46 protein-coding genes, 1 tRNA gene and 1 pseudogene (1 of these 48 running past the window's edge) are annotated in these 57,671 nt (G+C 73.7%); 21 read left to right on the top strand and 27 right to left on the bottom strand.

The annotated features are described in order from the left end of the window. The 4 genes from dnaJ to PV343_RS28535 form a co-directional block, all read right to left on the bottom strand. A protein-coding gene (dnaJ, locus tag PV343_RS28550) for a molecular chaperone DnaJ (RefSeq protein ID WP_319149870.1) crosses the window boundary here: on the bottom strand, positions 1–866 show its 5' portion. It extends 310 nt beyond the left edge of the window; the window shows 866 of its 1,176 coding nt (coding positions 1–866); it begins with the start codon at positions 864–866; its stop codon lies beyond the left edge, outside the window. A gap of 36 nt (positions 867–902) precedes the next feature. Further along, on the bottom strand, positions 903–1,565 hold the full coding sequence (gene grpE, locus PV343_RS28545; protein WP_319149869.1) for a nucleotide exchange factor GrpE: 663 nt from the start codon (positions 1,563–1,565) through the stop codon (positions 903–905). Beyond that, positions 1,562–3,400, bottom strand: coding sequence for a molecular chaperone DnaK (gene dnaK, locus PV343_RS28540; RefSeq protein ID WP_319149868.1), 1,839 nt, complete (start codon positions 3,398–3,400; stop codon positions 1,562–1,564). The genes grpE and dnaK overlap by 4 nt, the downstream gene beginning before the upstream one ends. A gap of 94 nt (positions 3,401–3,494) precedes the next feature. Then, positions 3,495–4,514, bottom strand: a complete 1,020-nt coding sequence (locus PV343_RS28535) for an MraY family glycosyltransferase (RefSeq protein ID WP_319149867.1) — start codon at positions 4,512–4,514, stop codon at positions 3,495–3,497. 194 nt (positions 4,515–4,708) lie between these two features. On the opposite strand from PV343_RS28535, the gene PV343_RS28530 reads away from it, so the two are divergent. Continuing rightward, complete coding sequence (locus tag PV343_RS28530) at positions 4,709–7,003, top strand: (Fe-S)-binding protein (RefSeq protein WP_319149866.1); 2,295 nt, start codon at positions 4,709–4,711, stop codon at positions 7,001–7,003. Between the two features lie 75 nt (positions 7,004–7,078). Here the strand turns inward: PV343_RS28530 and PV343_RS28525 are convergent, their stop codons facing one another. Next, on the bottom strand, positions 7,079–7,405 hold the full coding sequence (locus PV343_RS28525; protein WP_020941250.1) for an antibiotic biosynthesis monooxygenase family protein: 327 nt from the start codon (positions 7,403–7,405) through the stop codon (positions 7,079–7,081). 111 nt (positions 7,406–7,516) lie between these two features. Between PV343_RS28525 and PV343_RS28520 the strand changes: the two genes are divergently transcribed. The 3 genes from PV343_RS28520 to PV343_RS28510 all read left to right on the top strand — a co-directional run bounded on the left by PV343_RS28520 (position 7,517) and on the right by PV343_RS28510 (position 11,885). Further along, entirely contained in the window at positions 7,517–8,797 is a 1,281-nt protein-coding gene (locus PV343_RS28520) for a VCBS repeat-containing protein (RefSeq protein WP_319149865.1), read from the top strand. Between the two features lie 203 nt (positions 8,798–9,000). After that, positions 9,001–10,473: a VCBS repeat-containing protein gene (locus PV343_RS28515; protein ID WP_319149864.1), complete on the top strand. Its 1,473-nt coding sequence runs from the start codon at positions 9,001–9,003 to the stop codon at positions 10,471–10,473. A gap of 365 nt (positions 10,474–10,838) precedes the next feature. Further along, complete coding sequence (locus PV343_RS28510; protein WP_319149863.1) at positions 10,839–11,885, top strand: YIP1 family protein; 1,047 nt, start codon at positions 10,839–10,841, stop codon at positions 11,883–11,885. Positions 11,886–11,967: 82 nt separating this feature from the next. Here PV343_RS28510 and PV343_RS28505 read toward each other — a convergent pair whose 3' ends face one another. The 3 genes from PV343_RS28505 to PV343_RS28495 form a co-directional block, all read right to left on the bottom strand. Continuing rightward, complete coding sequence (locus PV343_RS28505; protein WP_319149861.1) at positions 11,968–12,465, bottom strand: phosphoribosyltransferase; 498 nt, start codon at positions 12,463–12,465, stop codon at positions 11,968–11,970. A 10-nt stretch (positions 12,466–12,475) separates the two neighbouring features. Beyond that, a complete protein-coding gene (gene dcd, locus PV343_RS28500; RefSeq protein WP_020941247.1) occupies positions 12,476–13,051 on the bottom strand; it encodes a dCTP deaminase in 576 nt (191 codons plus the stop codon). Between the two features lie 91 nt (positions 13,052–13,142). Further along, a complete protein-coding gene (locus PV343_RS28495; RefSeq protein WP_020941246.1) occupies positions 13,143–13,301 on the bottom strand; it encodes a hypothetical protein in 159 nt (52 codons plus the stop codon). 304 nt (positions 13,302–13,605) lie between these two features. On the opposite strand from PV343_RS28495, the gene PV343_RS28490 reads away from it, so the two are divergent. Next, positions 13,606–13,679 (top strand) — tRNA-Gly (locus PV343_RS28490). A 364-nt stretch (positions 13,680–14,043) separates the two neighbouring features. Here PV343_RS28490 and PV343_RS28485 read toward each other — a convergent pair. Continuing rightward, positions 14,044–14,742 (bottom strand): DUF4232 domain-containing protein, encoded by a 699-nt coding sequence (locus PV343_RS28485; protein ID WP_319149912.1) that lies wholly within the window; start codon positions 14,740–14,742, stop codon positions 14,044–14,046. Between the two features lie 333 nt (positions 14,743–15,075). On the opposite strand from PV343_RS28485, the gene PV343_RS28480 reads away from it, so the two are divergent. The 4 genes from PV343_RS28480 to PV343_RS28465 all read left to right on the top strand — a co-directional run bounded on the left by PV343_RS28480 (position 15,076) and on the right by PV343_RS28465 (position 19,381). Next, entirely contained in the window at positions 15,076–16,533 is a 1,458-nt protein-coding gene (locus tag PV343_RS28480) for an FG-GAP-like repeat-containing protein (RefSeq protein ID WP_319149860.1), read from the top strand. A 163-nt stretch (positions 16,534–16,696) separates the two neighbouring features. Then, on the top strand, positions 16,697–18,079 hold the full coding sequence (locus tag PV343_RS28475; RefSeq protein ID WP_319149911.1) for a hypothetical protein: 1,383 nt from the start codon (positions 16,697–16,699) through the stop codon (positions 18,077–18,079). Positions 18,080–18,235: 156 nt separating this feature from the next. Beyond that, positions 18,236–18,469, top strand: coding sequence for a hypothetical protein (locus tag PV343_RS28470; RefSeq protein ID WP_319149859.1), 234 nt, complete (start codon positions 18,236–18,238; stop codon positions 18,467–18,469). Between the two features lie 36 nt (positions 18,470–18,505). Then, positions 18,506–19,381: a DUF2637 domain-containing protein gene (locus tag PV343_RS28465; RefSeq protein ID WP_319149858.1), complete on the top strand. Its 876-nt coding sequence runs from the start codon at positions 18,506–18,508 to the stop codon at positions 19,379–19,381. A gap of 4 nt (positions 19,382–19,385) precedes the next feature. On the opposite strand, the gene PV343_RS28460 is transcribed toward PV343_RS28465, so the two are convergent. From PV343_RS28460 to PV343_RS28445, 4 genes are all read right to left on the bottom strand, one after another. Continuing rightward, positions 19,386–20,783: an FAD-binding oxidoreductase gene (locus tag PV343_RS28460; protein ID WP_319149857.1), complete on the bottom strand. Its 1,398-nt coding sequence runs from the start codon at positions 20,781–20,783 to the stop codon at positions 19,386–19,388. A 263-nt stretch (positions 20,784–21,046) separates the two neighbouring features. Further along, on the bottom strand, positions 21,047–21,886 hold the full coding sequence (locus PV343_RS28455; RefSeq protein WP_319149856.1) for a hypothetical protein: 840 nt from the start codon (positions 21,884–21,886) through the stop codon (positions 21,047–21,049). Between the two features lie 187 nt (positions 21,887–22,073). Further along, positions 22,074–26,915, bottom strand: coding sequence for a DNA repair ATPase (locus PV343_RS28450; RefSeq protein ID WP_319149855.1), 4,842 nt, complete (start codon positions 26,913–26,915; stop codon positions 22,074–22,076). Between the two features lie 112 nt (positions 26,916–27,027). Beyond that, positions 27,028–29,094, bottom strand: a complete 2,067-nt coding sequence (locus tag PV343_RS28445) for a flotillin family protein (protein ID WP_319149854.1) — start codon at positions 29,092–29,094, stop codon at positions 27,028–27,030. A 303-nt stretch (positions 29,095–29,397) separates the two neighbouring features. Here PV343_RS28445 and PV343_RS28440 point away from each other — a divergent pair, with 303 nt between their 5' ends. After that, positions 29,398–30,456 (top strand): PucR family transcriptional regulator, encoded by a 1,059-nt coding sequence (locus tag PV343_RS28440; protein ID WP_319149853.1) that lies wholly within the window; start codon positions 29,398–29,400, stop codon positions 30,454–30,456. Between the two features lie 76 nt (positions 30,457–30,532). Then, positions 30,533–31,522 carry an NAD-dependent epimerase/dehydratase family protein gene (locus tag PV343_RS28435; RefSeq protein WP_319149852.1) on the top strand — a complete coding sequence of 330 codons (990 nt, stop codon included), beginning with the start codon at positions 30,533–30,535 and terminating at the stop codon, positions 31,520–31,522. A 72-nt stretch (positions 31,523–31,594) separates the two neighbouring features. Here PV343_RS28435 and PV343_RS28430 read toward each other — a convergent pair whose 3' ends face one another. Together PV343_RS28430 and PV343_RS28425 are read right to left on the bottom strand one after the other, a co-directional pair. Continuing rightward, a complete protein-coding gene (locus PV343_RS28430; RefSeq protein ID WP_319149851.1) occupies positions 31,595–32,707 on the bottom strand; it encodes a HAMP domain-containing sensor histidine kinase in 1,113 nt (370 codons plus the stop codon). A gap of 1 nt (position 32,708) precedes the next feature. After that, positions 32,709–33,476 carry a response regulator transcription factor gene (locus PV343_RS28425; protein ID WP_319149850.1) on the bottom strand — a complete coding sequence of 256 codons (768 nt, stop codon included), beginning with the start codon at positions 33,474–33,476 and terminating at the stop codon, positions 32,709–32,711. A 106-nt stretch (positions 33,477–33,582) separates the two neighbouring features. Between PV343_RS28425 and PV343_RS28420 the strand changes: the two genes are divergently transcribed. The 3 genes and pseudogenes from PV343_RS28420 to PV343_RS40470 all read left to right on the top strand — a co-directional run. Continuing rightward, positions 33,583–34,281 carry a glycosyltransferase family 2 protein gene (locus PV343_RS28420; protein WP_319149849.1) on the top strand — a complete coding sequence of 233 codons (699 nt, stop codon included), beginning with the start codon at positions 33,583–33,585 and terminating at the stop codon, positions 34,279–34,281. Positions 34,282–34,336: 55 nt separating this feature from the next. Next, entirely contained in the window at positions 34,337–34,948 is a 612-nt protein-coding gene (locus PV343_RS28415) for a DUF2064 domain-containing protein (RefSeq protein ID WP_319149848.1), read from the top strand. After that, positions 34,945–35,382: pseudogene (locus tag PV343_RS40470) on the top strand (class I SAM-dependent methyltransferase); the annotation flags it as partial. The gene PV343_RS28415 and the pseudogene PV343_RS40470, both read left to right, overlap by 4 nt. Positions 35,383–35,561: 179 nt before the next feature. Here the strand turns inward: PV343_RS40470 and PV343_RS40465 are convergent. Further along, positions 35,562–36,020, bottom strand: a complete 459-nt coding sequence (locus PV343_RS40465; protein ID WP_388240557.1) for a hypothetical protein — start codon at positions 36,018–36,020, stop codon at positions 35,562–35,564. 32 nt (positions 36,021–36,052) lie between these two features. Next, positions 36,053–37,372, bottom strand: a complete 1,320-nt coding sequence (locus PV343_RS28405; protein ID WP_319149846.1) for a molybdopterin-dependent oxidoreductase — start codon at positions 37,370–37,372, stop codon at positions 36,053–36,055. Positions 37,373–37,485: 113 nt separating this feature from the next. On the opposite strand from PV343_RS28405, the gene PV343_RS28400 reads away from it, so the two are divergent. Next, on the top strand, positions 37,486–38,832 hold the full coding sequence (locus PV343_RS28400; protein ID WP_319149845.1) for a hypothetical protein: 1,347 nt from the start codon (positions 37,486–37,488) through the stop codon (positions 38,830–38,832). A gap of 136 nt (positions 38,833–38,968) precedes the next feature. Here PV343_RS28400 and PV343_RS28395 read toward each other — a convergent pair whose 3' ends face one another. The 4 genes from PV343_RS28395 to PV343_RS28380 all read right to left on the bottom strand — a co-directional run bounded on the left by PV343_RS28395 (position 38,969) and on the right by PV343_RS28380 (position 42,261). Continuing rightward, positions 38,969–39,916, bottom strand: a complete 948-nt coding sequence (locus PV343_RS28395; protein WP_319149844.1) for an MIP/aquaporin family protein — start codon at positions 39,914–39,916, stop codon at positions 38,969–38,971. A 110-nt stretch (positions 39,917–40,026) separates the two neighbouring features. Further along, complete coding sequence (locus PV343_RS28390; protein WP_319149843.1) at positions 40,027–40,692, bottom strand: SDR family NAD(P)-dependent oxidoreductase; 666 nt, start codon at positions 40,690–40,692, stop codon at positions 40,027–40,029. A gap of 76 nt (positions 40,693–40,768) precedes the next feature. After that, entirely contained in the window at positions 40,769–41,482 is a 714-nt protein-coding gene (locus PV343_RS28385) for a DUF4328 domain-containing protein (protein ID WP_319149842.1), read from the bottom strand. A 92-nt stretch (positions 41,483–41,574) separates the two neighbouring features. After that, positions 41,575–42,261, bottom strand: a complete 687-nt coding sequence (locus PV343_RS28380; protein ID WP_319149841.1) for a DUF6445 family protein — start codon at positions 42,259–42,261, stop codon at positions 41,575–41,577. Positions 42,262–42,509: 248 nt separating this feature from the next. Here PV343_RS28380 and PV343_RS28375 point away from each other — a divergent pair, with 248 nt between their 5' ends. After that, positions 42,510–43,259, top strand: coding sequence for a DUF4142 domain-containing protein (locus tag PV343_RS28375; RefSeq protein ID WP_319149840.1), 750 nt, complete (start codon positions 42,510–42,512; stop codon positions 43,257–43,259). Positions 43,260–43,297: 38 nt separating this feature from the next. Here PV343_RS28375 and PV343_RS28370 read toward each other — a convergent pair whose 3' ends face one another. Continuing rightward, entirely contained in the window at positions 43,298–44,944 is a 1,647-nt protein-coding gene (locus tag PV343_RS28370) for a glycoside hydrolase family 13 protein (RefSeq protein ID WP_319149839.1), read from the bottom strand. Positions 44,945–45,055: 111 nt separating this feature from the next. Then, positions 45,056–46,021, bottom strand: a complete 966-nt coding sequence (locus PV343_RS28365; protein ID WP_319149838.1) for a nucleoside hydrolase — start codon at positions 46,019–46,021, stop codon at positions 45,056–45,058. A gap of 210 nt (positions 46,022–46,231) precedes the next feature. On the opposite strand from PV343_RS28365, the gene PV343_RS28360 reads away from it, so the two are divergent. Next, positions 46,232–47,014: a hypothetical protein gene (locus tag PV343_RS28360; protein WP_319149837.1), complete on the top strand. Its 783-nt coding sequence runs from the start codon at positions 46,232–46,234 to the stop codon at positions 47,012–47,014. Between the two features lie 157 nt (positions 47,015–47,171). On the opposite strand, the gene PV343_RS28355 is transcribed toward PV343_RS28360, so the two are convergent. Further along, positions 47,172–48,515, bottom strand: a complete 1,344-nt coding sequence (locus tag PV343_RS28355) for a helix-turn-helix domain-containing protein (RefSeq protein WP_319149836.1) — start codon at positions 48,513–48,515, stop codon at positions 47,172–47,174. Positions 48,516–49,019: 504 nt separating this feature from the next. On the opposite strand from PV343_RS28355, the gene PV343_RS28350 reads away from it, so the two are divergent. After that, a complete protein-coding gene (locus PV343_RS28350; RefSeq protein WP_319149835.1) occupies positions 49,020–50,261 on the top strand; it encodes an amidohydrolase in 1,242 nt (413 codons plus the stop codon). Positions 50,262–50,404: 143 nt separating this feature from the next. Continuing rightward, positions 50,405–52,360, top strand: coding sequence for an Ig-like domain repeat protein (locus tag PV343_RS28345; protein ID WP_319149834.1), 1,956 nt, complete (start codon positions 50,405–50,407; stop codon positions 52,358–52,360). Between the two features lie 20 nt (positions 52,361–52,380). On the opposite strand, the gene PV343_RS28340 is transcribed toward PV343_RS28345, so the two are convergent. Together PV343_RS28340 and PV343_RS28335 are read right to left on the bottom strand one after the other, a co-directional pair. Then, on the bottom strand, positions 52,381–53,436 hold the full coding sequence (locus tag PV343_RS28340) for a hypothetical protein (RefSeq protein WP_319149833.1): 1,056 nt from the start codon (positions 53,434–53,436) through the stop codon (positions 52,381–52,383). A 63-nt stretch (positions 53,437–53,499) separates the two neighbouring features. Further along, complete coding sequence (locus PV343_RS28335) at positions 53,500–54,654, bottom strand: PP2C family protein-serine/threonine phosphatase (RefSeq protein WP_319149832.1); 1,155 nt, start codon at positions 54,652–54,654, stop codon at positions 53,500–53,502. Between the two features lie 144 nt (positions 54,655–54,798). Between PV343_RS28335 and PV343_RS28330 the strand changes: the two genes are divergently transcribed. Continuing rightward, positions 54,799–55,260: a hypothetical protein gene (locus PV343_RS28330; RefSeq protein ID WP_319149831.1), complete on the top strand. Its 462-nt coding sequence runs from the start codon at positions 54,799–54,801 to the stop codon at positions 55,258–55,260. Positions 55,261–55,418: 158 nt separating this feature from the next. Further along, positions 55,419–56,399 (top strand): hypothetical protein, encoded by a 981-nt coding sequence (locus tag PV343_RS28325; RefSeq protein ID WP_319149830.1) that lies wholly within the window; start codon positions 55,419–55,421, stop codon positions 56,397–56,399. Between the two features lie 237 nt (positions 56,400–56,636). Here the strand turns inward: PV343_RS28325 and PV343_RS28320 are convergent. Next, a partial coding sequence (locus tag PV343_RS28320; protein WP_319149829.1) for a PLP-dependent aminotransferase family protein occupies positions 56,637–57,671 on the bottom strand: 1,035 nt, incomplete at its 5' end.

Below are 57,671 nucleotides of genomic sequence, written 5' to 3'. Positions count from 1 at the left end.
TTGTCGTCCTTGCGCCCGAACACCGGGTGCGTGCCGACGTGCACGGCGACGTACAGGTCGCCCGCCGGGCCGCCGCGCTCACCGGGCGCGCCCTTGCCGCGCAGCCGGATCCGCTGCCCGTCGGTGACCCCGGCGGGGATGCGGACCTGCATGGTGCGCGAGGACTTGGCGCGGCCGCTGCCCTTGCACTCCAGGCAGGGGTGCTCGGCGATCAGACCGCGGCCCTTGCAGTCGGGGCAGGGGTCGGTGAGCGAGAACCCGCCGCCCGAGCCCCGGGCGACCTGTCCGGTGCCGACACAGGTCGGGCACACCCGGGGGGTGCCGTTCTTGTCGCCGGTGCCGGAGCAGGCCTTGCAGGGCGCCTGGGAGGACATCCGCAGGGGCACCGTGGCGCCCTCGATGGCCTCCGTGAAGCTCAGCGTGACCTCGGACTCGATGTCCTGGCCACGCCGTGGCTGGGTACGGGTGCCCGTGCCGGTGGCACCGCCCCGGTTGAACAGGCCCCCGAAGACGTCACCGAGTCCACCGCCGAAGCCGCCTCCGCTCTGGGCGTTGCCCCCGAAGAGGTCGCCGAGGTCGAAGTTGAAGTTGCCGCCGGCGCCGCCCGGCCCGGGGCGGAAGCCTCCGTTGCCGAACAGGGCGCGCGCCTCGTCGTACTCCTTGCGCTTCTTGGGGTCGCCTAGGACGTCGTTCGCCTCGGAGATCTCCTTGAAGCGCTCCTCCGCCTTGACGTTTCCCTTGTTGGCGTCCGGGTGGAACTCGCGGGCGAGCTTCCGGTACGCCTTCTTGATCTCGGCCTCGGTGGCGTCCTTGGGGACGCCGAGGACCTTGTAGTAGTCCTTCTCGATGAAGTCCTTGGTGCTCATCCCCGACGTCCCTCCTTCCTGTCCTCGGTGATTACGTCAGCCCTCCTCCGGGCCACCGTTCTCCTTGTCGTCGACGGCACCGGTCGCCGGACTCTCCTCGGCTTCCTCGGCCTTGACGCTCTGCGCGCCGGGCTGCGGTTCGGCGACGGCCACCCGCGCGGGGCGGATGGTGCGCTCGCCGATGCGGTACCCGGGCTGCAGGATGGCCACGCACGTCGTCTCGGTGACGTCCGGCGCGTAGCTGTGCATCAGGGCCTCGTGGATCGTCGGGTCGAAGGGCTCGCCCTCCTTGCCGAACTGCTGCAGGCCCATCTTGGCCGCGACGGTCTCCAGCGACTCGGCCACCGACTTGAAGCCGCCGACCAGTTCGCCGTGTTCCCGCGCCCGGCCGATGTCGTCGAGCACGGGCAGGAGCTCGGTCAGGAGGTTCGCGATGGCGATCTCCTTGACCGCGACCCGGTCGCGCTCGACCCGTCGGCGGTAGTTCTGGTACTCGGCCTGGAGCCGCTGGAGGTCCAGCGTGCGCTCGTTGAGCGCCGTGCGCACCTGGTCGAGCTGGGCCGCCAGGCCCGCGTCTGCGTTTACGTCCCCGGCCGGGGCCGCCCCCTCGTCGGGAGCGGCCTTCGACTCGGCGTCGTCGGGGGTCGCGCCGGAGGGGACGTCGGGCTTCTCCTCGAAGCCCGGGGTCTCCTCCGTCACGCGGCACCGTCCTTGCGCTCGTCGTCGACGATCTCGGCGTCCACGACGTCGTCGTCGGCCTTCGGGGCCTCACCGGCACCGCCGGCCGCCTCCTGGGCGCCCTGGGCGTCGGCGTACATGGCCTGGCCGAGCTTCTGCGAGACGGCGGCGACCTTCTCGGTGGCGGTGCGGATCGCGGCGGTGTCCTCGCCCTTGAGCGTCTCCTTCAGCTCGGCGATCGCGGCCTCGACCTCGGTCTTGATCTCGCCCGGGACCTTGTCCTCGTTGTCCTTGAGGAACTTCTCGGTCTGGTAGACGAGCTGCTCGCCCTGGTTGCGGGTCTCGGCGGCCTCGCGGCGGGCGTGGTCCTCCTCCGCGTACTTCTCGGCCTCCTGGCGCATGCGGTCGACCTCGTCCTTCGGCAGCGAGGAGCCGCCGGTGACGGTCATCTTCTGCTCCTTGCCCGTGCCCAGGTCCTTCGCGGTCACGTGCATGATGCCGTTGGCGTCGATGTCGAAGGCGACCTCGATCTGCGGGACGCCACGCGGCGCCGGCGGCAGACCGGTCAGCTCGAACATGCCGAGCTTCTTGTTGTACGCCGCGATCTCGCGCTCACCCTGGTAGACCTGGATCTGCACGGACGGCTGGTTGTCCTCGGCCGTCGTGAAGATCTCCGACCGCTTGGTCGGGATCGTGGTGTTGCGCTCGATGAGCTTGGTCATGATGCCGCCCTTGGTCTCGATGCCGAGGGACAGCGGGGTCACGTCGAGGAGCAGGACGTCCTTGACCTCACCCTTGAGGACACCGGCCTGGAGGGCGGCGCCGATGGCGACGACCTCGTCCGGGTTCACGCCCTTGTTGGCCTCGTTGCCACCGGTCAGCTCCTTGACGAGCTCGGCGACGGCGGGCATGCGGGTGGAGCCGCCGACCAGGACGACGTGGTCGATCTCGTTGATCGAGATGCCGGCGTCCTTGATGACGTTGTGGAACGGCGTCTTGCAGCGCTCCAGCAGGTCCGCGGTCAGCTGCTGGAACTGGGCGCGGGTGAGCTTCTCGTCCAGGTGCAGCGGGCCCTCGGCGGACGCCGTGATGTAGGGCAGGTTGATCGAGGTCTCGGTGGACGAGGACAGCTCGATCTTGGCCTTCTCCGCCGCCTCACGCAGACGCTGGAGGGCCATCTTGTCCTTGGCCAGGTCCACGCCGTGACCGGACTTGAACTGCTGCACCAGGTAGTCGACGACGCGCTGGTCCCAGTCGTCACCACCGAGGTGGTTGTCACCGTTGGTGGCCTTCACCTCGACGACGCCGTCACCGATCTCCAGGAGGGACACGTCGAAGGTGCCGCCACCGAGGTCGAAGACGAGGATCGTCTGGTCGTCCTTGTCGAGGCCGTACGCCAGCGCGGCGGCGGTCGGCTCGTTGACGATGCGCAGGACGTTCAGACCGGCGATCTCGCCGGCCTCCTTGGTCGCCTGGCGCTCGGAGTCGTTGAAGTACGCCGGGACGGTGATGACCGCGTCGGTCACCTTCTCGCCCAGGTAGGACTCGGCGTCCCGCTTCAGCTTCTGCAGGATGAACGCGGAGATCTGCTGGGGGTTGAAGTCCTTCCCGTCCAGCTGGATCTTCCAGTCGGTGCCCATGTGACGCTTCACCGAGCGGATGGTCCGGTCCACGTTCGTGACCGCCTGGCGCTTGGCGACCTCGCCGACGAGCACCTCACCGTTCTTGGCGAAGGCGACGACGGACGGCGTGGTCCTGGCACCCTCGGCGTTGGTGATGACGGTGGGCTCGCCGCCCTCCAGAACGCTGACGACGGAGTTAGTCGTGCCCAGGTCGATGCCGACCGCACGTGCCATGGTTGATTCCTCCAGCTGACTTGAGTGGAACAGGCTCAAGTGTGCACGACGAGGTCCGCCCGGTCAACAGACATGAGTCGGACGGGCTCAAGTCTTATCCGTTCCTTACACGCAAGTGGCCGCTGACCTGCGTGGACGTGTCCCGTCGCGGCGCCTGGGCGGGCACCCGAAGGAGTACCAGCACGACGAACAGCGCCCCACCAGCCACCCAGAGCACAGCCCCGTCGCCGGTCCACCCGGTGTGCACGAGCACCCCCACGAGGACCGCGGAGAAGGACCCGGCGCCCAGCAGTACGACGGCCCCGGGCGGGGTGAGCCCGAACCGCCGCAACCGGTGCCCGACGTGGTCCGGCCCCCTCCTCAGCAGCGGCCTGCGGCCCAGGGCGCGCGCGAGGACCACCAGCAGGAAGTCGGCGGCGGCCACCGCGCCGAGGCAGAACAGCACGCCCGCGCTCGCCCCGAGTCCGTACCCCGCGCGCGTGAAGACGGCCGCGGCGGACAACAGGAACCCCGTGAACAGCGATCCGCAGGCACCGAGGCCGACCCGCGCCGGGAACCAGTTGTGCATCAGGAAGCCGGTGAGGGCCGCGGCGAACACGCTGAGCAGAACGGCGAGCCCGTCCATCACCTCGGCGGCGGCGCAGGCCCCCGCGCCGAAGGCGGTGACCACCCCGACCGTGCCCGCGAGACCGTCCGCGTGGTCGAGCCCCCGGAAGGCCAGGGAGGCGAAGACGATCCAGCCCACGGCGAGAATCCCACCCCAGAAGCCGGTCTCGTCGTACGGCACCACGAAGGCCGCCGCCACCGTCGTACCGGCCACCAGTACCCGGGCGCGCAGCCGCCACACATCGGCCACCAGGCCCAGCGCGGCGACCCCCGCCGCGGCCACGAGCAGCCGACCGACCCCGTCACCCAGCGGGGCGACGCGGGTCCACTCACCCGCCCAGGCGACCAGGCAGGTGACGGCCACGACGGCCGCTCCGCCGAGCACCGGCAGGGGTCGCTGCCGGCGCCGGTCGACGATGCCCGCGCGCAGCGCGGGCACCCGGAGCAGCGCCGCCAGCACGGCGGTCAGGAGGAGGGCGGCGGAGGCCGCGGTGATCCCGTATAGCACGGCTCTAAGTTAGGCGCGAATGTAGCAATTCGGTATGAATAACACGATCTGATTGCCGGTCCGGCTCAGGCTCACCTCAGCGACCCAGATCACCTCGCGCCTGGCTACAGTGCGAGTGAGGATGCGGGTAGTCTCGAACGAACTGCATAAGTTACCGCTTAGTAATTTCCCTCGCAGGCCCGAGGAGCCCCGAAATGCAACTCGCCGCGATCATCGTGTCGCTGGTTCTGATCGTGGTCGGCGTGGCCCTGTTCGCCCGCGCCCTCCTGCAGATCTTCAACTTCATGCGGCTCGGTCAGAGCGTGCCCGCGGGCACCCGGACCGACGAGCCCGTGCAGCGCACCCTCACCGTGGTCAAGGAGTTCCTCGGCCACACCCGGATGAACCGCTGGGGCATCGTCGGTGTCGCGCACTGGTTCGTGGCGGTGGGCTTCTTCACCCTGCTGCTGACGATCGTCAACGCGATCGGACAGTTGTTCAAGGCCGACTGGATCCTGCCGATCATCGGCGAGTGGGCGCCGTACAACGTCTACGTCGAGTTCATCGGCACCATGACGATCGTCGGCATCCTCGTCCTGATCGCGATCCGCCAGCTGAGCCACCCGCGCAACCCGGGCCGCAAGTCCCGCTTCGCCGGCTCCAACTTCGGCCAGGCCTACTTCGTCGAGGCCGTCATCCTCATCGTCGGCGTCTGCATCTTCATGCTGCACGCGCTCGAGGGCGCCCAGCACCACGTGGACTCCTACGAGGCCTCCTTCTTCATCTCCTACCCGGTGGTGGCGTGGCTGAAGGGCATGGACGTCTCCACGCTCCAGAACCTCACCTACTTCTTCGCCGGCCTGAAGATCGCGACGTCCTTCATCTGGATGATCACGGTCGCCCTGAAGACCGACATGGGCGTCGCCTGGCACCGCTTCCTGGCCTTCCCGAACATCTTCTTCAAGCGCAACGCCACCGGTGAGACCTCCCTCGGCGCCCTGCTCCCGATGACCTCCGGCGGCAAGCCGATCAACTTCGAGGACCCGGGCGACGACGACGTCTTCGGCGTCTCCCAGGTCGAGCAGTTCTCCTGGAAGGGCCTGCTGGACTTCTCCACCTGCACCGAGTGCGGCCGCTGCCAGTCGCAGTGCCCCGCCTGGAACACCGGCAAGCCGCTCTCCCCGAAGCTGCTCATCATGTCGCTGCGCGACCACGCGCACGCCAAGGCGCCGTACCTGCTGGCCGGCGGCGGCAAGACCATGGAGGGCGAGGAGAAGGCCTCCGAGGAGCAGCTCAAGGACGTCCCCGCCGCCGCCCTGGCCGAGGCCGAGCGCCCGCTGGTCGGCACCGCCGAGGAGAACGGCGTCATCGACCCGGACGTCCTGTGGTCCTGCACCACCTGCGGCGCCTGCGTCGAGCAGTGCCCCGTCGACATCGAGCACGTCGACCACATCGTCGACATGCGCCGCTACCAGGTGATGATCGAGTCCGCGTTCCCGTCCGAGGCGGGCACGATGCTCAAGAACCTGGAGAAGAAGGGCAACCCCTGGGGCCTGGCGAAGAAGCAGCGCCTGGAGTGGCTCAAGGAGGTCGACTTCGAGGTCCCGGTCGTCGGCAAGGACATCGAGGACCTCACCGAGGTCGAGTACCTCTACTGGGTCGGCTGCGCCGGCGCCCTGGAGGACCGCGCCAAGAAGACCACCAAGGCCTTCGCCGAGCTGCTGCACATCGCGGGCGTGAAGTTCGCGATCATGGGCGGCGACGAGAAGTGCACCGGTGACTCCGCCCGCCGCCTGGGCAACGAGCCCCTGTTCCAGGAGCTCGGCATGGAGAACGTCATGGCCCTGAACACGGCGTTCGGCGAGGAGCTGGACGACGACGGCAAGGTCACGCCGGAGTCGCGGAAGCCGAAGGCGGCCAAGAAGATCGTCGCCACCTGCCCGCACTGCCTCAACACCCTCGGCAACGAGTACCCGCAGCTCGGCGGCGACTACGAGGTCATCCACCACACCCAGCTGCTCCAGCACCTCGTCGACGAGGGCAAGCTGATCCCGGTGACCCCGGTCGAGGGCATCATCACCTACCACGACCCGTGCTACCTGGGCCGCCACAACAAGATCTACACGCCCCCGCGCGAGATCATCGGCAAGGTCCCGGGCCTGCGCAACGAGGAGATGCACCGCCACAAGGAGCGCGGCTTCTGCTGCGGCGCCGGCGGCGCCCGGATGTGGATGGAGGAGCGGATCGGCAAGCGCATCAACAACGAGCGCGTCGACGAGGCCCTCTCCCTCAACCCGGACATCGTCTCCACCGCCTGCCCGTTCTGCCTCGTCATGCTGACCGACTCGGTCAACGGCAAGAAGAACGACGGCAAGGCGAAGGAGTCCATCCAGGTCGTGGACGTCGCCCAGCTCCTGCTGGACTCCGTCCGCACCCCGGCGACGGACGACGAGCCCCCCGCGGGCACGGCCGAGTCCGAGAACGAGCCGGAGCCGGAGCCGGTGAAGTAACGGCCCCCCGCAAGCCGACGGCGCCCCCTGACCCGCACAGGCAGGGGGCGCCGTCGTCGTCTCTCCCGGGTTCCGCTAGGCGCCCTTCGGGGCGGCCTGCTGCACCACGTCGAAGGACCACAGCGTGGAACCGGACGCGGCCGGACGCGGCCGCTCCCCGCCCTCGCCGCCGCCCTGGTGCGCCGACTTCATCGGCCCCTCCATCCAGGCCTGGAACGACTCCTCGTCACGCCAGCGCGTGTACACGAGGTACTGGTCGGTGCCCTCGACGGGGCGCAGCAGCTCGAACCACTCGAAGCCGTCGGAGTTCTCCACCGCGTGCGCCCGCGAGGCGAACCGCTGCTCCAGCACCTCCCGCTGCTCGGCGGGGACACTCAGCACGTTGATCTTCACTACGCTCATGCCACCATCCTGACTTACGTCACATCCGTCCGGGCTTCAACATCCGTCCCGGACACGTGCATCATGGGCGGGTTGCCGAGCGGCGGTCGAGCGGTACGGGCGGAGGGGACGGTGCGCGTGCGCAGGGGCGGTATCCGTACGGCGGCGCTCTGCGGCGCCCTGTTCCTCGCCGCCTGCGGCCCGACCGGCCCGAGCGCCGGCCCCACCCACGCCGCCGGCGCCCCCGCCCGGCTGCCCGTCCCGCGCGGCGAGGGCAGCGAGGTCCCGGACGACTTCAACGGCGACGGCCACCGCGACCTCGTCCTGACCGGCCTGGTCAAGGAGCAGAGCCACGCCGACGACGCCGGCATCGGCATCGTCTACGGCGGCCCCCGCGGACTCACCCCCGGCGCCCGGCAGTTGCTCAGCCCCGCCGAGCGGGCCGCCCCCACCAAGGGCCGGCTCCCGGCCGTCTTCGACGCGGAGGAGAGCTGCGACCTCGACGGCGACGGCTTCACCGACCTCGTCGTCTCCACGGACCCGCCCTACGACGGCCAGGGCCGGCCCCCGGTCCCGCTGCAGCTCCTCTTCGGCTCCCCCGCCGGACTGACCGGCCGCGCCGTCAGGCTGGCCGTCCCCGACCGCGCGCGCTTCGGCGACGACTGGCCCGATCAGCCGGTGTGCGGCGACTTCGACGGCGACGGCAAGACGGACCTGGTGCTGCACGCGTCCGCGGGCCGGCTCTCCTACCTGCGCGGCCCGTTCGGCCGCGACGGCGCCCCGCACGCCGCCGGCGCGCCCCTGCCCTCGCCCGGCGAGGTGCCCGTCGGGCCGTCGGCCGACGTCAACAGGGACGGGTACGACGATCTCGTGGTCCGCGCCGGTGAGGGCACCGGCAAGGCGGCCGTCGTCCTCGGCGGCCCGAACGGCCCCGCGCGCACCGGCACCCTGCTCCCCGCCGGCGTCGACGTGGCCCTCGGCCGCTTCGGGCGCGGCTCGGCGCTGGACGCGGCCGTGGGCACCGCGGCGGAAACGTCCCTGCGCTACGACCTGCCCGCCCCGGCCGCCCCGGCCGCCCTCGCCGCCCACGGCCCGCTGCTCGACGCCGCGGACTTCGACGGCGACGGCCACGACGAACTGGTCGCCGGCGGCTCCCGGCTGCGCGTCCTGCGGGCCGGCCCGCGCGGCCTGTCGGCGACGGACGCGCAGACCCTCGTACCGCCCATGTCCGGCACCACCCGGGTGGTGTCCACCGGCGACTTCGACGGGGACGGGCGCGCGGACCTGGTGGTGCGGACCACCCGGGGCGAGACCAGGGACACGGTCGCCGTCCACCCCGGCACGAAGGACGGCGGCCCGGTCACGGCCGAGCCCGCGGTCACCTTCTCCACCTCGGAGTTCCTGGCGCGCTAGCGGCATCCCCGGCCGGGCAAGCGCTCTCGAACGATCTCGAACGTTTACCGAACTCACGTACAACCCTTACGCCCCAGCAGTGGTCTCCTGATCGCCGAACGCCCGGTGAACCGTGGGACAACCCACGCCGAACAGGGAGGGTTCGCACCCCATCGACTGTGGATGCCCGCCAGGCATCCCCGCATGCCCAGGAGAAAACCCGCATGCACAAGCCCCTGCGACTCGCCCTCGCGACGGCCACCGCCGTCGCGCTGACGGGCGGTCTGCTCACCTTCTCCACCGTCGCCGCCACCGCCGCGGACTCCACCACCGTCCCGCAGGCCGACTTCAACGGCGACGGCATCGGCGACGTCGCCTTCTCCGCCGACAGCGCCTACGTCAGCGGCAAGAAGGCGGCCGGCCAGCTCGTCGTCCTCTACGGCTCCGCCTCCGGCGTCTCGTCCGCCAAGCGCTCCACGATCAGCCAGAACACCTCCGGCACCCCCGGCACCGCCGAGTCCGGCGACCACTTCGGCGGGGAGACCGCCTACGCCGACTTCAACGGCGACGGCTTCGACGACATCGCGGTCTCCGCCAGCGGCGAGGACGTCGGCTCCGACGCCGACGGCGGCACCCTCGCCATCCTGTGGGGCTCCGCCTCCGGCATCACCGGCAAGGGCGTCACGGTCGCCGACCCCGCACCCTCCGGCCACGACTTCTGGGGCAAGAACCTCGCGGCCGGCGACTTCGACGGCGACGGCAAGGCCGACCTCGCCGTCGGCAGCTCCGCCGCCACCATCTACGTCCTCAAGGGCGGCATCAACGCCTCCGGCGTGCCCGGCGGCAAGTACACGATCAAGCCCCCCATGATGGGCACCGACGCGCTCGGTCCGCTCAACCTGACCGCCGGCGACATCAACAACAGCGGCCAGACCGACCTCGTCGTCGACGGCTTCGAGACCGACACCGACTACGGCTGGAACCGCAACTGGTACATCCCCGGCGGGGCGAACGGCCTGCACATGTCCGAGGCCGCGACCCTCAAGCCCGGCGTGATCACCGCGATCGGCGACATCAACAACGACCACTACGGCGACATCGTCAGCGGCGCCTACTGGAACACCACCACCGAGGACGGCACCCCCGTACCCGACTCCGCCAAGGGCGGCAAGGTCTGGGTGACCTACGGCTCCGACGGAGGACCGTCCAACGTCACCGGCATCACCCAGGACACCGGCAACGTACCCGGCACCTCCGAGAACAACGACTTCTTCGGCTACGAACTCGACCTCGGCGACGTCAACGGCGACGGCTTCCTCGACCTCGCCATCGGCGCGGCCGGCGAGAACATCGGCACCGCGACGAACACCGGCGCCGTCACCGTCCTCTACGGCTCCGCGAACGGCCTGAACACCGCCTCCGGCGGCCAGTTCTTCGCCCAGTCCACCGCCGGCGTGCCCGGCAGCGACGAGAAGGACGACTACTTCGGCCAGGACGTCAAGCTCGACGACGTCACCGGCGACGGCAGGGCCGACCTGCTGGTCGGCTCCCGGGAGAACGCCGCCAACGGCGCGGTGACCTACCTGCCCTCCAGCGGCACGAAGATCGTCACGACCGGCTCGCGCACGATCTCCCCCAGCGCCTCGGGCGTCTCGACGACCGGCACGCCGTACTTCGGCGCCAACTTCGCCGACTGACACCCCTTCCCCGGCGGGCCGGGCCCACCCCCAGGGCCCGGCCCGCCCCGCCTTTCTCCACCCTCTCCTCGGGCTCTCCCCTAGAAGCCCCCTTGCGCACCCGCACCCTCCTGCTGGTGGCGACCCTCACCACCGGTGGGGCCTGCGCGGCTCGGGCTCCGGGGTGCGCACGACCGGCGCGCTGAGCCTCGGCCCGTCGGCCGTCGGCGTGTCCACCTCCGGTCTCTCGCAGCTCGGCGCCCGGACGGGCCAGTGATGCGCCCGGTGGCCGGCCCGGTGGCCTGTCCGTCCGCCGGGCCGGTCACCGGAAACTCCGGGGATCCCCGGACCTCTCCCGGGACGCACCCCTGACGGTCCCTTAGGGGATGTCACAGGTCGGCCGCAAAGCCGGGCCCGGACCCCCGGGCCCGGCACACCACTCTCCAGGACCAGGTACGTTCGATGACGTGGCTGGATTCAGGATCGGACGCGGGGGCCGGGACAACCGCACCCCCCAGGGACAACAGGCTCCGCAGGGACCGTACGGACGCGGCGGGCACGGGCACGGACAGCCCGGCCGGCCGCCGCACGGACCCGGACAGGGGCAGCCCGGCGGCCCGGCGTACGGCTACCCGTCGGCGCCGCAGCCGCCGTACCCGCAGCAGTCGTACCCGCAGCGCGGCCCGTCGTACGGCTACCCGGGCCCGGCCGGCGACGGCCCGGAGTACTTCGGCGACGGCGGCTACCCGGGCCAGGCCCAGGGCGACGGGCACGACCCGTACGCGGCCAACAACCCGGGCCACACGCAGGCCTTCTCCGTCGACGAGGCGTCCGGCTACACCCAGGGCGCGACCTACCACGCCGGCACCGCCGCCCCGTCCGGGCCGATCGGGCCGCCCCTGCACTGGAAGGAACTGCTGCGGGGCGTGATCCTCTCGCCCGACCGGACCTTCCTGCGCATGCGGGACTACACGATGTGGGCCCCGGCCCTGATCGTCACCTTCCTCTACGGCCTGCTCGCCGTCTTCGGCTTCGACGGCGCCCGCTCGGACGCGATCAACGCGACGCTCTCCAACGCGATCCCGATCGTCCTGGTCACGGCCGTGGCGATGGTCCTGAGCGCCTTCATCCTGGGCGTGGTCACCCACACCCTGGCCCGCCAGCTCGGCGGCGACGGCGCCTGGCAGCCCACGGTGGGCCTGTCCATGCTGATCACGTCGCTGACGGACGCGCCCCGCCTGGTCGTCGCCATGTTCTTCGGCGGCGACGCGGGCTTCGTCCAGGTGCTCGGCTGGGCCACCTGGATCGGCGCGGGCGCCCTGCTGACCCTGATGGTCTCCCGCTCCCACGACCTGCCCTGGCCCAAGGCCCTGGGCGCGGCGGCGATCCAGCTGATCGCCCTCCTGTCGATCGTGAAGCTGGGCACCTTCTAGCCCCCGCCCCCCGGCAAAGACGCAGACACAGGAAAGGGCCCCCGGCACCACACCGGGGGCCCTTCCCACGTCCCACGCCCCCTCAGGCGTCGAGCACCTGCCCGTCACGCTGCACGACAGGAGGCAGGACACTCCACGGGAAGTTGATCCACTCGTCGGTGCGCTTCCAGACGTACTCGCACTTCACGAGGGAGTGGGACTTCTCGTAGATCACTGCGGAGCGGACCTCGGCGACGGTGTCGAGGCAGAAGTCGCGCACGAGCTTGAGGGTCTTGCCGGTGTCCGCGACGTCGTCGGTGATCAGCACCTTCTTGTCGGAGAAGTCGATCACGTTCGGGACCGGGGCGAGCATGACCGGCATCTCCAGCGTCGTGCCCACGCCGGTGTAGAACTCCACGTTCACGAGGTGGATGTTCTTGCAGTCCAGGGCGTAGGCGAGGCCGCCGGCGACGAAGACGCCGCCGCGGGCGATGCTCAGCACGATGTCGGGCTCGTAGCCGTCGTCGGCGATGGTCTGCGCCAGTTCGCGGACGGCGGCGCCGAACCGCTCGTAGGTCAGGTTCTCCCGTATGTCGCTCATGCCGTCGCCCTCACACCTGGGTCCGATGGAAGTTCAGGAAGGACCGCGAGGCGGTCGGTCCGCGCTGCCCCTGGTACCGGGAGCCGTAGCGCTCACTGCCGTAGGGGTGCTCGGCGGGCGAGGTCAGCCGGAACATGCACAGCTGGCCGATCTTCATGCCGGGCCACAGCTTGATCGGCAGGGTGGCGAGGTTGGACAGCTCCAGGGTCACGTGACCGCTGAACCCCGGGTCGATGAACCCGGCGGTGGAGTGGGTGACGAGCCCGAGCCGTCCCAGCGAGCTCTTGCCCTCGAGCCGGGAGGCGAGGTCGTCGGGGAGCGTGATGACCTCGTACGTGGAGGCGAGCACGAACTCCCCGGGGTGGAGGATGAACGGCTCGTCGCCCTCGGGCTCGACCAGGCGGGTCAGATCGGCCTGCTCGACCGAGGGGTCGATGTGGGGGTAGCGGTGGTTCTCGAACACCCGGAAGAAACGGTCGAGACGCACGTCGATGCTCGACGGCTGCACCATGGATTCGTCGTAGGGGTCGATACGCACCCGCCCGGCGTCGATCTCGGCCCGGATGTCCTTGTCTGAGAGAAGCACGCCCCGAGGATACGCAAGGCGCGCCGAGCCATGACAATCGTGACGGCTCCGCGCGCCTGCGGCCTGCCTGCTGTTCCCGCCGCTGGGGCCGTTACTGCTTCTGCAGAGTGACCGGCACCACGCTGCGGAGCCGGGCGCACCGCGGGCACCGCAGCAGCCGGCCGGGGCCGAGCCGCTCGGCCTTCTGCATCGGGAACGAAGTGGTGCTGAAGACGTGGCCGTCCACACAGCGAACGACGGTGCGTTCCATCAAGTCCCTCAAGTCCCTTCCCCAAGAGCCGCGTCCGGCTGACTGCCCTGACGACAAAAGCCACATTACGGGATCAAAGAGACGACTCTCCAGGCGGCGCTCCGGCCCCACCCGGCCCCTCTCCCACCCTTCCACGGTACGCCCCAACTCGGTTCCCCCGCACCGGGATCCCACGCCTGCGGAACCCTGTGAGGATGCTCTCGACGCGCCCGGGCCGCGCGGTCCGAGCACCGGGGGTCCGCGATGAGGTACAGTGAGCGAGCGTTCGGGCATCGACCCTTCGGGGCCGCTTTTTCCGAATTGCGCGGGTGTAGTTTAATGGTAGAACATCAGCTTCCCAAGCTGAGAGCGCGAGTTCGATTCTCGTCACCCGCTCCAGATGCAAACCCCAGGTCGGTGGCCTGGGGTTTTTTGTTGTCCACTTACTTTCTCCTGACGACGCCCTGATTCGCGTTTTCGGCCGGATCCCCTCGGTGGGCAAAATCAGTACGGGGGCGGGCTACTGACCCGAGCCCCGCGCCTGTGTGCCGCAGCAAAATGACCCAAGCGCGCAGCACACAGGCACATGGTCGGGGGAGCCCAGAATGGCTCGGGGAATGTTCATGGCAGCGAACAGTTCTTCGGCGCTGCGCACATGCTCCCGGGCGACTTCTTCATTTCCCAGCGACTGCTCGGGGTCGGCGACCTGCGGCTCGGCGGCGACCCGGCCTCGCCCCACCTCTGACCCGGCGCCCGGCGACCGTCACCAGCGGACGGCGTCGTCCAGCGACTGCTGCCAGTAGGTGACCGCGAGCGAGTCGTCGACGCGCACGCCCTGCGACGGCAGGGGCGGGTGTGCGCCGGTGCCGACGCTCTCGCCGCCGGAGCGTCCGTGGAAGTAGACGGCCAGGGAGTGCACGGTGTGCTCGTCGGTGCTGCTGCCGTCGGCGGCGGACAGGTTGACGGAGGCGTAGCCGGACTCGCCGGGCCCGAGGGTGACGACCGCCTGCGGCCGCGAGTCCTCGATGGCCGGGGGCACCGCCTGCGCCTCGCCGAAGCGCACGGCCGGGTAGCCGTAGAGGTGGCAGCTCTTGCCGCCGGTGTTCGTCACCGTGAGCAGCAGGTGGTTGACCGGGCGGCTCAGCGGGGCCGCGACCGTCCTGGTGGTGGACCCCTCGCAGGTGACCGGGGTGCCGGACGGTGCCGGCCGCTTGGACGCGGTCCCGCCCGTGGCCGACGAGGCGGACGGTGCCGACGGTGCGGACGGGGTCTCAGAGGCGGGGGAGGCGGGGCTCGACCCGCCGGACGAGGGAGAGGCCGTCGCGGTCGGCCCGGTGGGCTTCCTGGTGCCCTCGCTCTCGACGCCCGTGCCGTCGTCGCACGCGGTCAGGGCGAGTGCGGCGAGGGCGACGGTCGCGGCGGCGCCGGCGAGACGGGTGCGGGAGGTGCGGAGGCCGGACATGTGCGGGTGCCCCTTCGGTGCGGGTGGGGTGGCGATCGCCACGACCGAAGCCTGGGCGGCTTCTCGTCCCAACCGCCATGGTTGCCGGGCAGTTCGGGACGCCGGGACGCTCAATGGCGCTGTGAGCAGGGGGAAGGCGACGGCCCTGGGACGCGGATGTGGGACGCCCGGGGAGGGGCGGGTGATGCCGACCGTCCACCGGGTGCCCGGAGTCGGCGGTACGACGGGGTGCGCGGGGCGACGGGTCACCCCTGCCGCACAACCCTCGGGGCCCTGGAGGTGTCCCACAGGTGAACTCGCCGCCTCGGACACCTCGACCACCTTGGAGCCCCCGTGCGCATACGGATACGGACGTTCGCCACCGCAGCCACCGTCGTCGCCGCGGCCACCGCCGGGCTGACCCTCCCGGCCTCGGCCGCCACCGCGCGGACCGCCGGTGACTTCAACGGCGACGGGTACGCGGACCTTGCCGTGGGGGTGCCCGACGGCGCGGTCGGCGGCAAGGCGAAGGCCGGCTACGTCAACGTCGTCTGGGGCGGCCCGAAGGGGATCGGCGCCCACGGCAGCATCCGGATCAGCCAGTCCACCCCCGAGGTGCCCGGCACCCCCGAGACGGGCGACCGCTTCGGCGCCTCCGTGGCGCTGGTGGACCTGGGCGGCGACGGCATCGCGGAACTGCTGGTCGGCGCGCCCGGCGAGGACATCACCGGGCGCGGCAAGGACGTGGGCATGGTCGAGGCGGTCGCCGGCGCCAGGCGCGGCACCCGCCCGGGCTCCGTGGTCCTCGACGGACCCTCGCCGTCGGCGGCGTACGGGCTGTCGGTCGCGGCGGCCGACCTGACCGGTGACGGCGGCAAGGAGATCGTGATCGGCGGGAAGGACAAGGTCGTCGCCCGGGTCGCCCAGGGCGAGGACAGCATGATCGCCACGGTCGTCACCGCGCCGATGGGCGGCCGGGCCCCCGTCCTCGCCACCGGCGACTTCACCGGGGACGGTACGGCGGACCTCGCGGTCGGGTACTGGTCGAAGACCCCGTTCACCCAGTCGCACGTGCGGCTGTGGTCCTGGGACGCGGCGGAGCAGGCCATGGCCAACGTCTGGAACACCGACAACGCCGGGGTCTCCGCGCTCGCCGCGGGCGACTTCGACGGCGACGGGCACGACGACCTGGCGCTCGGTGAATGCCGGGAGATCGCCGACGAGAACATCGACGACCCGTGCGGCCCCGAGGAGCTGGCCAAGGGCGGTGGCATCCACATCCACTACGGCAGCGCGCAGTCCGGCTCGTTCGGGTACCGGCAGCAGACCCTGAACCAGGACACCGCGGGTGTGGCGGGCGTCGCGGAGGACGGTGACCGGTTCGGCGCCGCCCTCGCCGTCGCCGACGTCGACCACGACGGCCGCGACGACCTGGTCGCCGGCGCGCCCGGCGAGGCGATCGGCAGGCGTGCGGGCGCGGGCGCGGCGACCGTTCTGTTCGGCGGCCCGACGGGCCTCCTCGACGCGAAGGGCGCGGCGCGTTCCACCGGCCTCCAGCAGAACACCCCGCGGGTCCCGGGGATCGCGGAGACCGGGGACGCGTTCGGCACGGCGCTCGCCACCGGCGACTACGACCACGACGGCAGGCTCGATCTGGCGGTCGGGTCCCCGGGCGAGAACGCCGGCTCGGGCGGGGTGTGGATGCTGCCCCGGGCGGGTGCCGCCGGTTCCACCGCCTTCACCCCGGCCGGGCTGGGGCTGCCGTCCCCGAAGAGCGCGCTCGGCTACGGCAGGTACCTCGGCGGCCGGTGACGGCCGGCCGGCGGCCGGGTCCTGGTTCCGGGGCCGGTCGCGGGCTTCCGTAATTGTCATGCGCGCAATCAAATGCGCCTCTACGATCCTTCTCGCCGCCCGCGCACCGGGGCACAACTGCCCCGCGGTGCGCGGGCATTCATCCGGGAGGGACCACTTGACCATGTCCTTCGGCGCGCGCTCGCGTGCCGTCCTCGCTTCCCTGGGCACCCTCGGCCTGGCGCTCGCCGCGGCGTCGCCCGCGAGCGCGGCCGGCGGGACGCCCACCACACCGACCCAGCTGTTCAACGGCTACCGGCACTGCTCGGCCGACGCGGACCGGCCCACGTACCTGTGGGGCCGCCAGGGCCTGGTCGCCGAGGGCATCCCCGGGACCACCGACGCGTCCGACACCACGCCGCTCACCGCGCGGTTCCAGCTCTGGCCGGTCACCGACCCCACGCAGATCACCACGGTCACCCGCGAGCACGCCGCCCCCGGGTTCGAGGCCACCGTCAATCTGCCCGCCGAGGCGCTCACCGACGGGCAGACGTACGCGTGGCGGACGCAGACGGTGGCCGGGACCGCGGCCTCGGACTGGTCGGCCCCCTGCTACGTCACCGTCGACAACTCCGGCCCGGCGAAGGCGCCCACCGTCTCCTCGCCCAACTACCCGCCGGACGTGTGGAACCAGGGCGGCGCGCCGGTCAGGTTCACGCTGGACGCGGGCGGCGCCGAGGACGTCACCGGGTACGAGTTCACCTGGCACCGGGACCTGCCGGTCATCGGCACGAACATCGGCGACCACGGCGTTCCGCAGCCCGTCGACCCCTACGACGACGCACGGTACTTCGTCCGCGCCGACCACCTCGGCGGTCCGGCCACGCTGGACCTGGTCCCGCCGAGCGGCGCCGGTCCGATGACCCTGACGGTGCGCAGCCTCGACCGGGCCTACAACGGCTCGCCGGCCACCGACTACACCTTCCGCGTCAGTTCCACGGCGCCCACCGTGACCCCGGCCGTGCCGTCGCCCGAGTTCGGCCGGCCGACCGAGTTCACGCTCGAGCCCGACCCGGCCCTGCAGTCGGTGAGCCCGGTCGTCGCCTACTCCGTGCAGACCGCCGGCGGCCAGGAGGACAAGACCGTCGACGTCACGGCCGCGGCCGACGGCACGGCGAAGGTGCGGCTGACCCTGGACGGCACCTACGGCGAGTCCCTCCGGGTGACCAGCAGGAGCGCGGACGGCTGGGTCAGCGACGCGGCCTCGTGGAGCATCAGCTACGACACCACGCCCACCGTGACCTCGGACGTCTACCCCGAGAACGGCACGGGCGGCGGCACGGGCGTCCCGGGCACCTTCACGTTCGCGCCGAAGGTGAAGGGCGTGGCGAGCTACACGTACTCCTTCAACGGGGACCCCGAGGTCACGGTCCCCGCGGGCGCCCACCACTCCGCCCGGGTGAGCTGGACGCCGCCCGCGGACGGCTTCTCCTACCTCACGGTCCGCGCGACGACCCGCTCGGGCGCCGAACTGGCCTCCTACGACTACTACTTCACCGTGAACTGAGGCCGGGGCCGCTTTTCATTCTTCATACGGCTGCATATACGTCCGACCGATACCTGAACAAGGTGCTTGTCCGGCTAATCCCTTCACTCGTTCGCCGCGCATCCGTCGCTGAAATGCGCCGTTAGTGGGAATATGACGAGGGCAACCGAGGGTCAAGTGATCGATTCCGTCCGGGACCAGTCCCCTCCCTCCAGAAGGAGATCGACCCGACTGGGTTCCTTCACCTACATCCCCGCGCCGGCCGCCGGAGGCGCGTACAACGGGATCCTGATGCGGGGTGGCCTGCCGGTCACGCTCGAGGTGACCGAGGAGATCCTGCAGGAATTCATGGACGTCATGAGCGGCCTGGAAAGTGATCTTTCCAGACGATGGGTCGAGGTGGAGATCTGAACCCCGCCCTTCGTGAAGGAATGAGCAATTCGCGTCATGCATGACGAGCGAACAGGGCAATACCAGGGTTTCCCCACCGATTATCCGGACGGCGGCTACGAGGGCGACGGCACCCTGTACCAGGCGCAGGACGGGGTGCTCTACCCGCCGCTGACCCCGCCGGACTCGGGCTGGGACCCCGCGGAGGAACTGGCGTTCATGCTGCGGGACGCCATCGAGGAGCAGCCGAGGATCCCGGCCGCCCGCACCGGCGAGTCCGCGGACCCGGTGTCCCACCGCGACGTCCTCGTGGAGATCACAGCGGAGCTGCCACCCGTGAGAACCGCGGCCCGGGCGGCCCGGGGTCATCGCAAGGTCCGGGAGCGGCGCCGCCTGGACAAGATCCGGACGGCCAGCTACTGCATCGCCGCGATGGCGTGCGTCGTCGCGTCGGCGGTGAGCGTCTTCGGCGGGCTGGTCGCCTACGACCCGCTGCTGTTCGTCGCGACGGGGCGCACCGGGAGCGGCGCGGTCTCCTGGTGGCCGCTGCTGGTGTTCGGTCCCTGGCTGGTCGGGTCGCTGTCCATCCTGCGCGCCGCCCTGCACCAGCGCCGGGCCGTGCACTCCTGGTGCGTGGTGCTGCTCTTCTCGTCGATCGCGATGGCCCTGTGCGTCGCCGAGTCGCCGGACAACATCCTGGACCGGGCGGCCGCCGCGCTGCCGAGCTTCGCGACGCTGGTCTGTTTCCAGCAGCTGGTCCGGCAGATCACGCTGACCAGGCCGCCCCGGCGCGTGCTGCCCCGGCACCGGACCCGGCCCGCCGCGCCCGCCTCCGGCGGGGGCGCCGCCAGGCAGCGCACGTCCCGGGACCGGACCCCGCCCGCGTCCGGTGGTTCCACCGCGGGCCGGGGACAGGGGCGGCCCGCCCGGTGAGTCCTCACTCCGGGGCCGGCGGGATGTTCTGGTTGGCGTGGAAGAGGTTGTCCGGGTCGTAGGCGCGCTTGACGGCGGCCAGCCGGTCATAGTTGCCCCGGTAGGTCGCCCTGACCCGGTCCGTGCCCTCCTGCTCGCCAATGAAGTTGACGTAGGAGCCGCCCATGGAGTGCGGGCGCAGGTCGCTCCAGTAGTCGACGCACCACTCCCGGACCAGCTCGGCGTTGGCCGGGTCCGGGTCGATGCCGCCGATCACCCCCGACCACAGGGCGTCCCGGTAGGCCCAGGCCGTGTCGCCGGGACCGACCCGGTGCGCGGCCCCGTCGACCGGGTACAGGTGCATGGTCGACAGGGCGGTCGGCAGGTTCTCCGCGTACTTGTGGTGCACGTCGACGGCGGCGTCGGGGATGGCGTCGAAGAAGTCACCGCGCCAGTACCACTGGAGTCCCGCGGGGATCAGGGTGTCGAACATGGTCTGCAGGCCCGGGTAGGGCATGGGCGTGGTGAAGTGGAAGGCGGGCGGCGCCGGTTCGTACACCGCGGCCAGCACCTCCTCCAGGCGGTCGCCGTGCAGATCGCCGGTGCAGCACCAGACGACCCCGCACGCCTTCTGCCCGTGCAGCGGCTCGGGGAAGGGCGGGCCCGGCGGTACGGCCAGCACGGCGAAGAACCCGCTCAGCTCCTCCGGCGCGGCGGGCAGGAACTCCCGGTACCAGCGCAGCACTTCGGGCGTGCGGTCGACCGGCCACACCGTCACCGCGACGCCGACCGTACCGACCGGGTGCAGCCGGAAGGTGAACGAGGTGACCACGCCGAAGTTGCCGCCCCCGCCGCGCAGGGCCCAGAACAGGTCCGGGTGGTTCTCCGGCGACGCGGTGACGTAGCTGCCGTCGGCGAGGACGACGTCGGCCGAGAGCAGGCTGTCGATGGTCAGGCCGTAGCGGCGGGTGAGGTGGCCGTGGCCGCCGCCCAGGGTCAGGCCGCCGACGCCGGTGGTCGACATGATCCCGGACGGCACGGCCCGGCCGAAGGCGTGCGCCGCGTGGTCCAGGTCTCCGAGCCGGCTGCCGCCGCCCACCTGGACCGTGTCCGACTCGGGGTCCACCCGGACCCAGCGCATCGGTGTCAGGTCGAGCACGAGTCCGTCGTCGACCAGGCACAGGCCCGGTCCGCTGTGACCGCCGCCGAACACCGCGAGGTCGGCCCCGCGGTCGCGGGCGAAGGCGATCGTCGCCCGTACGTCGGCCACGTCCACGCAGCGCGCGAAGGCGGCGGGCCGCCGGTCGATCATGGCGTTGTAGATGGTGCGGGCCTCGTCGTAGCCCGGGTCGTGCGGGGTGATCACACGTCCCCGCAGTGCCTCGCGCAGACTGCCGGCAGCCGCTTCGTCGATGGTGCCCATGGCAGGGACCTCTGTGTGAGCCCGAGTCCGGTGAGCCGTGGACGGGGCGGTGCCCTCACGTCCACGGAGGCGGAGGCGCCGGCCGTCCGCGCCTCCGGACCGATGAACCGTTGCGGGCGGGCCCATGCGGCCGCGCCCGCGTCCCAGTCTTCACCCCGCCGCCCTGCCCCGCACATCGGCCGCCCCGCGGGCACCGCTGCACGGGCGCCGGGGGCTCCGGGCGCAGGACGCCGGGGGACTCGGGGGACTCGTGGAGCGGGGCGCTAGGGGTGCTCGTAGAGCTGGAGCACGCCGCCGATCGAGAAGCACAGCGCGCCGGTGAGCGTGCCCCAGTCGGCGATGCCGGTGTTGAGGGCGCTGCCGGTGGCGGGGCGGGTGTAGGCGGCGAGCGCGGAGACCATGAACAGGACGGAGCCGAGCTGGTTGACGGCGACGATCCACCAGTCGAGGCGGTGCGGCAGCAGCCGGGGGCGGCCGTGGCAGACCTCGACGAGCGCGAGGTGTCCCGAGACCAGGAAGAGCACGCAGCCGATCACGTCGGGCGTCCAGACCAGGCGGTTGACCTGGTGCACGCTCAGGCCCCGCAGGAAGGAGTCCAGCAGGTTGACGCCGAAGACGAGGGTGCCCGCGAAGAGGAGGAAGGTACTGAGCCAGTCGAGCCGCATCGGTTCGTAGCTCCACCACCGCCACGGGCGGGTGACCAGCCGGTCGCCGCCCGGGTCGTGGCGCGGCGCGTTGATCGTCTGGAGCAGCGAGACATAGCCGCCGGTGTTGAAGAAGAGGCCGCCGGCGAAGTAGACCGAGGCGCTCTCGACGGCGCCGCCCGAGCCGTACCGGGCCACGGCGGCCCCGGCGGCGAAGAGGGCGCCGCCGATCACGAAGGCGATCGAGGCGATGGTGTTGAGCCGGCGCAGCCGGGCGACGGCCACGGCGTCGGCCGGACGGTGCCGGCCGGTCTCGGCGCCGGGCGGCCGGACGGCGAGCGTTCCGCGCCGGCGCGCGAGCCGTGACTCCCAGACCGCGGTGCCGCCGCCGGGCAGCGGCCAGGTGAGCCGGGTGGTGAACGGTCCCGCGCCCTCGGCGCGCTGGTCGGGCTGCCCCACACACCGAGCCTAGACCGCGGGCACCGGCGACCCCCCGAGCGAAACACCACCGACCACCCACCCCCCCGGGCTCAGGCGTCCCGGTCCAGACACGTGTCCGCCAGGCGGCGGTCGCGGCGGATCAGGGCGTAGGTGGACGACGTGACCAGGGCGAGGGCGGCCGACAGTGGGGCCAGGTAGTACAGCATCAGTCCTCCCGGGAGGGGGCGGTGGCGCGGGTGATGGCGGACTCGACCGCGGCCACCCGCTCGGCGAGCAGGCCGAGGGCGGCCACGGCGCGGGTCAGCGGGTCGTCGCCGGGTCCGCCGAGGGCGCGGGCGCGGACGTGGGCCGCCTTCACCTCGGCCCAGCGGGCGGCCTGCCCGGCGGTGAGGGTGCCGCGCAGTTCGGCGAGTTTCAGCAGGTTGGCCTCGGCGCCGCTGGTGAGGGTCTGGGCCTCGGCCGTGTAGTGGTCGGCGATCACCGCGTCGCGCTCGGCGTCGTTCATGACCGGGCGCAGCCGCTGGGCGATCCGGTTCATGTCCCGGTAGGAGCCCTGGAGCCGGAACGGCGGTTCGGTGCGCGCCTCCTCGGAGCGGGCGGCGGAGGCGATGTAGGCCGCGTTCACCGTGAGGACCGTGTCGCGCGCGGCGAGCAGATGGCGCAGCACCGCGAGGACACGGTCGAGTTCGGCGGGCGGCAGGGAGCGGGCGAGGCGGTCCGCGCGGGCGGTGGGGTCGCCGGCGGCCAGCCGTGCCAGCAGCTCCAGGTCGGCGCGGTCACGGCCGGCGAGGGGGGCGAGGACCGGGTTGGCGGTGAGCGCGTTCTCCACGAAGCTGAGCGCGAAGACGTCCTCCTTGCCGGTGAGGACGTCGCCGAGGTTCCACACGTCCGCCCGGTTGGCGAGCATGTCGGGCACCCGGAAGCGCGCGCCGGACTCGGTGTAGGGGTTGCCGGCCATGCACACCGCGAACCGCTTGCCGCGCAGGTCGTAGCTGCGCGGCTCGCCGTCCCACACTCCGTCGACCCGGCGGGTCGCGTCGCACAGCGGGATGAACTTCTGCAGCAGCTCGGGCGAGGTGTGCTGGATGTCGTCCAGGTACAGCAGCGTGTTGTTGCCGGCCGCCAGCGCGAAGTTGATCTTCTCGACCTCGCGGCGGGCGGTGGCGTCCGGGGCGTCGGCCGGGTCGAGCGAGGTGACGGTGTGCCCGAGCGCCGGGCCGCTGACCTTGACCAGCATCAGGCCGAGGCGGTCGGCGACGTACTCCATGAGCGTCGTCTTGCCGTAGCCGGGCGGGGAGACCAGCAGGAGCAGCCCGCCGGCGTCGGTACGCCTGGACTCGCCGGTGGTGCCGAGCTGGCGGGCCAGGCTGTCGCCGACCAGCGGCAGGTAGACCTCGTCGACGAGCCGGTTGCGGACGAAGGCGGACATGACCCGGGGACGGTGGTCGGCCAGGCGGAGCCGGTCGCGCTCGGCCGCCACCAGGGCGCCGCGGCGGCTCAGGTAGGCGCGGAAGGCGGGCACCTCCCGCTCGGCGAACCGGGCCGTGCGGGCCAGGAACTCGTCCAGCCGCACGGGCAGCCGGCCGCCGGCGATCCGCGGGTGGTCGCCCAGCAGGCCCTCGACGGTGGCGGTCAGCGGGGCGTCGCCGTCGTGACGGGGGAGATCAGGGCAGAGTTCGGCGGCCACCGCCTCGGCCAGTTCGCCGGGGGCCGTCCCGGCGCCGGACGCGGTGGCGAACGCGGTCAGCCACGCCTCCACCACCTGCCGGCGGGCGCTCAGGCCGGTCAGTTCCGCCAGGTCGCGGAGGTAGGTGGTGCCGCCGACCGCGTGCCGGAACTTGTCCAGCAGGGTGCGGGCGGCCGCGCCGAGGACGAAGGCGTCGCCGGTGGTCAGCTCGTCGAAGAGGTAGGCGGCGGCCGGACCGGCGTCGGCGGCCTCGTCCCACGCCCCGATCGCCCCGGCCAACTCCCCGGTCAACTCGGCGATCCCGGCGACGGGGCCGAAGGTGTCCCGGGCCCGGGCGAGGGACACCGCGCGCCGGGTCCAGGCCGCGCGGGCCTCCGGGGCGGTGCCGTGGGTCCAGAACAACTGGGCCGCCGCGCGGGCGGCTGGCTCGTGGCGCAGGGTGCCGGCGCCGTCGTACAGCGGGAGCAGCGCGGTCAGGATCGCGGTGGTGTCGTGGTCGTGGACCCCGCGCTCGTAGCCCTCGTCGTACGCCGCCTGCGCCGCCTCCCGGACCAGGGCGGGCAGATCGGCGGCGGCGAGCGCGGCCGGACCGCGCTCGGCCAGCAGCCGGGCGGCGAGGTGCTCGGCGCGGTAGACCCCGGGCGACTCGGACGGCAGCCGGCGGTCCCAGAACGGGCGGGTGCCGGCGAAGCCCGGGTCCGTCACCGGCCGGCGGTAGTCGGTGCCGGTGACGGCGAAGGCGAGGCCGTCGCCGTGCGGCACCAGGGTGAGGTCGAGGGGCTGGGTGTTGACGGCGAAGCGGTGGCCGCCGAGGAGCAGGGTCCGGCCGTCGTCGGCGTACAGGTCGGCGCGGTCGCGCAGGGCGCGGGCGGCCTCCTGGCGGGCGGCCTTGAGCCGGCCGTCGAGCTCCTCGGCGCGCACGCTGTCGCCGAGGGCCCGCAGCTCCGCGGCGGTGCGGCGGACCTTGGCGACCATCGGGTCGGAGGCGAAGTAGGTGGTGATCGCGTCGGTGCCGTCGAGCGTGGCCGCGCGGCGGTTGACGGTCTCCAGCACCCGGGCGGCGGAGCCGGCCAGTTGCTCGGCGCGGTGGGCGCGGGCGTCGGCGAGGGACTGCTTGCGGGCGGCGAACGCCTCGTAGATCTCGGTGCGGGTGCCGGCGACCTCGGCGAGGAAGTCGTCGAACTCGGCGAACCTCGCCTCCAGGTCCTCCAGGCGGCCCAGCAGCAGCGCGAGTTGGTCGTCGCAGCTCTCGGGGCTGTCGGCGGTGGCGAGTGCCGCGGTGACCGCCTGGGCCAGCAGGGCGGTCTCGGCGGCGAACTCGGCGCGGCCCTCGTGGTCGAGCAGGGCGCGGCGGCGGACGTCGAGGGTGGCGCGGGCCCGGTTGACGCCGCCGAGGACGTCGGCGATCCGCTCCAGCACGCCCGTGCGGACGGTGGCGTCGGCGATGTCGAGGCCGGTGACGACCTCGGTGACCGTGCGCAGCCCGTCGGCCAGGTCGTCGAGGCGGGCGGTGACGGGGCCGGCCGCGGCCGCGGTCGGGATCGAGCCGGCCTGTTCCACGAGCTGTTCGACGTCCGCGTGCTGTGCCGCGAAGGCGTCCTCGCGGGCCAGGAAGGACACCGCCCGCCGCCCGAAGGCCGCCAGGTCGGCCTCCGCCCCGGCGGCCAGTTCGTCCACGCGGGCGGTGTCGGCGTGGCGCAGCTCCTTGACGGTGAGCAGATGGCCGTGGGCGTGCCGGAGTTCGGTGAGGCCGCGCACCCAGGCGGCGGCGTCCCGCGGGGCCTCGCCGCGCAGCCGGCGGACCACGGCGGTGATCCGGTCCGCGGCCTCCTCCAGCGCGGCGGCGGCCTGCCGGGTCAGCTCCCGTACGGTCTCGAACTCGCCGAGCACCTGCTCGGCCGTCTCCCGCACGGCGTCCAACGGCTGCCTGAGGTCGCCGAGTTCGGGTTCGGCCAGCCAGTGGTGGGTGTCGGCGGCGCGCACGCAGGCGGCGGCCAGCGCCCGGTAGCCCTCACCGGTCTCGATGCCGTCGGCGACGAGCCGGGCGACGGACAGGCAGTCGGCGAGGCCGCGCACGAGGTCGGCGTTGCCGACCCGGGCCAGGGCCCCGGTGCCGGTGCGCAGGGCGGCGGCCTGGGTGTCGGAGACGTACGGCGAGGTCCACCACTGCAGGGTGTGCGCGTGCGCGGGTTCGTCGCCGTCCGCGCGCAGCACGGCCAGGGCGCCGTCCTCGAAGAGGGCCCAGCCCCGGCAGGGCAGCGGGCCCGCGACCTCCTTGCGGAGCGTGTTGTACGACAGCAGCAGGGCGTGGCCGGCCGCCCGGGAGCGGAAGGCGTAGAGCACGTCCTCGCCGTTGGGCGAGCGCACCTCCCGCTCCGGTTCGAGTCCGGCCGTGTCCAGGTCGTACGTCTTGTGGGCGCCGCCGGCCAGGCAGTAGCCGCCCGGGAAGACGATGCCCTGGTCCTCGGGCAGCCGGCGGCACGCCCGGCCGATCCCGTCGAGCCGGAGCACCGACCCGGTCAGCGTGTTGAACACCAGGTACCGGTCGGTGTCCTCCTTGTACGGCCGCACCCGCAGCAGGACGAGCGCCCCCACGCGCGCGTGGGCGACGGCGGCGTCCGCGAGTGCCTGCAGCGGCTCCTCGACCGGATCGGCGTACAGCTCCTCGCCCTCCGGGCCGCGCACGGTGAGCCGGCCGCCGACGGTCGCCACGCCCACCCCGCCGGGCACCGACACGTACGGGTCCCGGCCGAGGACGTGGTCCTCGCGGGTGGTGGCGGTCCAGTCGAAGTCGTGCGCGGGCGCGGCGGTGTCGTCGCGGTCGCCGCGCGCGTCCAGGAACCGGGCACCGCCCCCGGCGGTGAGGTCCCAGCGCAGGGCGCGGACGTCGTCGGCCTTCTCGCCGGTGCGGAACACCGCGAGCAGCCGGTCGTCCAGGCGGCGCAGCCGCAGCAGCCGGGCCTGCCGGTAGTAGCGGTGCAGGGCGGTGAACTCCCGCCGGAACGCCGGGTCGTCGAGCAGGCCGGGCACGGCGTCCTCGGGCAGCCGGTTCAGGTCCCGGTCGTACAGGCCGAGGACGTCCCCGACCGCCGTGTCCTCGGTCTGACGGCCGGTGCCGCCGAACAGCAGCACGTCCCCGACGGCGACGACGTCGCGGGGCACGCACGCGTGCCCGGTGCGCAGCCGCCCGGTGGCCCGCAGGGCGAACCCGGCGGAGCCGAACTCCTCGGCGCGGCGCCCGTTGAGGGCCTCGGCCCGCCGGGCCAGGTCGGCGGCCTGGGCGGCGAGCCGGTCGCGCAGCACCTCGTAGGTGCCGGCGTCGACGGTGTCGTACGAACCCGTCTCCGGGGCGGTGGCCATGGAGGACGTTTCCCTTCGCGGGCGTGCGGGACGGTGGGCTTCGGTGCGGTGGACGCGACGGGGTACGGCGGGGCCGGGCCGGCGACCCCCGTGCGGGGCCCGGCCCCGGCCGTCACACCCGGGCGGTGCCGTTCAGCGCGGTCAGCGGGGTGTCGGCGAGCCCCAGCTCGCCGGCCCGGTCGAGGAGCTGCCGCACCTGGCCGGCCTCCGGGCCGCCGGAGTTCATCAGCTTCATCAGCAGCGCCGAGACCGTCAGGTGCTGCACGTCGGCCGCGCCGAGCGAGCCGAGCATCCGGCCCAGGTCGTCGGTGAAGCTGCCCGAACCGTCCAGCCAGGGTGCCGCGAGCGCCTGCGCCGTACGGGAGTTGTCGACGAAGCCGTCGACGCCCTTGCCGAGCGAGACAGCGGACACCAGCCGGTCGAAGAAGACGGACTCCCCGCCGACGATGTCGATGTCGGCGTTCTCCAGGCCGGTCGCGAGGACCGTGGCCTGCGCCTCGGCGACCTGCCGCTGGGTCTCCAGGCCGGCCAGCCGGATCTCCTTCTCCGCCTGCAGCCGCAGCCGGTACTCCTCGTGGCCCCGGGACGCCTCGTCCAGGGCGGCCATGGCGGCCGCCTTGTCGGTCAGGCCCGCGGCCTCGGCCTTCAGCTTCTCGCCGATGCCGGTGGCCTCCGCGAGGGCCTTGGCGCGGGCGCCCTCGGCCTCCGCGAGCGCCTTGGCCTGGCCGCCCTCGGCCTCCGCGCGCAGCCGGGCCGCGGTGGCCTCGGCCTCGGCCCGGCCGGCCTTGACCGTGACCTCGGCCTCCTTGTCGCGGACCTGGACGGCGGCCAGGCCCTCGGCGGCGGCCTCCGCCTGCACGCCCTCGGCGAGCCGCAGCTTGGCCCGGGCGTCGAAGTCGGCCGTCTTCAGCCGGGCCTCGGCGAGGGTGAGTTCCTCGGCGGCGCGGTGGGTGGCGGCCTGCTCGGCGGCCTCGGCCGCCTTGATGTCCTTGACCAGCTTCTCCTGCGCCTCCGCCTCGGCGGCGATGACGAGGGCCTGCCGGTCGCGCTCGGCCTGCTCGACCGCGCGCAGCTTCTTGATGGACTCCTCCTGCTCGGCGACCGTGCGGTCCACCGCGACCCGCTCCCGGATGACCTCGGCGATGTCCCGCTTCTCCGCCTCGACCTCCTTCTCGGCGGCGATCCGCGTCAGCTGGGTCTCCCGTTCCCGGGCGATGACCTCCAGCATGCGGTCCTTCTCGATGCGCTCGTTCTCCACGGCGATGACCCGCTCGCGGTTCTTCGCGGCGACCGCGACCTCGCGGGCCTGGTTCTCGCGCTGCACGCCGAGCTGCTCCTCGGTGCGCAGGAAGGCGCCCTGGGCGCGCAGCCGTTCCTCCTCCACCACGCGGGCGGTCTCGGCCTCCTCGCGGGCCCGGGAGGTCTCGATCTCCCGGCGCTGCTTGATCTCGGCGTCGGCCTGCCGGCGCTCCAGCTCCAGGATGGCCTCCCGGGCGTCGACGTCCTGGCGGGTGATCTCCTTCTCCTCGGTGCGCCGGGCCTCGTTGGTGCGCACGTGCTCGATCGCCGTCAGTTCGGTGATCTTGCGGATGCCCTGGGCGTCGAGGACGTTGGCCGGGTCGAGCTGGGCGAGCGGGGTCTGCTCCAGGTAGTCGATCGCCGCGTCCTCGAGGTGGTAGCCGTTGAGGTCGACACCGATCAACTCGATGATGTGGTACCGGAGTTCCTCGCGCTTGGTGTACAGGTCGGTGAAGTCCATCTGCTTGCCGACGGTCTTCAGCGCCTCGGAGAACTTCGCGTGGAACAGCGTCTGCAGCGTGTCCTGGTGGCTGGCGCGCTCGGTGCCGACGGACTGGGCGACCCGGATGACGTCCTCGACGGTCTTGTTGACCTTCACGAAGAACGAGATGCGGATGTCGGCGCGGATGTTGTCGCGGCAGATCAGCCCGTCCCGGCCGGAGCGGCTGATCTCGATGGTCTTCACCGAGATGTCCATGACCTCGGCCCGGTGCAGCACCGGCAGCACGACCTGGCCGGTGAACGACACGTCGACCTTGCGGGTCCGGGACACGATCAGCGCCCGGCCCTGGTCCACCTTGCGGTACAGGCGGGAGAAGGCCAGCAGCGCGAGCGGTACGACGACGAGACATGCGGCGACGAGCACGCCGAGGGCTTCCATGGCATACGTCCTTGAGCGTCGGGCGACGAAGGCGGAAGAGCCCCCGGCTCCGGTGCGCGACGCCTTCCGGTGCCCGGCACCGGAGCCATCCGTAGTGCTCCCCTTGCGCGATGGTGCACGAGGGGAGTTCGCCCGCGCATTGCCGGTTTCCGGCAATGTTCACTAGGGTCTCGATGCCGGACGGACGCCGGGAGACCGTCAGCGTCACGCCGGGGACAACGGGGGTACGGGGACACGGGGACACGGGGACAACGGGGACACGGGAACGCGGGGACGCAGGGCCACGGCGATCGGGGGGACGGCGTGTCGGAGCAGGGGATACCGGAGCACTACCTGGAGGGGTACGCGGGCGCCCTGGCGCGGGCTGCGGCCACCGGCCGGCGGCTGAGCCGGGAGGAACTGGCGGCCCGCCGCGCCCTGGGCGAGCAGGCCGCCGACGCCGGACACGGACTGCGCGCGCTGGTCGTCGCCCACCTCGCCGCCGCCCGGGCCGCCTGGCCCGGCACCCCCGGCTCGGCCGACAGCACGCTGGCCGCCGTGCAGCAGGCGATCGACGCGTTCGCCGAGGGCTACGAACGCGCCCAGCGGCTCGCCATGCGCCGGGAGGAGGCCGCGCGCCGGGAGTTCATCGACGACCTGCTCTACGGCCGCAGCGACCTGGGCCGGCTCGCCGAGCGCGCCGAGCGGTTCGGCCTGCGGCTGTCCCGGGCGCACGCGGTCGCCGTCGCGCAGGGCCCGGCCCCGTACGCCGAGGGCGATCCGGTGACCCGGCAGGTGGAGCGGGCGGTCCTCGCCCGCTTCGACGCCCGCAACATCCTGCTCACCACCAAGAACGGCCGGCTGCTGTGCGTCGCGCCCGGGGACGAGGACGAGGTGGTCACCCACTTCGCCCGGCAGGCGTACGCGGCCGGCGAGGGCTGCCGGGTCGCGGTGGGCCGGCCGCGGCCGGGCCCCGGCGGGGTCGTGCAGTCGTACGAGGAGGCTCTCGCCGCGCTGGAGATGGCCGCGCGGCTCGACCTCGACCAGCCGCTGCTGCGCGCCGCCGACCTGCTGGTGTACCCGGTACTGGCCCGCGACCGGCAGGCCATGGCCGACCTGGTCTCGCACACGCTCGGCCCGCTCACCGCGGCCCGCGGCGGCCCGCGGCCGCTGCTGGACACGCTGACCGCCTACTTCGACTCCGGCTGCGTGGCCGCCGAGGCCGCCCGCCGGCTCGCGCTCAGCGTGCGCGCCCTGACCTACCGCCTGGAACGCATCCACAAGCTGACCGGCGCCGACCCGTCCGACCCGGCGCACCGGTACACGCTGCAGACGGCGGTGATCGGCGCCCGGCTGCTGGACTGGCCCGCCAAGCCGCTGTGAGGGGAGTCCTTACGGAGTGGTGACGCACCGCCCGGGATGAGCGGGTCCGGCCGGGTCGCGGTCCTAGCGTGGGCGTATGCGAGTACTGGTCACCGGCGGTGCCGGGTTCATCGGGTCCCATGTCGTGGACGCGCTGCGGGCGTCCGGGCACGAGCCGGTCGTGTTCGACGTACGGGACGATCCCGGCGCCGACGTGCGGGACCCGGCGGCCGTCGCCGCGGCGCTGCCCGGGGTGGACGCGGTCTGCCACCAGGCGGCCATGGTGGGCCTCGGGGACGGTGTCGCGGACGCGGCCGCGTACGTCTCCCGCAACGACCTGGGCACCGCCGTGCTGCTGGCCGCGATGGCCGCGGCGGGCGTACGGCGGCTGGTGCTCGCCGGGTCGATGGTCGTGTACGGGGAGGGCCGGTACGAGTGCGCCGCGCACGGCGTCGTGCGCCCCGGGCCGCGCGCCGCCGCCGACCTGGCGGCGGGCCGCTTCGAACCGGGCTGCCCCGCCTGCGGGGCGCCGCTGTCCCCCGGCCTCGTCACCGAGGACGCACCGGCCGACCCGCGCAACGTCTACGCGGCGACCAAGCTCGCCCAGGAGCACCTGGCGGCGTCCTGGGCCCGCGCCACGGACGGTTCGGCGGTCTCGCTGCGCTACCACAACGTGTACGGCCCCCGGATGCCCCGGGACACCCCGTACGCCGGGGTCGCCTCCTTCTTCCGCTCGGCCCTCGCTCGCGGCGAGGCGCCCCGGGTGTTCGAGGACGGCCGGCAGCGGCGGGACTTCGTGCACGTACGGGACGTGGCCGCCGCCGACGTCACGGCGCTCGAAGCCGGCGGCCGCCCCGGGGCGCTCACCGTCTACAACACCGGCAGCGGGGAGCCGCACACCGTCGGCGACCTGGCCCGCGCCCTGTCGGCCGCCCACGGCGGCCCGGAGCCGGTGGTCACCGGCGAGTACCGGCTGGGCGACGTACGGCACATCACGGCGGACTCCTCCCGCCTGCGGGCCGAACTGGGCTGGAAGCCGGAGACCGGCTTCGCCGAGGGCATGCGGGAGTTCGCGCGGGGGGAGTGAGCGGCACGGGGGCGGTCATGCGGCGCCGGGCACCAGGAGTTGGTGCCCGGCGCCGCGTCCAGGCTCCGGCAGCTACCCGTCCGCCGGCGGCAGGGTCACCTCGAAGCGGCAGCCGCCCGGGATGTTCCGTACGGCCGCCCGGCCCCGGTGCGCCTCCACGATGCCCCGGACGATCGCCAGCCCCAGGCCCGCGCCCGCGGGCGGGGTCCGGGCGTCGGTGCCGCGCCAGCCGGTGTCGAAGACCCGGGGCAGGTCCTCCTCGGGGATGCCGCCGCAGCCGTCGGACACCGAGAGCAGCACGCCGTCGGGCGCCCGCTCGGCGGCGACCGCCACCGTGCCGTCGGCGGGCGTGCGGCGGATGGCGTTCACCAGCAGGTTGGCCAGCACCCGGCTCATCTCCTTGCCGTCGACCTCCACCGGCACCGGCTCCACCCGGTCGCCGACCAGCCGGACCCCGTGCTCGCGGGCGAGCGGGCCCACCCCCGCGAGGGCGTCGCCGACCAGGTCGTACAGCGAGACCCGGGCGGGGCTCAGGGGCAGGGTGCCGGCGTGGATGCGGGAGAGCTCGAAGAGGTCGCCGACCATGGCGTCGAGGCGTTCCACCTCGGTGCGGATCTGCTTGAGGTAGCGGTCGGGGTCGGCGGCCACCCCGTCCTCCAGCGCCTCCGACATGGCGCGCAGCCCGGCCAGCGGGGTGCGCAGATCGTGCGAGATCCAGGCGACGAGTTCCCGGCGGGAGGTCTCCAGGGCCCGCTCGCGCTCCCGGGAGGCGGCGAGCCTGGCGCTGGTGGCGGCCAGCTCGCGGCTGAGCGCGGCCAGTTCCGCGGTGGCCGGCGCGGCGGGCGCGGCGAAGGCGCCGCCGTCGCCGAAGTGACGGGCCGCGTCGGCGAGTTCCCGGCTGCGGGCGACGACCCAGCGGCCCAGCAGCAGCGCGGTGACCAGGGAGACGACGGCCGCCATGGCCACGACGGCGGTGACCACCCGCAGGTCGTGCGCGGACAGGAACATCGCCCGGGCCACGGCCATCGTCCCGGCGAGCATGGCCACCACTCCGACGGCGGCCACCACCGCGAGCGACAGGGTGAGGGAGCGCCGGCGGATCAGGCGCAGCACGGCCGCTCCGGCGACGCCGGTGGCGGCGGCGCCGAGGAAGGCGTACAGGGCGATGAAGAGGGTGTCGCGCACGTCAGTCGGCCTCCGTCCCGGTGGCGTCGAAGCGGTAGCCGACGCCCCACACCGTCCGGATGAGCCTCGGCCGCGCCGGGTCGTCCTCGACCTTGCCGCGCAGCCGGCGCACATGCACGGTGACGGTCGACAGGTCGCCGAAGTCCCAGCCCCACACCTCCCGCATCAGCTCCTCCCGGGCGAACGCCCGCCCCGGGTGCCGCAGCAGGAACGCGAGCAGGTCGAACTCGCGCAGCGTGAGGGCCAGTTCGGCGCCGTTCTTGGTGGCGCGGCGGGCAGCCGGGTCGACGCTCAGACCGGCCGCGCCGAACGGGCCGTACGGGCCCCGTGGGTGCTGCGGCGCGGCGGGCCGGGCCCGGCGCAGCACCGAGTCCACCCGCAGCACCAGTTCCCGGGGGCTGAACGGCTTGGTGACGTAGTCGTCGGCGCCGACCTCGAGACCGAGGACGCGGTCCTCCTCGTCGCCGCGCGCGGTGAGCATGACGACCGGCACCGGCCCGTGCTCGCGCAGCCGCCGGCACACCTCGAGGCCGTCCATGCCGGGCAGCATCAGGTCCAGCACGACCAGGTCGGGCCGGTGCGCGGCGGCGCGCTCCAGGGCGGCCGGGCCGTCGGCGGCCCGGTCCACGGTGTATCCGGCGCGGTCCAGGTACCCGGCGACGACCTCGGCGACGGTCGGGTCGTCGTCGACGACGAGGACCCGTCCCCGCGTGCCCGGGGGCGGCCCGGGCTCCGGTCCGGCGTGCGGGGATGCGTACGGCTGCTGCATGTACTCCACCCTGGCACCACGCCGCCGCCGGAGCCCGGCCCCGGTGCCGGACGTCCGCGTTTCGTAAGCAGCGCAAGCCCGCTTTGTCACGATTGATGTTCGTAGGGTGAACGTCGTGACCACCTCATCGCCCCCACCCGGCGTGGACGTCGTGCTGCCCTGCCTGAACGAGGCCGGTGCCCTGCCCTGGGTCCTCGCCCGCGTCCCGGCCGGCTGGCGCGCCCTCGTCGTCGACAACGGCTCCACGGACGGCTCCGCCGATGTCGCGCGCTCCCTCGGCGCGACCGTCGTGCGCGAGGAGCGGCGCGGGTTCGGCGCCGCCTGCCACGCCGGGCTGCTGGCCGCCACCGCCGACGTGGTGTGCTTCTGCGACTGCGACGCCTCCCTCGACCCCGGCCGTCTGGTCCCCTTCGTCGACGAGGTCCGCGCCGGCCGGGCCGACCTGGTGCTCGGCCGGCGCCGGCCGCTGACCCGCGGCGCGTGGCCGGTGCACGCCCGCGCCGGCAACCTCGCGCTCACCCGGCTGCTGCGCCGCCGCACCGGGCTGCGGCTGCACGACCTCGGTCCGCTGCGCGCCGCCCGTCGCGAGCCGCTGCTCGCCCTCGGCCTGACCGACCGGCGCAGCGGCTATCCCCTGCAGATGGTGGTCCGCGCGGCCGACGCGGGCTGGCGGGTGACCGAGCACGACGTGCCCTACCTGCCCCGCACGGGAGCGTCGAAGGTCACCGGTACCTGGCGGGGGACCTGGCAGGCGGTGCGGGACATGAGCGCGGTGCTGAACGAGCCGCCGGTCGTGCGTGTTTAGCGGCTAGGGGCGCCGGCGCAGCCCCGACTTCGGGCTCCGGCCCAGAAAGGCTTTCATGATCACTCTCCTCGTCATCGCCAAGGAACCCCGGCCCGGGCGGGTCAAGACGCGGCTGACGCCGCCGTTCAGTCCGGAGCAGGCCGCCGGTCTCGCCGAGGCCGCGCTCGCGGACACGCTGCGGGCGGTGGCCGGGGCCCCGGCCGCGCGCCGGCTGCTGGTGCTCGACGGCCGTCCGGGCCGCTGGCTGCCGCCCGGCTTCGAGGTCGTACCGCAGTGCGCGGGCGGCCTCGACGCACGGCTCGCCGACGCGTTCGCCCGCTGCTCCGGGCCCGCCCTGCTGATCGGCATGGACACCCCGCAGGTCACCCCGGACCTGCTCACCGTGGACTTCGCGGACTGCGACGCCTGGTTCGGCCCGGCCGAGGACGGCGGCTTCTGGGCGCTGGGCCTGGCCCGCCCCGAACCCGGGCTGCTGCGGGGCGTGCCGATGTCGACGCCGGTGACCGGGGCCGTGCAGCGGGAGCGTCTGGTGGCCGCGGGGCTGCGGGTGCGGGACCTGCCCCGGCTACGGGACGTCGACACCGCCGCCGACGCCCGGGCGGTCGCCGCGCTCGCCCCGCACGGCGCCTTCGCCGCCCGGCTGGCCGGCTGCGCGGCCGGCCGGTGAGCGCCCCGGCCGTCCCGGCCGCGCCCGCCTGGGCCGGCTCCGACCCGTACGCCACGGCCCTGCGCACCGGCCGGGGCCCGCTGTTCCTGCAACGCGCCGACGGATGGCTGCTGCCGCTGGAGGTGGAGCGCTGGTGCGCCGGTGCGGACGCCGTGGACCGGGCGGTGCTGGACCGCTGCGAGGGCGCCGTCCTGGACGTCGGCTGCGGGCCGGGCCGACTGGTGGCGGAACTCGCCGCCCGGGGCCGTACCGTCCTCGGCGTCGACGTCAGCGAGGCCGCCGTCGCCCGCACCGTGACCGTCGGCGGCCAGGCGCTGCGCCGCTCGGTCTTCGAGCCGCTGCCCGGCGAGGGCCGCTGGGGCACCGTGCTGCTCATGGACGGCAACATCGGCATCGGCGGCGACGTGCCCGCCCTGCTGCGCCGGATGGCCCGGCTGCTCGCGCCCGGCGGTCTGCTGATCGCCGAGACGGCGCCGCTGGACGTCGAGGAGCGGACCGAGGTGCGGGTCGTCACCCCCGGCCGGGAGCCCGCCGGCGAACCGTTCCCCTGGGCGCGGGTCGGCACCCCCGCCCTGCTCCGGCACGCGGACCGGCCCGGATGGCGGGCGGTCGCTCAGTGGACGGCCGGCGGCCGCCGTTTCGTCGCCCTGCGCACCCGCACCGCCAGCAGCAGCGCCGAGCCGCCGAAGAGCACGGCCGTGATCAGCAGCCAGCGGCCGAGGAACACGTCGGCCGACCGACCGGTGGCGGAGCGGTAGCGCGGCCCCACCAGGTCCAGGATCAGCGGCGACCACACGAGCAGGAGCAGCCCCGACAGCACGGCCGGCACCCGCACGTACGCCAGCCACGCCCGTCGCCCGGCCGCGTCGAGGCCGCGCACCACCGCCCGGTCCAGCACCACGTACAGCGGCAGCAGGACGAGGTCGTGCAGCAGGGCGGCGCCCACGATCCACAGCGCCACCCCGAACCAGTCACCGGCCAGGAGCCGTACGGCGGCGTACCCGGCGAGCGCGAAGGAGCAGCCGAGCAGCAGGAGCTGGAACGGGCTGCCGACGGGGAGGCGGCGCGGCATCACGGGTCTCCGCCGCATCACAGGCTGCTGCATCACAGGTCTCCGAAGGTCAGCCGGGCCACCCACTTGGTGTTGAGCACCCCGGGCGCCGCGGGCACGATGATCCGGGCCGGGTGGCCGTGGTCGGGGGACAGTTCCTCGCCGTTGACGTACAGGGCGAGCAGGGAGCGGCCGTCCGCCACCTGGTTCGCGCGCAGCGCCGCGCGGCGGAAGGCGCCGTGCCGTTGCAGGGACTCCACGAACAGGTCCGGCGGGTCGCCGTCGTAGCCGACGAGCGCCGCGAGGTCGCGCAGCCGCACCCCGCGCCACCACTGGTCGGCGGTGGACCAGCCCTCCACGCAGGCGATCGGCAGCGAGGAGCTGTGCAGCGGCATCCGCAGCAACTGGGCGCGGTCGAGCCGGACGGTCCCGGTGCGCCCGGTGACCACGAGCCGCCACGCGTCCTCCCCCGTCTCCGCCGGGTCGATCCCGGCGTAGGCGGCGGTCTTGTTGATCTGGAAGCCGTTCGGGCCGCCGGCCGGGTCGGGCCCGCCGTGCGGGGCGAGCAGGGCGGTACGGCGGAAGGGGCCGCCCAGGCTCTGCCCCACCGTGGTCAGGAACAGCAGCAGCGAGCCGCCGCCGACCAGGGCCAGCGCCCCGCGCCGGGAGACGGTGGGCGGATCGGGACGCGGCGCGACCAGGTCGCCCTCCTCCCGCACGCCTTCCTCGGGCACGCCTCCCCGCCGCACGCCTTCCTCCGGCACGCCTCCCCGCCGCACGTCCGCCTCCCGCGCGCCCCCCCGGCGCCGCCGTCGTACGGTGCGCACCGCCGCCGGCGCCTTCAGGACGGCGTGCGCCACGAACGCGGCGAAGAACACCCACGCCCCGTAGAAGTGCAGCGGATAGAAGGAGCCGGGGAAGACGTAGTCGAGCTGGACGTTGAGCACCCCTGTGGTGAACTCGAACAAGCCGCCCCCGACCAGCAGCAGCAGCGAGATCCGCTCCAGCGCGTGCGCGAGCGAGCGGGCCGGCGGCAGCGCGAACAGCCGCGGCACCACCGACCACAGCTTGGCCAGCAGTACCGGGATCAGGGTGATGCCGAGGGTGACGTGCAGGCCCTGGGTGAAGCGGTACAGCCACACCGGGCCGGTCGGCCACGGGAAGAGGTAGAAGCCGAGGACCCCCTTGCCGGGGGTCGTGTCGTTCACCGGGGACAGGTCCGGGTTGTAGGCCGCGTACGACAGCAGACCGGTGACGAACAGCACCGTGATGCCGACGAGCAGGACGAGGCCGAGCACCGAGGTGAACCAGGGGCCGCGCAGCGGGCTGCGCCAGAACGCGGGTGAGACGGGAAGCCGGGGACGGTCGCGCATGCTTCGACCGTAGGCCGGAACAGGCCCGGTGGGCGGGGAGCGACCCATGACGAAACGCTGACGTCCGGCCCGGACGGCGGACCCTGCGGAGCCGGGCGGCCTACCGTGCCGACGTGACCCGCTCCCCGCGCCGCGACCTGTACGCCGTCGGCGCCGCCGCCCTGCTCGTGGCGGTGGCCGTCCTGGTCGGCCGCCACATCCAGGACACTCGCCACGTCCTCTACGTGCACTGGCCGCCGCTGCTGGCCCGGTGGGACCCGCACGTGGGCCCCGGCACGCCGGCCGCCGTCCTGCTCGCGGTGGCCGGCGTGGCCTACGGGCCGTCCCTGGCCGCCCGGCTGACCTGGCCCGCGCTGCTCGCCACCGCCTGGGCCGCGGCCGCGGCCTGGATCCTCTCGCTCGCCCTCGTCGACGGCTGGCACCGGGGCCTGGCCGGCCGCCTCACCACCCGCGAGGAGTACCTGCGGGTCATCGGCCGCTTCCACGACATCCCGGCCAGCCTGCGCGACTTCACCCACCACATCGTCGCCGGCACCCCCGACCCCTGGCCGGCCCATGTCGCCGGCCACCCGCCGGCCGCCACCCTCACCTTCGTCCTCCTCGACCGCGCCGGGCTGCACGGTGGCGGCTGGGCCGGCATGTGGTGCGTGCTCACCGGTGCGACGGCCTGCGTCGCCGTCCTGGTCGCCGTGCGGGCCCTGGCGGGCGAGACCCCGGCCCGCGCGGCCGCGCCGTTTTTGGTGCTCACCCCGGCCGCCGTCTGGTTCGGCGTCTCCGCCGACGGCTGGTTCGCCGCGGTCGCCGCCTGGACGGTGGCGCTGCTCGCGCTCGCGGTCACCCGCCGGTCCCCGGTCCTGGCGGCGGCCTCCGGGCTGCTCCTCGGGCTGACCTGCTACCTGTCCTACGGCCTGACGCTCGTAGCGCTCCCGGTGCTCGCGGTCCTGCTGCTCGGCCGGGACGGGGTCCGGGGCCGCCCGGTGCTGCTCGCGGCCCTGCTCGCCGGACTGGCCGTCGTACCGGTGGCGTTCACGCTCGCCGGATTCGACTGGTGGACGGCGTACCACCTGCTGGTGACCCGGTACTTCCAGGGCGTCGGCGGCCGCCGGCCCTACGGCTACTGGGTGTGGGCCAACCTCGCGTGCGCGGTGCTGATCACCGGCCCGGCGACGGTGGCGGGCCTGCGCCGCGCGTCCGTCGCGCTCGCCGCCCGCACCACGGGTGACGGCACGCCGCCGCGCACCGCCCCCGCCCGGCTGGCGCTGCTCGTCTGCGCGGCGCTCCTGGCCCTGCTCGTCGCCGATCTGTCCGGGATGAGCAAGGCCGAGACGGAGCGCATCTGGCTGCCGTTCGCGATGTGGCTGCTGCCGGCGTGCGCGTACCTCCCCCGCCCCCGCGCCTGGCTCGCCGCACAGGCGATACTCGCCCTGCTCCTGAACCACCTGCTGCTGACCGGCTGGTGACGCTTCGGCGAGCACCCGCACACCTGGGCCGCCCTCACCCTCGGCGGCCGCCGGGCGCTCCCGAGCCGCCTGGGCGGCCCTGGAGGGGATCGCCTCGGCGGCCCGCAGAGCAGCGGCCGCGGCCGAGCCGGAGCAGTCACTCGTCGTCGGTCTCCCGCACCGGGCGGGCACGGCCCGGTTCGGGCAGTTCGGCCATCTCCTGGCGCACCACCAGCACGTCGCCGATGAACAGGTCGTAGATCAGGATGCCGACCACGGCGCCGATCAGCGGCCCCACGATCGGGATCCACCAGTAGCCGCTGAACGAGCCGGCCACCGTGCCCGGGAAGGCCAGACTGTCCCAGCCCAGCGCCCAAGTGAACAGGCGCGGCCCGAAGTCGCGGGCCGGGTTGATGGCGTAGCCCGCGTTCGCGCCGAACGACATGCCGATCGCGGCGACGACGAAGCCCACGATCAGCGGTGCGAGGTTGGCCTTCACGGCCTGGTTGCGCAGGTCGAGGACGGCGGCGATCAGCATCAGCAGGAAGGCCGTGCCGACGATCTGGTCGATCAGCGGCCCCCAGATCCCGCCGTGGAAGTACGGGGCCGGGAAGGTCGCGAAGATGGAGAACGTGGCATTGGTGTGCCCGTTCACCTTCGGCCCCGGCACCGCGGCGTCGAAGGCGTTGATCGCCTGGTGGTAGACCAGGTAGACCAGCGCCGCCCCGGCGAACGCGCCCACGATCTGCGCGAACCAGTAGGGCAGCACCTTCAGCCAGGGGAACCTTCGGCGCACGGCCATGGCCAGGGTCACCGCCGGGTTGATGTGGGCGCCGCTGACGCCTCCGGCCACGTACACACCGAAGACGACGGCGAAGGCCCAGCCCCAGGTGATGAGCAGCCAGTCGCCCGCCGCGAGGAAGATCGTCGTGGGGGTGGCGGCACGGCCCGAACCGGGCAGTGCGGCGACCGCCATCGCGACCACGCCGCAGCCGAAGGAGATGAGGACGAAGGTCCCGAGGAACTCCGCCACGCACTCACCGAGCAGACCGCCCCGGCTTCTGAGCCGGGAGGGCTTGATGAGCGTAGGGATTTCGACAGCCATGGAGGCCCCCTTGAAGAGAGCAATGCGGCCAACATCACCATATTGGCCCACAAACGCCCATCACGCAGGGCGACCCGATCTCCACAGGGTGGCGGCCGGTCGGCCGGGGGTCAGCCGTCCAGGTCGTCGGCGTAGTGCCGGTAGCCGTGCCGGTCCCGGTGCATCGCCCACAGGGTGTCCGCCAGCACGGAGGGGTCCTTGCGGACGTGTCCGGCCGTGATCGCGCCCGGGATCACCAGCTGCCCGACGTGGATCCCCTCGGGGGCCAGCCGGTCGTGCAGCAGATGGCCGTACGCGCTCTCCGCGGCGAACGCGATCGACGTTCCCGCGCGCTCCGGGTGCGGTACGGCGGCCGTCCCGCCGTTGACGAGCAGGATGGTCCCGCGCCCCAGTTCCCGCATCCCCGGCAGCACCTGCTGCACCGCGGCGACCGGCCCGTACACCGAGAACTCGATCGGCCCGAGCAGGTCCCGGTGCCGGGTCTCCAGCACGGGCCGCATGAAGTCGCGGTGCGGCACCGGGCTGTACTGCAGCACCTCGACGGTACCGAGCACGGCGGCGGCGTCCCGCAGGGCCGCGACCAGCTCCTCGGGCCGGCGCACGTCGGCACTGAACCCCCGGGCGGTGACGCCTTCCCCGGCGAGGCCCGCCACCAGCTCGTCGAGGCGGTGCGGGTCCCGGGCTAGCAGGGCGACGGCGTACCCCTCCCGCCCGAACCGGCGGGCGACGGCGTACCCGAGACCGGGTCCGGCCCCGACGACGGCGAAGACGCTCATGCGGGAATCCTCGCCCCTCCGGCGGCCGTCCACCACCCGCCGCGACCCGCCGGGACCGACCGGGCACCGGGGACGGCTACTCCTCGCCGCCCGGCCCCACCCGCACCACGGCCGGGGCCGCGCCCTGCCGGCTGCGCTCCAGCTGGGCCGCGGTGACGGCCCGCACGACGAACACACCGGCCACGGCGGCCCCGACGACGGCGACGTCGGAGACCAGCAGCGGCCACACCTCGCTGTAGGCCCGGGCGATGACCTCGTCGGTGGAGTCGTTCTGGATCAGTCCGACCCCGCTGAGCATGCCGACCAGCCACAGCCCCCACCACACGTTGACGCAGACGGGCAGCTTCCGCCCCGGCGCGGTGGTGCGGAAGGCGTCGGCGACGATCCCGCGCGGGAACCACAGGTTCACGACCGGCACGATCCAGCCGAGCAACACCCAGATCCCGGCGTACTTCGGCCGCTGCCCGGTCAGCGCACGCGCGTTGTCCCGCACCCGCCACAGCCAGGCGAGGAAGAACATCGCGCACAGGAAGGCGACGACACCCCCGACCGAGGACACCCGGTGGTAGGAGTCCTCCAGCGCGGTCAGCGGCCGGTGCACCCCGTCGCCCTGGTCCGGCGGCCCGGAGTCGGGCTCCCCCGCGGCCGACAGCCGCACTTCCCACACCGCCCGCAGCACCCAGGCGAGCCCCGCGAGCGACAGCGTCCCCGCGGCCAGCCGCCCGGAGAGCCGGACGGGCCGCAGGGCGAGGCCGGACGGGGCGGCCGGCTGACGTATCTCTTCGTTCACCGGGTCATCCTGGCGCACCCGGCACCCTTGATCGACAGGGACACGCCAACGAAGGGCCAGGTGTGCGCGGGCCGCCGCGCGGGGCGTCCCGCTCAGGCCATCCAGAAGAAGACGGCCGTCATCCGCTTCTCCGCCAGCTCCACGCCGTGGTAGCCGGTGGCGCTGTGCACGAGGTTGGCGTTGTAGAGGAGGAGGCGGTTGGCGCGGTGCGGAACGCGGACGTCCTCCTCGAAGGCGTCGGCGGGCACGAAGCGGGTGCCCAGGGCGTCGACCAGGTTGTTGTGGGGTGCCTGGACGACGTTGCCGCCGAGCCGGCCGCCGGGCAGGGACTGGCGGTAGAAGCTGGTGCCGCAGTCCTTGGGCACGTGCGGGTTGAGGTACAGCACCGCCGCGTACCGGCACAGCGCGCGGGAGTCGGTGTGCGGGCGCGGCTCGCTCTCGCCCGCACCGACGACCTGGACGCAGTTGTGGTTGAGGGTGCCGCCGCCGGGCGTCGCCTGCACCCACAGCTCCCGGGCGCCCGTCGCCTTCTTCACCAGCCGTTCGACACGGGCGAGTTCACCGGGTTCCAGACCGGGCATGGCCCGCAGCCCCGGCCAGGACTCGGAGGTATAGGGGTGCCCCTTGACCCAGTCGTCCTTGGCCAGGCACCGCTCGCGCACCGCGTCGGCGTCCGGCAGGACGTCGTCCAGCACCCAGTAGTCGCGGCCCCCGGTGGGCTTGCGGTACGGCAGGACGGGCAGAGCGGCGGGCGTCCGGGAAGGTGGCTGCGGGGACATGCGGCGAATCTAGGCCCGCCCGTCGGCCGCTTCTCCCGGGGAACGGTCAACCTTTGACCAATGGCCGTCCAAAGGGGCGCCCCCGTGAACCGCCCCTTACCGGCCCGATCCGAAATCTTTACCCGGAGCACCGACACAAACGGCTCCGGCATCCGTACTGCTGTGCGTCCGAACCGCCTGACGGCGGGATCCATGACCGGGCAGGAGGCACGGTGCGCTTTTCGCGGAATGCGACGGGAACCCTTTTCGTGGGCGGTGCGATGGCCCTGACCCTCGGCGCACTGGCCTATCCGAGCATGCTCGGGATCAACACCGTCTCCAGCTCACCGACCCGGGTCATCGCCAACACCCAGTGGGGCCCGCTGACGGAGTCGGACCGGGACTTCGTGGTGAAGGTGCGGGCGGCGGGGCTGTGGGAGTACCCGGTGGGCCAGATCGGCCTGCAGAAGGGCACGTCCAAGGGGGTGCTGGAGGCCAGCAAGCACCTGATCGACGGGCACGCGGCGCTGGACACCACCTGCCGCAAGATCGCGCCCATGCTGAACATCACGCTGCCCAACATCGCGAGCCCGCAACAGGAGGGCTTTGTCACCCAGTTGAAGGGGGACAGCGGCAAGCAGTTCGACACCGACTTCGCCAACATCCTGCGGATGACGCACGGTTCGATCTTCAACACGGTGGCGAAGATCCGGTCCACGACCAAGAACTCGCTGGTGCGGGCCCTGGCCGACCAGGCCAACGACACCGTGCTCGACCACATCACGGTGATGGAGAAGACCGGTCTGGTCGACTTCGACCAGACCCTCTTCCAGCAGACCACCCCGCCTAAGCTGCCCGACTCGGCGGTCACCCCGCCGCCGCCGCCCGCCGGCCAGCCCGAGGTGGTGCTCACCCCGCCGCCGAACGCCACGTCGACGCCGGTGAACATCGACGGGCTCACCGGCGCGGGCGGCGGCTCCGGCGGCGCGGCCCCCGCCCCGAGCCCGACCGCGCCCTAGGGCCTTCGGTACGGGCCGCCCCCCCGGGGCCTGTTGCCCTAGGCGAGCCAGACCGTGGTGTCGGGCGGCAGGACGCCCGGCTCCGGGAGCGGGGTGCTGGCGAGCAGCACCTCGCCCGGGGGCAGGGCGACCGGCCGGGCGGAGCAGTTGGTGACACACCGCCAGGTCTCGGTGCGGGTGAAGTCCAGTACCCCGGCCGGGCCGTCCGGCGTCCAGGTCAGCGCCTCGCCCTCCAGCAGCTTGCGGCGCAGCCTGAGCGCGGTGCGGTACAGCTCCAGGGTGGAGCCCTCCGTTCCGGCCTGGGCCTCGACGGCGTACGCGGCGAACGACTCCGGCTGCGGCAGCCAGGCGGCCCCGCTCCCGAAGCCGTACGACGGCCCGGTCGCCGTCCACGGCAGCGGCACCCGGCAGCCGTCGCGGCCCTTGCGGACATGACCCGTCTGCTCCCAGATCGGGTCCTGCAGCACCGCGGTCGGCAGGTCGGCGACCTCGGGCAGCCCGAGTTCCTCGCCCTGGTAGAGGTACGACGACCCGGGCAGCGCCAGCATCAGCAGGGTCGCGGCCCGGGCCCGGCGCAGCCCCGCCTCCCTGTCGGCCACCGGAGCCCGGCCGCCGGACAGCAGCCAGGCGTTCTCGTCGGTGCCGGCCGGCAGCACCAGGCGGGAGGCGTGTCGCACGACGTCGTGGTTGGAGAGCACCCAGGTGGCGGAGGCACCCACCGCGCGGGCCGTCTCCAGCGAGCCGGTGATCACCTCGCGCAGCTCCCCGGCGTCCCAGCGCGCCTGGAGGTACTCGAAGTTGAAGGCCTGCCCGAGCTCGTCAGGACGGGCGTACAGGGCGCGGCGGGCGTCGGGGACCCAGGCCTCGGCGACCGCGGTGCGGGGCGGGCTGTAGGCGTCGAAGATCTTGCGCCAGTCACGGTAGATCTCGTGCACCTCGTCGCGGTCCCAGTACGGGTGGCTGCCGGGCGGGACCAGGGGCAGGGCGTCCTCGCCGGTGGCGCCGACGGAACCGACGTCCCGGAGCGGTTCGGTGAGATCCTTGGCCAGGCCGTGCGCGACGTCCACGCGGAAGCCGTCGACGCCCCGGTCGGACCAGAAGCGCAGGGTGGTCCGGAAGTCGGCGCGCACCTCGTCGTCGTCCCAGTTGAGGTCGGGCTGCTCGGGGGCGAAGAGGTGCAGGTACCACTCGCCGTCGGGGACGCGCCGCCAGGCGCTGCCGCCGAACACCGACTGCCAGTCCGTGGGCGGGAGTTCGCCGTGCGCGCCGCGGCCCGGACGGAAGACGTAGCGGTCGCGGGCGGCGGAGCCGGGGCCCGCCCGCAGGGCCTCCTGGAACCAGGGGTGCTGGTGCGAGGTGTGGTTGGGCACGAGGTCGACGACGACCTTCAGCCCGAGCCGGTGGGCCTCGGCGGCCATCGCGTCGAAGTCGTCCAGCGTGCCCAGCCGCGGGTCGACGTCCCGGTGATCGGCGACGTCGTAGCCGCCGTCGGCCAGCTCGGAGGGGTAGAAGGGGCTCAGCCAGAGAGCGTCGACGCCCAGCGTGGCGAGGTGGTTCAGGCGCTCGGTGACGCCCCTGAGGTCGCCGAGGCCGTCACCGTCGGCGTCGGCGAAACTGCGCGGATAGACCTGGTAGATGACGGCCTGGCGCCACCAGTCGGGGTTCCTGGACGAGAGGTCTGCCATGCGGGCTCCGTTCGGAAGAAAGTCCGTACGGAATCTGTCCACATCGCCCGGAAAGGGAACCTTCGGATGGTGCGGAGGGCACACTCCTCGGGGCCCGGAGCCGCAGGCGGGTCAGCGTTCGACCGTCTCCAGGTACAGCTTCACGAAACGGTCCACGTCCACGTCGAGTGCCACGTCCACCAGTGCCTGCTCCCGGGCGCCCCCGTGGATCTCGGACTCGCCGGGACGGGGACGCCGGTCGACGACCGTCTGACCGCGCGCCGGGCCCGGGGCCAGGGCCACCTCGACCGGAAGCCTGCGGGTGGTGATGCCGGCCGGGTCGGCGACCGCGCAGACCGCTCCCGCGTCCCCGAGCCCGCCCGCCTCCTCGACGCCCGGGTCGCCGCCCTGGGCGGTCGGCCGGTGGGCGAGCAGGTCGCCGGCCAGCCGCGTGCCGGGATCGGCGCTCGCGCGCAGCCGGTGCACGTCGGCGCCGGGCACGACGACCCGCATGAAGACGTCCAGCCCGTACATCGTGATCGGCACCCCGGCCGTGAGCAGGATCGCCGCCGCCTCCGGGTCGTGCCAGACGTTGAACTCCGCCACCGGGGTGGCGTTCCCGGTCGTGACCGCGCCGCCCATGAACACGATCCGCTCGATGTTCCGGGTCACCTCCGGGTGGGTGCGCAGCAGGAGCGCGATGTTGGTGAGCGGGGCCGTCGGGATCAGCGTCACCGGGCGCGGGGCGGCAAGGATCTCCCGGCGCAGGAGGGTGACCGCGTCCACGTCGGCGGGGCGGCGGGCGGGGGCGGGCAGCCCGAGGTCGCCCATGCCGTCCGAGCCGTGCACGTGCCGGGCCGAGCGGGCCGGCTCGATCAGCGGGCGCTCGGCGCCCCGCGCCACCGGGATGCCGGGGGCGCCCGCGCGTTCCAGCACGGTCAGGGTGTTGCGGACCACCCCGTCGACGTCCGTGTTCCCTGCCACGCAGGTCACCGCCCTGAGGTCCAGGCCCGGGTGGCGTACGGCGAACAGCAGCGCGAGGGCGTCGTCGACGCCGGTGTCGCAGTCGATGATCACGGGGATGGGCTCACCGGTCACAGCGGACTCCTTCCGTCGGGTCGACCCTAGCCAGGTCCATGGCGCGGTGCTTCGTGCCGCCGGCGGTCGGCGAGCCGTGGCGGGGCTCCAGGGGGACCAGGTCAGGCGCTCCCCGGCGCTCACCCGGACGGCCCGGACCGCTGGTGGGCGGCTCCGGCCGGTGGTGCCGTGAGAGGAGGCACCCCACCGGCCCGCCCAGGAGGCACCCCGATGACCGCAGCGATACGCCCCCGCGCCGTCACCCTCGCCGCGCTGGCCGTCGGCCTCCTGACCCTCACCGGCTGCGCGACGCTCGGGCTCGAACACCCGCCGACCGCGCACCAGCCGCTGCCCACCGTCGCCCCGGCCTCACCCGCGCCGAAGGCGTCCTCCCGGGCCGACGGGTCCACGCTCACCGACGACCAGGCCCGGGCCGCGCTCATCACGGAGTCGGACCTGGGCGCACCCTGGGCCGCGACGCGCGGCGCGGCCACCTGGCGGGACGGCCTGCTGAAGGCGAACACCTCGGTGGGGGACTGCCAGCGGCTGCTCGACGCCCTCTACGCGGACGAACTCCTCGGCGCCCCCGCCCGCGTCGCGGTCGGCCTCGACGACGCCGACACCGACGCGCAGCTCCGCTACCAGATCGGCGCCCGCCGCCCGGCGGACGTGGACGCCGCGCTGGAGTGGCTGCGGACGATGCCCGTCGAGTGCGCCCGGTTCTCGGCCACCACGGAGACCGGGCTGCAGGAGGACGTCCAGGTGGCCCAGGCCCCGCTGCCGGAGGTCGGGGACGCGCGCGAGGGGCTGCACGTCACCGTCGCCACCACGACGTCCGACGACGAGCCGGTCCTGCTGACGATGGACGTGGCCGCCGTACGCGTCGGCGACGACGCCTTCGCCTTCACCAACGCGGGCCTGGGAGACGTACCCAACGACGCCACCCAGGCCGCCGTCCAGATCGGCGCGCTACGCCTGGCGGACGTCCGCAGACAGGGCCGCGCCCAGGTGTGAGGACTCTCCGGGCGAGCCGGGCCCAGGAAGGACGGCCGCCCGGCGGGACGAACCCCCGGCGTGACCGGCTCCCAGCAGGGCGCGCGCCCGGGCCCGGCCGCCTCGGCGGGGCCGCGCCCCGAGCTGGACATGCGTGCGGCTCGACCAGGGGCCGGGCTCACAACGGTGGCTGGGCCGGGGCCGGGCCCAGGGTCGTGGTGCCGGGGGCCGTGCGGTGGCCCAGGCCGGTGCGGTAGGCGTCCAGGGCCGCTTCCACGCGGCCCGTGCGGCGCAGCAGGTCGCCGAGGAGGCGGCACAGGTCGGCCAGGTCGCCGGCCGCGCCCGCCCGCTCCAGCAGGCTGAGCGCGCGGACGTAGTGCTCCTCGGCGGCCTCGGTGTCGCGGGCGTCCTCGGCGATGATGCCGAGCAGGCGGTGGGCGGCGGCCGCGTGGACGGCGCCGCGTTCGGAGGACAGGTCGCCGAGGACGCCGTTGAGCAGATCGGCGGCCTCCGCCGACTTCCCCCGCCGGTGCAGGACGTCCGCGAGTTCCACGGCGGCCTGGCTGCGGTAGAGGGCGGCCCGGGTCTCCGAGAGCATGTCGAGGGCGAGCCGCAGCTCGGACTCGGCGCGGTCCAGCTCGCCGTCCTGGGCGCAGACGTAGCCGCGCATCCAGTGGCAGTTGGCGAGTTCGGTGCGCAGCCGGAGCTGGCGGTACAGCTCCGCCGCCTTGGCGAGGGAAGCGTCCGCCTCGGCGACCCGGCCCTCGGCGAGCAGCGTACGGGCGACCGACCGGTGCATCCGGGCGATCAGCGCCGGGTCCTCGGCCTGCGGGGCCAGCGCGAGCGCGAACTCGGCGGCCTGCGCGGCGCGGGCGTGGGCGCCCATGTCCATGTAGGGCCCGATGGCGCTGGCGTAGAGCAGCAGCAGCGCGTCGGGGTCGTGCAGGCCGCCTCGGTTGAGCTCGTCGAGCGTGGACTCCAGGAGGTAGACGGCGTACCGGAGTTCACCGGCCAGGTAGTGGGAGACCGCGCGGCCGCGGACCGCCGGCACCCGGGACGGCAGGGACTCCCCGGCCAGCCGCGCCTCGGCCCGCTCGAAGTGGTCGCGCGCCAGCCCCAACTCACCCGTCTCCAGGGCGCAGTCGCCGAGCCCCAGCAGCGCCGTGGCCTGTTCGAGGGTCAGTCCGTGCCCCTCCGCCTCGGTGAGCAGCGCGGCGTACTGCGCCGCCGCCTCCTCCGCCTTGCCGTCGGCCAGGGCGCGCTGCGCCTCGGTGAGCCGCAGGCGCAGGCCGGTGGCGAGGTGGGCGGGCCGGCCGACGGCCAGTTCCTCGTAGGCGACGCCGAGCCGGCCCGCGATGTGCCGCAGCGCCTCGTCGGAGGCGCGTGCCCGGCCGGCCTCCAGGGTGGAGATGTACGCGGGTGTGTAGGCGGGCTCGGCCAGTTGCCGCTGGGTGAGCCCACGTTCGGTGCGCAACTGCTGCACCCGCCGCCCGATGACCTCCGGGTCGTCCCGTTCCCGCATCGTCGCGCTCTCCCAACTCCCCTGGTACCTCTTGCCGTTCGCATCCCGCAGCCCCTAGGTTAAACGGCGGATTAAGCATGCTTAACACGTCGCTTGTTGTTGCGAGGTCGCCGTGCCCGGACGTACATCCGAACCCTACGGACGCTCCGCCGCACGGTACTGGCGAGGCGTGGCCGCGGCCGTGCTGGCGGTCGCCGCGCTGATCACCGCGGCGAACGCGGGTCCGGCCCGGGCCGCGGAGGCCCCGCCGGGCCCCACCGCCGTCCAACGGTCCCAGCCCTGACGCCCTCCGGGCAGGGCGCACGTCGGTGCCACAGCTGCACCACCCACCCCGCCCCGGCCCCCGCGCGCCCGGGCGCACACCGCACACACGGCGCACTCCACAGCCCCACGGCACGCCGCCCCCACGGCCCGCGCCGCCCCTGACCGGCGCTCCGCACCCCCGTTGCCCCGCCCCCCCGTCACCCCCGTTGCCCCGCACCCCCCTTGCCCTACCCTTGCCCCGTGACCTCTGCCGCGGCGCGTACCGCTCTGGAACTCACCTCAGCACTGCCGGTCCCCGACCTCGAGGACTTCTACCGGGACCTGCACCGTCACCCCGAGCTGTCCCTGCACGAGCACCGCACGGCCGGGAAGCTGGCCGGGCGGCTGCGGGCGGCCGGGTTCGAGACGGCCGAGGGGGTCGGCGGCACCGGGGTCGCCGGGGTGCTGCGCCACGGCGACGGGCCGACCGTGCTGCTGCGCGCCGACATGGACGCGCTGCCGGTGCGGGAGGAGACCGGGCTGCCGTACGCCTCCGCCACGGACGGAGTGATGCACGCCTGCGGGCACGACCTGCACGTCACCTGGCTGGCGGGCGCCGCCGGGGCGCTGGCGGCCGGCCGGGACACCTGGAACGGCACCCTGCTGGTCGTGGGCCAGCCCGCCGAAGAGACCGGGCAGGGCGCGCGACGCATGGTCGAGGACGGGCTGTACGAGCGCTTCGGGCGCCCGGACGTCCTGCTGGGGCAGCACGCGGCACCGGGCCCGACGGGCCTGTACCCGCACGCACCCGGCCTGATCATGTCTGCGTCGACCGACGTGGACATCGTGGTGCGCGGCCGGGGCGGTCACGGCTCCCGGCCGGAGGCCACCGTCGACCCGGTGGTGACCGCCGCCCACCTGGTCGTCCGGCTGCAGACGGTCGTCTCCCGCGAGCTGGCCGCCCGCGAGGCCGCGGTGCTGACCGTGGGCCGCATCGAGGCGGGCACCCGGCACAACATCATCCCCACCGAGGCCCGCATCGCGCTGAACCTGCGCACCCAGTCCGAGGAGGTGCGCACCCGGATGCTGGCAGCGATCCGGCGCATCGCGCGGGGCGAGTGCCTGGCCGCAGGCTGCCCGAGCGAGCCCACCGTCACCGTCGGCAACACCTTCCCGGTGACCGTCAACGACGCGGGCACCGACGCCACGGTGGCCGCCGTGCACGGCGAGGTGTTCGGCGCGGGCACGGTGTTCGACCCTGGCCCGGCGATGGGCAGCGAGGACTTCCCGCAGCTCGCGCTCGGCTCGATCCCGTACTCGTACTGGTTCGTCACCACCACCCCGGCCGACGTGTGGGAACAGGCGCCCGGCGAGACCCTCCCGGAGAAGTTCTCGGCGGTGCCGAGCAACCACAGCCCCCGCTTCGCACCCGATCTGTCCACGGTCGTCCCGGGGGTGCGGACCCTGGTCTCGGGGGCGCTCGCTTTTTTGTCAGTGGCATGACCTAGTCTTCCGCCCTAGTCTTCACCCACCCGTCACACACGGCGCACAGGGGACTCACACCACCGCCGTACGCGTGGCACCACCTTCTTCGTGTTTTCTTCGTTCTTCTTCATTCGTTCCGGGGGGTTCGAATCAGCGTGCGTATGCGCACCCTTCCCGCGGCCGCCGCACTGGCCGCCCTCTTCGGCTCGATGGCGCTCGCCTCGCCGTCCTACGCCGACACCGACCGGCCGATCCCGGTCTGGGACGCCTCCGACACCGTGGTGGACGGCGCCCACCAGCAGCTCTTCCTCGCCGACCGCTACCACGACCAGATCGTCGTCACCGACGCCACCGGCAAGGTGACCCGCACGATCACCGGTCTGCCGCAGGTCAGGGACCTCGATCTGAGCCCCGACGGCAGCACCCTGTACGCGGCCGTCTACGGCGCCGACAAGATCGTCGCGATCGACACCACGCGCCTGGAGCAGACCGCCGAGTACCCGACCGGCGCCGGCACCATCCCCTCGCACGTCGCCTACGCCGACGGCAGGATCTGGTTCGGCTACGGCGACCAGTGGGACTCCGGTCTCGGTGTGGTCGACCTGACCGGCGAGACGCCGGTCGTCACCCTCGACGTCGGCGGCGCCCACGACTACGCCAGCCCGCCCATGGTGTACGCGGACCCGGACAACCCCGGCACGCTGCTCGCCCTGGACGCCGGCATCAGCTCCGGCCCCGTCATCGTCTACGACGTGGCCTCCGGCACCCCGGCCATCCGGGTCAGCGCGGACAAGGGCGGCTTCTACCACGACGCGGCGCTCACACCCGACGGGCAGAACGTCGTCGTCGCCGGACCCGGCAACCGGGCGCTGACCGAGTACCGGCTCTCCGACCTGGCCGAGGTGCGCACCTACCCGGTCAAGGACCAGCCGGAGACCGTGAGCATCGCCCCGGACGGCACGGTCGCGGCCACCGTCCTCGACACCGACGACGCCGGCGACACCTACGTCTTCACCAACGGCTCAGACAAGCCCAGCGTGCGCAACATCAGCCACAACTGGATGCCGTGGGGCGCGCACGCGACGAGCTGGTCCGCGGACGGCACCAAGCTGTACGTGCAGACGGGCTCGCAGGGCTCCATGGCCCTGCACCGCGTCGACGAGCCCCGTAAGTACCAGGCGACGCTCACCGTCTCCGCCCCGACGAGCGCGCCCCGCGCCAAGTCGCTCACGGTCACCGGCAAGCTCACCGCCGGCCTGGCCCTGCCCGCGGGCACCCCGCTGAAGGTGACCCGCACCGACATGGAGTCCCCGAACGGCAAGTCGCTGGGCACCAAACCCCTCGGCAGCGGCGGCAAGTTCAGCTTCACCGACACGCCCCCGTCCGGTGGCAAGGTGACGTACACGGTGGTCTACGAGGGCGACGCCACGCACACCGCCGCCAAGGCCGCCGACTCCGTCACCGTCTCCCGCGCCAAGCCCGCGCTGACGGTGAACAACAACGGCAAGGTGTACGCGTACGGCAAGGACGTGAAGTTCACGGCCCACCTCGGCACGACGTACAAGAACCGCACGGTGGAGCTCTGGGCCGACCCCTTCGGCTCCGACAAGCCGAACAAGCTGGTGAAGTCCGGCAAGGTCGACTCCCACGGCAACCTGTCGGTCACCCTGGACCTGAAGCGGGACGCCAAGGTCACCGCGAAGTTCGCCGGCGACTCCCGCTACCAGTCGCGGTCCGTCTCCAGCACGGTCGGCGCCAAGGTCAGCGTGTCCACGTCGGTCTCCAACCACTACAAGGCGAAGAGCGCCTGGGGCCACACGTACTACTTCTTCCACAAGAACAAGAACCCGATGTTCACCACGAAGATGCCGTACTACCCGCACCGCGCGCAGCGCTTCGACTTCCAGGTGTACTACCAGGGCAAGTGGTACCCCGGTGACTCGCAGTACTTCGCGCTCGGCACCGACGGCCGCTCCCGGGTCCAGGTGACCGGCAACCACGCCGAGGACGTCGGCTGGCGGTTCCGGATGCGCTCGGACTACGTCAACGGCTCGTCGGGGGACACGGTGAACTCCACGACGTACGGCTCCTGGAAGTACTTCACCTTCACCGGCTGAGGCCGCCGGCCGGACACGGCCTAGCGTGCCTGGAGCTGCCGCAGGTGCCGCTGGACGTTCTCCAGCGCGCCCTGCCGGCGGCCCGGCACCCGCAGTCTCAACTCCGCGAGCGCGGGCCCGAGTTCACGGGCCCGCGCCGCGTCGTCGATGGACCCCCACTGATGGTGCGCCCGGTCCGCGGCCGCCTCCACGGCGGGCGCGTCCGGTGCCTGCCCGGCCGCCAGCCGCAGCCCGGCCACGTCCAGCCAGGCCCGGCAGCTGCGCGCCGCGTCCCCCGCGAACATCGCCAGGTCGGCCCGTACCTCGGCCCAGTGCAGGGCGTCGTCCGAGGCCGGGCCGCCCACGCGTACCGCGGCCTGCTCGTGCCGGGCGGCGAGCGCGTCCGCGTCGGCGTGCCGGCCCGCGCGCACGGCGGCGCTGATGGCGGCGTGCGGATCGCTCGGTGCGGGCGGCCGCGCGGTGAGCACGATGTTCGTCGCCACCTCGTCCGCGATCCGGGCCAGCGCCTGCTGGTGCAGCTCCGCCAGCGGCGGCCGGTGCCCGCTGCGCAGCAGCGTCGCCACCGTCCTCATGTACGACGGCTCGGCCAGGCCCCACCGGCCGGGCGGGGGCGCGATACGACCGTAGACCTCGGTGGTGCGGCCCGAGTCGAGCGGCCGTCCCGCCAGGTGCCGCCAGGTCTCCGCGTCCGTGTGCAGGTCGAGGAGGAGCGCCGTGGCCCCCGCCGGGCGCAGCCGCAGCTCCTCCCTGATCCAGTGCCAGGGCAGCGCCGTGTAGCGGACGGTGGAAGGGGTGGTGCGGGCCAGCGCGAGGTGGGGCAGACGCTGGCGGCGGTCCAGGTGGAGCTGCCCGGTGACGTACACGGTGAGCGGTCCGGGCGCGGCCGCGGCGGCGCGCAGCCGGGTCAGGACGGCCTGCGGCTCCAGCGGGTCGGCGAGTTCCACCACGTTCGCGGTGTCGGTGCCCGACAGTATGGCGGGGGCGACCGCAGCCAGCACGGGCAGCACACCCGCCGCGTCCACCAGACGTCCCCGGCCCAGCGGCGAGGCCGCGAGCAGCAGCACGGTTCCGGGCATCGTCCCTCCCCTGTGGATCGCCTACAGCGAGCACCGTAACCGCTGCTGCCGCAAAGGCGCTTCTCAGGACGGCGAACGTCCCCCTACGGGGGCTTCGCGCACCGTCCGCCGCACGGCGAACACCGTGGTGTCGTCGCTGAGGTGGCCGCGGCTGTGCCGGAGCACACCGTCGCGGACCCGGCGCACCAGCCGCCGCGGCTCCGCCCGGCGCGGGTCGGCCTCGACCGCCCGGGCCACCTCCCGGGCCAGCGGGTAGAACGTCCCGGCGTGGTCCCGGGCCTCGGTCACCCCGTCGGTCACCAGCAGCAGGGTCTCCTCGCGCTCCAGGGGTACCCGGTGCAGGTGCGGGCCGTCGCCCGCGAGATCACCGTAGCCGAGGGGCAGGCCGTCGCCGCTCGGCAGCGCGCGGACGCCGTGCGGGCCGACGGCGAGCGGGGGCTCGTGCCCGAAGTTGACGAGTTCGACCGTGTCCGGGTCCCCCGGCGGGAAGCCCAGCAGGACCGCGGTGGCGAAGCGGTCGCCGTCGTCCCGGCCGAGGGCGTTGGTGTGCGTGCGGTGCCGGAACATGCGCACCTCGAGCCGCTCGGCGACGGTCGTGAGGTCCGCCTCGTGGTAGCCGGCCTCCCGGAAGGTGCCGAGCAGCGCCGCGGCCACCTCCACCGCGCCCAGCCCCTTGCCCTGCACGTCCCCGACCAGGACCCGGGTGCCGTGCGGGCCGGGCTGGATGTCGTAGAAGTCGCCGCCGACCCGGGCCTCGACGTCCGCCGCCAGGTACACACCCGCGTGCTCCAGGCCCGCCCAGCGCGGCGGCAGCGGGCGCAGCACGGTGCGCCGGGTGGTCTCGGCGATGTCCCGTATGTGCAGCATCTGCCGCTCGTGGCGCACCCGCACGACGGAGGCCAGCGTGGCCATCACTCCGCCGAGCGCGACGAGCACGAAATCCGCCAGTCCGGCCTGGTACTCGCCGGGCCAGGCGCTGTCCACGAGGACGTAGGTCACCACCGCCACCAGCGCGTACCCGGCGGTCGTCCACACCCCGCAGATCGCGGCGGCCGTACCGGGGACCAGGACGATCCACGAGACGACGCGGAACCGCTCGGTGGTGTTGAAGTCCACGAGGGCGATGCCGACGAGCAGCAGCAGGGGCGGCACCCAGGCCACGCTCCGCCCGCGGACCCGCAGCAGCTGCCTCCGGGCGCGGTACTCGACCTCGGTCACGGCGGCCAGCCCTCCATGCCCCTCAGGCAAACACGGGAACGTGGCGGCCGCATCCGGGCACCCGTCACCCTCCTGGCCGACTTGCCAGGGCGTCCCTCCAGGTGTGCCCTTGAACCGGGGGCGAGGAGAGAGAGGAGTGCTCTCATGGCTCAAGCGGCACCCGCGCCGGGCGGAACGCCCCGGACCACCCGTCCGGCCGTGACCACCGGCCCCCCACCGAACGTCTTCGACGCGCGCGTCCACCGCATCGGCCGGCTGGTCGCCCCGGTCCTGCTGGGCCTGGTCTACGGCTACTGGGCGGCGGCCAACCGCCGCAGCGGCGGTCCCATCACCGGCTGGAACCTGCTGTTCGGCTTCGTCACGGCGCTCGTGTTCGCGGTGGTACTGATGGCACTCCTGACCTTCGCCCCGCGGCTGCGCCGGGAACTGCGTGCCCTGGCCTGGACCGTGTTCTACGGCTGCGCTTTCGGGTTCCTGTACAGCCAGGCCAGCGAGTCGATCATCAGGTCGATCGGCATGTCGCTGGTGGTCGCCGTGATCAGTTTCGCCGTGCTCTTCTACCACTACTACACGCACGAGGACGCGGCCGGGCACCGCGTCGGCTGAGCGCGGCGCCCGTCGGGGCCCCGGCCGAACGGCGGCCGGGGCCCCCGCACGTCCGGGCGCGGTGCCGGGTCCCCCGCTTACGGCCGTCCGGTCCCGCCGTTCCCCCGAACGCGGGCGCCCCGCTCGCGCACCGGCCCCGAAGGCCCTTGCCTGGGAAGGTGTCCCCACGTGTCAGGAACGTCCTGTCGGCCGTACTGATCGTCCTGGCCTGCCTTCTCGTGCCGCTCGGCGCGCTGGCCGCCTGGGCGTCGTACGGACTCGCCGACACGGGCCGGTACGTCACCACCATGGCGCCGCTCGCCGCCGACCCGGACGTGCGGGAGGCGGTCGCGGAGACGGTCGGGGACGGCATCCTGCGCGAGGTGGACCAGAAGGTCGACGTGCGCCCGCTGCGCGGCTCGGTCGCCCCGTTCGTGCACGACGCGGTGCGCTCCTTCACCCAGACCCGCGCCTTCCGGCTCGCCTGGGACACCGGCAACCGGGTCACCCACGACGCGATCCTGCGCGCGCTGCGCGACGAGGACCCGGCCGACGACGCGGCCGGACGCCCGGTCACCGTCGACCTCGCGCCGATCACCGCGCAGGTCAAACGGCAGCTCGCCCACGACCACATCCCGCTCGCCGCGCGCATCCCGGTGGAGCACACCGCGGTCCCGGTGCTCGAGGCGGCCGAGGTGGCTCCGCTGAGGAAGGGGTTCCAGGTGCTCGAAGTCGCCGGCTTCTGGCTGCCGGTCGCGGCCGTCGTCTTCGCCGTCGCGGGCATCGCGCTGGCCGTCCGCCGCCGCCGCGCCGTCACCGCGACCGCGCTGGGCACGGCCCTCGGCGGCGCGCTGCTCGGCGTCGCCCTGACCGTCGGCCGCAGCCTCACCCTCTCCGGCCTGCCCGCCGACGTCCCCCACCCGGCCGCGGGCGCGGTCTACGACGCGCTGACCGCCACCCTGCGCACGGTCTCCTGGCTTTTGCTCGCCCTGGGCCTGACCGTGGCCCTCACCACCTGGCTCACCCGCCGCCTGCGCCCGCCCCGCACCGCCCGGCACCCGCGCCGGACCACCCCGGAGCCGACGCCGGAACCGACGGCGTCCCACCCCCACCCGTCCCCCCAGAACCAGCCCCGGCCGTCCACCCAGGCCCAGGCCTGAAAGGCACGAACCGCCGGTTCGGCCCTGTCCCCCACCCCCGTAAGAGCTGACAGCCCGCGAGGAGTTGGTCCCGCCGCGCGCAGTGCCCTCTCCCCGCTCGCGTCCAACCCCGGGCGCGGCGGCCATGGCGCCCCCACGCCGCAGACGACCAGGCACCCGCCCGCGGCCTGGCCTCGCCCCGCCGGTCACAACGGCGGAACGACCGGAGCGGCCGGGGCGGCCCGCATGCCCGCGGGCTCATGCCCCGCGCACAGCGCCTCCGGCGGACCCCTCGCCCGCCTCCGCCGCCGGCCCTTCCCGCGCCAGTTCGGCGAGACCGCGCAGGGCGCGGGTCAGGTCCGGTTCCGGGGCTGAGGCGAGGCCCAGTCTGACGGCGGACGGGGTCCGGTTCGGGTCGACCGAGAAGGCGGTTCCCGGGGTGACGGCGATGCCTCGCGCCCGGGCGGCCGCGGTGAAGGTGTCGGCCCGCCAGGGCGCGGGCAGCTCCCACCAGGCGAAGTAGGCGGCCGGATCGGACCGTACGGCGAAACCGTCCAGCTCCCGCGCGACCAGCCGCTGCCGCTGCCGCGCCTGGCGCCGCTTGGCGTCGGCCAGCCGCGCCACGGTGCCGTCGCCGATCCAGCGCACGGCCGCCTCCAGCGCGAAGCCGCCCGCGCTCCAGCCCCCGGAGCGGACGGCCCGGACCACCGCCCCGGCCCGGTCGGCCGGCGCCGAGACGAACCCGACGGTGAGCCCGGGCGCGACCCGCTTGGACAGCCCGTCGACCACGTGGACGAGGCCGGGCGCGAGCGCGGCGAGCGGCGGTTCGCCGCCCTGGTGCAGGAAGGACCAGATCCGGTCCTCCACGACCGGTGTCCCCAGGCTGTGGACGACCTCCGCCAGTGCGGCCCGCCGCTCGGCGGACAGCGTCAGCGAGGTCGGGTTGTGCAGGGTCGGCTGGAGGTAGAGGGCGGACAGCGGAGCGGTGCGGTGGGCGGCGGCGACCGACTCCGGCAACGGCCCCCGCTCGTCGGTGGCGAGCGGTACGAGGGTGCAGCCGAGCCGGGCCGCGATCTGCTTGACCAGCGGATACGTCAGCGGTTCGACCCCGACCCGGCCGCCCGGCCGGACCAGCGAGGCGAGCGTGGCCGCGACGGCCTGACGGGCGTTGCCGGTGAAGACGATGCCGTCCGGGTCGGGCCGATGGCCACCGGCGGCGAGCAGCCCGGCGGCCGCCTCGCGGGCCGCCCGGGTACCGGCGGCCGCGGCCGGCCGCAGCGCCTCGGCCAGCGC

It is taken from the genome of Streptomyces sp. WI03-4A, from assembly GCF_033792105.1.
GTDB lineage: Bacteria > Actinomycetota > Actinomycetes > Streptomycetales > Streptomycetaceae > Streptomyces > Streptomyces collinus_A.
The sequence above is the reverse complement of the archived record's forward strand: the minus strand, read 5'-3'. Positions and strand labels throughout refer to the sequence as shown.

Excerpts from the sequence above, each read along its gene's own strand:
- PV343_RS28415 (WP_319149848.1), top strand. The coding sequence starts at position 34,337 with ATGATCACTCTCCTCGTCATCGCCAAGGAACCCCGGCCCGGGCGGGTC.
- PV343_RS28390 (WP_319149843.1), bottom strand. The coding sequence starts at position 40,692 with ATGAGCGTCTTCGCCGTCGTCGGGGCCGGACCCGGTCTCGGGTACGCC.
- PV343_RS28360 (WP_319149837.1), top strand. The coding sequence starts at position 46,232 with ATGACCGCAGCGATACGCCCCCGCGCCGTCACCCTCGCCGCGCTGGCC.
- PV343_RS28435 (WP_319149852.1), top strand. The coding sequence starts at position 30,533 with ATGCGAGTACTGGTCACCGGCGGTGCCGGGTTCATCGGGTCCCATGTC.
- PV343_RS28525 (WP_020941250.1), bottom strand. The coding sequence starts at position 7,405 with ATGAGCGTAGTGAAGATCAACGTGCTGAGTGTCCCCGCCGAGCAGCGG.
- PV343_RS28485 (WP_319149912.1), bottom strand. The coding sequence starts at position 14,742 with ATGTCCGGCCTCCGCACCTCCCGCACCCGTCTCGCCGGCGCCGCCGCG.
- PV343_RS28355 (WP_319149836.1), bottom strand. The coding sequence starts at position 48,515 with ATGCGGGAACGGGACGACCCGGAGGTCATCGGGCGGCGGGTGCAGCAG.
- PV343_RS28340 (WP_319149833.1), bottom strand. The coding sequence starts at position 53,436 with ATGCCCGGAACCGTGCTGCTGCTCGCGGCCTCGCCGCTGGGCCGGGGA.
- PV343_RS28450 (WP_319149855.1), bottom strand. The coding sequence starts at position 26,915 with ATGGCCACCGCCCCGGAGACGGGTTCGTACGACACCGTCGACGCCGGC.
- PV343_RS28475 (WP_319149911.1), top strand. The coding sequence starts at position 16,697 with ATGTCCTTCGGCGCGCGCTCGCGTGCCGTCCTCGCTTCCCTGGGCACC.
- PV343_RS28425 (WP_319149850.1), bottom strand. The coding sequence starts at position 33,476 with ATGCAGCAGCCGTACGCATCCCCGCACGCCGGACCGGAGCCCGGGCCG.
- PV343_RS28330 (WP_319149831.1), top strand. The coding sequence starts at position 54,799 with ATGGCTCAAGCGGCACCCGCGCCGGGCGGAACGCCCCGGACCACCCGT.
- PV343_RS28460 (WP_319149857.1), bottom strand. The coding sequence starts at position 20,783 with ATGGGCACCATCGACGAAGCGGCTGCCGGCAGTCTGCGCGAGGCACTG.
- PV343_RS28345 (WP_319149834.1), top strand. The coding sequence starts at position 50,405 with ATGCGCACCCTTCCCGCGGCCGCCGCACTGGCCGCCCTCTTCGGCTCG.
- PV343_RS28395 (WP_319149844.1), bottom strand. The coding sequence starts at position 39,916 with ATGGCTGTCGAAATCCCTACGCTCATCAAGCCCTCCCGGCTCAGAAGC.
- PV343_RS28445 (WP_319149854.1), bottom strand. The coding sequence starts at position 29,094 with ATGGAAGCCCTCGGCGTGCTCGTCGCCGCATGTCTCGTCGTCGTACCG.
- PV343_RS28380 (WP_319149841.1), bottom strand. The coding sequence starts at position 42,261 with ATGTCCCCGCAGCCACCTTCCCGGACGCCCGCCGCTCTGCCCGTCCTG.
- dnaK (WP_319149868.1), bottom strand. The coding sequence starts at position 3,400 with ATGGCACGTGCGGTCGGCATCGACCTGGGCACGACTAACTCCGTCGTC.
- PV343_RS28530 (WP_319149866.1), top strand. The coding sequence starts at position 4,709 with ATGCAACTCGCCGCGATCATCGTGTCGCTGGTTCTGATCGTGGTCGGC.
- PV343_RS28495 (WP_020941246.1), bottom strand. The coding sequence starts at position 13,301 with ATGGAACGCACCGTCGTTCGCTGTGTGGACGGCCACGTCTTCAGCACC.
- PV343_RS28405 (WP_319149846.1), bottom strand. The coding sequence starts at position 37,372 with ATGCGCGACCGTCCCCGGCTTCCCGTCTCACCCGCGTTCTGGCGCAGC.
- PV343_RS28370 (WP_319149839.1), bottom strand. The coding sequence starts at position 44,944 with ATGGCAGACCTCTCGTCCAGGAACCCCGACTGGTGGCGCCAGGCCGTC.
- PV343_RS28465 (WP_319149858.1), top strand. The coding sequence starts at position 18,506 with ATGCATGACGAGCGAACAGGGCAATACCAGGGTTTCCCCACCGATTAT.
- PV343_RS28505 (WP_319149861.1), bottom strand. The coding sequence starts at position 12,465 with ATGAGCGACATACGGGAGAACCTGACCTACGAGCGGTTCGGCGCCGCC.
- PV343_RS28515 (WP_319149864.1), top strand. The coding sequence starts at position 9,001 with ATGCACAAGCCCCTGCGACTCGCCCTCGCGACGGCCACCGCCGTCGCG.
- PV343_RS40465 (WP_388240557.1), bottom strand. The coding sequence starts at position 36,020 with ATGCCGCGCCGCCTCCCCGTCGGCAGCCCGTTCCAGCTCCTGCTGCTC.
- PV343_RS28510 (WP_319149863.1), top strand. The coding sequence starts at position 10,839 with ATGTCACAGGTCGGCCGCAAAGCCGGGCCCGGACCCCCGGGCCCGGCA.